At 69.3% G+C, this 57,671-nt stretch carries 50 protein-coding genes (2 of these 50 cut by a window edge); 22 read left to right on the top strand and 28 right to left on the bottom strand.

Going from position 1 to position 57,671, the window contains the following annotated elements; genetic code table 11:
* Both N5079_RS26560 and N5079_RS26555 read left to right on the top strand, forming a co-directional pair.
* Window positions 1–1,077: the 3' portion of a sensor histidine kinase gene (locus N5079_RS26560; protein WP_261586831.1), read on the top strand. The gene continues 288 nt to the left of window position 1, outside the view; only the last 1,077 of its 1,365 coding nucleotides appear in the window; its start codon lies off the left edge, out of view; its stop codon occupies window positions 1,075–1,077.
* The gene (locus tag N5079_RS26555; protein WP_261586830.1) at window positions 1,074–1,775 is read left to right on the top strand and encodes a response regulator; all 702 of its coding nucleotides are present in this window, start codon (window positions 1,074–1,076) and stop codon (window positions 1,773–1,775) included. The genes N5079_RS26560 and N5079_RS26555 overlap by 4 nt, the downstream gene beginning before the upstream one ends.
* Before the next feature lie 168 nt (window positions 1,776–1,943).
* Here N5079_RS26555 and N5079_RS26550 read toward each other — a convergent pair whose 3' ends face one another.
* On the bottom strand, window positions 1,944–2,555 hold the full coding sequence (locus tag N5079_RS26550; RefSeq protein ID WP_261586828.1) for a hypothetical protein: 612 nt from the start codon (window positions 2,553–2,555) through the stop codon (window positions 1,944–1,946).
* Between the two features lie 220 nt (window positions 2,556–2,775).
* Here N5079_RS26550 and N5079_RS26545 point away from each other — a divergent pair, with 220 nt between their 5' ends.
* Window positions 2,776–3,354, top strand: coding sequence for a hypothetical protein (locus N5079_RS26545; protein WP_261586827.1), 579 nt, complete (start codon window positions 2,776–2,778; stop codon window positions 3,352–3,354).
* A 95-nt stretch (window positions 3,355–3,449) separates the two neighbouring features.
* Window positions 3,450–4,391: a hypothetical protein gene (locus N5079_RS26540; protein ID WP_261586826.1), complete on the top strand. Its 942-nt coding sequence runs from the start codon at window positions 3,450–3,452 to the stop codon at window positions 4,389–4,391.
* 144 nt (window positions 4,392–4,535) lie between these two features.
* Here the strand turns inward: N5079_RS26540 and N5079_RS26535 are convergent, their stop codons facing one another.
* The 5 genes from N5079_RS26535 to N5079_RS26515 form a co-directional block, all read right to left on the bottom strand.
* Complete coding sequence (locus tag N5079_RS26535) at window positions 4,536–5,567, bottom strand: TIGR04500 family putative peptide maturation system protein (RefSeq protein ID WP_261586825.1); 1,032 nt, start codon at window positions 5,565–5,567, stop codon at window positions 4,536–4,538.
* Entirely contained in the window at window positions 5,564–6,565 is a 1,002-nt protein-coding gene (locus N5079_RS26530) for an MvdC/MvdD family ATP grasp protein (RefSeq protein ID WP_261586824.1), read from the bottom strand. Before N5079_RS26530 ends, N5079_RS26535 begins: the two co-directional genes overlap by 4 nt.
* Window positions 6,566–6,653: 88 nt before the next feature.
* Window positions 6,654–6,821, bottom strand: a complete 168-nt coding sequence (locus tag N5079_RS26525; protein ID WP_261586823.1) for a hypothetical protein — start codon at window positions 6,819–6,821, stop codon at window positions 6,654–6,656.
* A gap of 229 nt (window positions 6,822–7,050) precedes the next feature.
* Window positions 7,051–7,458 carry a DoxX family protein gene (locus tag N5079_RS26520; RefSeq protein ID WP_261586822.1) on the bottom strand — a complete coding sequence of 136 codons (408 nt, stop codon included), beginning with the start codon at window positions 7,456–7,458 and terminating at the stop codon, window positions 7,051–7,053.
* An 88-nt stretch (window positions 7,459–7,546) separates the two neighbouring features.
* Window positions 7,547–8,464 carry an NAD(P)H-binding protein gene (locus N5079_RS26515; protein WP_261586821.1) on the bottom strand — a complete coding sequence of 306 codons (918 nt, stop codon included), beginning with the start codon at window positions 8,462–8,464 and terminating at the stop codon, window positions 7,547–7,549.
* A 381-nt stretch (window positions 8,465–8,845) separates the two neighbouring features.
* On the opposite strand from N5079_RS26515, the gene N5079_RS26510 reads away from it, so the two are divergent.
* The 4 genes from N5079_RS26510 to N5079_RS26495 all read left to right on the top strand — a co-directional run bounded on the left by N5079_RS26510 (window position 8,846) and on the right by N5079_RS26495 (window position 11,522).
* Window positions 8,846–9,256 carry a hypothetical protein gene (locus tag N5079_RS26510; protein WP_261586819.1) on the top strand — a complete coding sequence of 137 codons (411 nt, stop codon included), beginning with the start codon at window positions 8,846–8,848 and terminating at the stop codon, window positions 9,254–9,256.
* Window positions 9,257–9,489: 233 nt separating this feature from the next.
* The gene (locus tag N5079_RS26505) at window positions 9,490–10,746 is read left to right on the top strand and encodes an epoxide hydrolase family protein (RefSeq protein ID WP_261586817.1); all 1,257 of its coding nucleotides are present in this window, start codon (window positions 9,490–9,492) and stop codon (window positions 10,744–10,746) included.
* Between the two features lie 84 nt (window positions 10,747–10,830).
* Window positions 10,831–11,253 (top strand): YchJ family protein, encoded by a 423-nt coding sequence (locus tag N5079_RS26500; RefSeq protein WP_261586816.1) that lies wholly within the window; start codon window positions 10,831–10,833, stop codon window positions 11,251–11,253.
* A 77-nt stretch (window positions 11,254–11,330) separates the two neighbouring features.
* The gene (locus N5079_RS26495) at window positions 11,331–11,522 is read left to right on the top strand and encodes a TetR/AcrR family transcriptional regulator (RefSeq protein ID WP_261586815.1); all 192 of its coding nucleotides are present in this window, start codon (window positions 11,331–11,333) and stop codon (window positions 11,520–11,522) included.
* Between the two features lie 25 nt (window positions 11,523–11,547).
* Here N5079_RS26495 and N5079_RS26490 read toward each other — a convergent pair whose 3' ends face one another.
* The gene (locus N5079_RS26490) at window positions 11,548–13,140 is read right to left on the bottom strand and encodes an FAD-dependent oxidoreductase (RefSeq protein ID WP_261586814.1); all 1,593 of its coding nucleotides are present in this window, start codon (window positions 13,138–13,140) and stop codon (window positions 11,548–11,550) included.
* 73 nt (window positions 13,141–13,213) lie between these two features.
* Here N5079_RS26490 and N5079_RS26485 point away from each other — a divergent pair, with 73 nt between their 5' ends.
* Together N5079_RS26485 and N5079_RS26480 are read left to right on the top strand one after the other, a co-directional pair.
* On the top strand, window positions 13,214–13,816 hold the full coding sequence (locus N5079_RS26485; protein ID WP_261586812.1) for a helix-turn-helix domain-containing protein: 603 nt from the start codon (window positions 13,214–13,216) through the stop codon (window positions 13,814–13,816).
* A gap of 36 nt (window positions 13,817–13,852) precedes the next feature.
* On the top strand, window positions 13,853–15,514 hold the full coding sequence (locus N5079_RS26480; RefSeq protein ID WP_261586810.1) for an ABC-F family ATP-binding cassette domain-containing protein: 1,662 nt from the start codon (window positions 13,853–13,855) through the stop codon (window positions 15,512–15,514).
* Window positions 15,515–15,584: 70 nt separating this feature from the next.
* Here the strand turns inward: N5079_RS26480 and N5079_RS26475 are convergent, their stop codons facing one another.
* The 4 genes from N5079_RS26475 to N5079_RS26460 form a co-directional block, all read right to left on the bottom strand.
* A complete protein-coding gene (locus N5079_RS26475; protein ID WP_261586809.1) occupies window positions 15,585–18,494 on the bottom strand; it encodes an AfsR/SARP family transcriptional regulator in 2,910 nt (969 codons plus the stop codon).
* 105 nt (window positions 18,495–18,599) lie between these two features.
* Complete coding sequence (locus N5079_RS26470; protein WP_261586808.1) at window positions 18,600–18,938, bottom strand: hypothetical protein; 339 nt, start codon at window positions 18,936–18,938, stop codon at window positions 18,600–18,602.
* Between the two features lie 211 nt (window positions 18,939–19,149).
* The gene (locus N5079_RS26465; RefSeq protein WP_261586807.1) at window positions 19,150–19,293 is read right to left on the bottom strand and encodes a hypothetical protein; all 144 of its coding nucleotides are present in this window, start codon (window positions 19,291–19,293) and stop codon (window positions 19,150–19,152) included.
* A 127-nt stretch (window positions 19,294–19,420) separates the two neighbouring features.
* Window positions 19,421–22,282 carry a BTAD domain-containing putative transcriptional regulator gene (locus N5079_RS26460; protein WP_261586806.1) on the bottom strand — a complete coding sequence of 954 codons (2,862 nt, stop codon included), beginning with the start codon at window positions 22,280–22,282 and terminating at the stop codon, window positions 19,421–19,423.
* A 221-nt stretch (window positions 22,283–22,503) separates the two neighbouring features.
* Here N5079_RS26460 and N5079_RS26455 point away from each other — a divergent pair, with 221 nt between their 5' ends.
* The 7 genes from N5079_RS26455 to N5079_RS26425 all read left to right on the top strand — a co-directional run bounded on the left by N5079_RS26455 (window position 22,504) and on the right by N5079_RS26425 (window position 27,729).
* Window positions 22,504–23,040 carry a YbhB/YbcL family Raf kinase inhibitor-like protein gene (locus N5079_RS26455; protein ID WP_261586804.1) on the top strand — a complete coding sequence of 179 codons (537 nt, stop codon included), beginning with the start codon at window positions 22,504–22,506 and terminating at the stop codon, window positions 23,038–23,040.
* 362 nt (window positions 23,041–23,402) lie between these two features.
* Window positions 23,403–23,534, top strand: a complete 132-nt coding sequence (locus tag N5079_RS26450; RefSeq protein WP_261586803.1) for a hypothetical protein — start codon at window positions 23,403–23,405, stop codon at window positions 23,532–23,534.
* Window positions 23,527–24,558 (top strand): LLM class flavin-dependent oxidoreductase, encoded by a 1,032-nt coding sequence (locus N5079_RS26445; RefSeq protein ID WP_261586802.1) that lies wholly within the window; start codon window positions 23,527–23,529, stop codon window positions 24,556–24,558. The genes N5079_RS26450 and N5079_RS26445 overlap by 8 nt, the downstream gene beginning before the upstream one ends.
* A 31-nt stretch (window positions 24,559–24,589) precedes the next feature.
* Window positions 24,590–25,306, top strand: a complete 717-nt coding sequence (locus tag N5079_RS26440) for an NADPH-dependent F420 reductase (RefSeq protein ID WP_261586801.1) — start codon at window positions 24,590–24,592, stop codon at window positions 25,304–25,306.
* Between the two features lie 161 nt (window positions 25,307–25,467).
* Window positions 25,468–26,016 (top strand): MarR family winged helix-turn-helix transcriptional regulator, encoded by a 549-nt coding sequence (locus tag N5079_RS26435; protein WP_261586800.1) that lies wholly within the window; start codon window positions 25,468–25,470, stop codon window positions 26,014–26,016.
* Between the two features lie 185 nt (window positions 26,017–26,201).
* Window positions 26,202–27,104 (top strand): hypothetical protein, encoded by a 903-nt coding sequence (locus tag N5079_RS26430; protein ID WP_261586798.1) that lies wholly within the window; start codon window positions 26,202–26,204, stop codon window positions 27,102–27,104.
* Window positions 27,105–27,123: 19 nt separating this feature from the next.
* Complete coding sequence (locus tag N5079_RS26425) at window positions 27,124–27,729, top strand: cysteine hydrolase (protein ID WP_261586797.1); 606 nt, start codon at window positions 27,124–27,126, stop codon at window positions 27,727–27,729.
* A gap of 107 nt (window positions 27,730–27,836) precedes the next feature.
* Here N5079_RS26425 and N5079_RS26420 read toward each other — a convergent pair whose 3' ends face one another.
* The 10 genes from N5079_RS26420 to N5079_RS26375 form a co-directional block, all read right to left on the bottom strand.
* A complete protein-coding gene (locus N5079_RS26420; RefSeq protein WP_261586796.1) occupies window positions 27,837–29,579 on the bottom strand; it encodes a right-handed parallel beta-helix repeat-containing protein in 1,743 nt (580 codons plus the stop codon).
* Window positions 29,580–32,423, bottom strand: a complete 2,844-nt coding sequence (locus N5079_RS26415) for a glycoside hydrolase family 2 TIM barrel-domain containing protein (RefSeq protein WP_261586795.1) — start codon at window positions 32,421–32,423, stop codon at window positions 29,580–29,582.
* Window positions 32,424–32,531: 108 nt separating this feature from the next.
* On the bottom strand, window positions 32,532–35,258 hold the full coding sequence (locus N5079_RS26410; protein ID WP_261586794.1) for a glycoside hydrolase family 38 C-terminal domain-containing protein: 2,727 nt from the start codon (window positions 35,256–35,258) through the stop codon (window positions 32,532–32,534).
* Window positions 35,255–37,057 carry an alpha-galactosidase gene (locus N5079_RS26405; RefSeq protein ID WP_261586793.1) on the bottom strand — a complete coding sequence of 601 codons (1,803 nt, stop codon included), beginning with the start codon at window positions 37,055–37,057 and terminating at the stop codon, window positions 35,255–35,257. Before N5079_RS26405 ends, N5079_RS26410 begins: the two co-directional genes overlap by 4 nt.
* Window positions 37,054–37,914, bottom strand: coding sequence for a carbohydrate ABC transporter permease (locus N5079_RS26400; RefSeq protein ID WP_261586792.1), 861 nt, complete (start codon window positions 37,912–37,914; stop codon window positions 37,054–37,056). Before N5079_RS26400 ends, N5079_RS26405 begins: the two co-directional genes overlap by 4 nt.
* 31 nt (window positions 37,915–37,945) lie before the next feature.
* A complete protein-coding gene (locus N5079_RS26395; protein ID WP_261586791.1) occupies window positions 37,946–39,007 on the bottom strand; it encodes a carbohydrate ABC transporter permease in 1,062 nt (353 codons plus the stop codon).
* Between the two features lie 43 nt (window positions 39,008–39,050).
* Window positions 39,051–40,325: an extracellular solute-binding protein gene (locus N5079_RS26390; RefSeq protein WP_261586790.1), complete on the bottom strand. Its 1,275-nt coding sequence runs from the start codon at window positions 40,323–40,325 to the stop codon at window positions 39,051–39,053.
* 22 nt (window positions 40,326–40,347) lie between these two features.
* Window positions 40,348–41,493, bottom strand: a complete 1,146-nt coding sequence (locus tag N5079_RS26385) for a hypothetical protein (RefSeq protein WP_261586788.1) — start codon at window positions 41,491–41,493, stop codon at window positions 40,348–40,350.
* Window positions 41,494–42,237: 744 nt separating this feature from the next.
* Window positions 42,238–43,236, bottom strand: a complete 999-nt coding sequence (locus N5079_RS26380) for a LacI family DNA-binding transcriptional regulator (protein ID WP_261586787.1) — start codon at window positions 43,234–43,236, stop codon at window positions 42,238–42,240.
* Between the two features lie 299 nt (window positions 43,237–43,535).
* Window positions 43,536–44,426, bottom strand: coding sequence for an RNA polymerase sigma-70 factor (locus N5079_RS26375; protein WP_261586785.1), 891 nt, complete (start codon window positions 44,424–44,426; stop codon window positions 43,536–43,538).
* Between the two features lie 341 nt (window positions 44,427–44,767).
* On the opposite strand from N5079_RS26375, the gene N5079_RS26370 reads away from it, so the two are divergent.
* The 3 genes from N5079_RS26370 (at window position 44,768) to N5079_RS26360 (ending at window position 48,583) form a co-directional block, all read left to right on the top strand.
* Window positions 44,768–46,108, top strand: coding sequence for an FAD-binding oxidoreductase (locus N5079_RS26370; protein WP_261586784.1), 1,341 nt, complete (start codon window positions 44,768–44,770; stop codon window positions 46,106–46,108).
* Window positions 46,109–46,376: 268 nt separating this feature from the next.
* Complete coding sequence (locus N5079_RS26365; RefSeq protein ID WP_315967888.1) at window positions 46,377–47,969, top strand: flavin monoamine oxidase family protein; 1,593 nt, start codon at window positions 46,377–46,379, stop codon at window positions 47,967–47,969.
* Complete coding sequence (locus N5079_RS26360; protein ID WP_261586783.1) at window positions 47,969–48,583, top strand: Rid family hydrolase; 615 nt, start codon at window positions 47,969–47,971, stop codon at window positions 48,581–48,583. Before N5079_RS26365 ends, N5079_RS26360 begins: the two co-directional genes overlap by 1 nt.
* 87 nt (window positions 48,584–48,670) lie before the next feature.
* On the opposite strand, the gene N5079_RS35400 is transcribed toward N5079_RS26360, so the two are convergent.
* The 6 genes from N5079_RS35400 to N5079_RS26330 form a co-directional block, all read right to left on the bottom strand.
* The gene (locus N5079_RS35400) at window positions 48,671–48,832 is read right to left on the bottom strand and encodes a response regulator transcription factor (protein WP_315967887.1); all 162 of its coding nucleotides are present in this window, start codon (window positions 48,830–48,832) and stop codon (window positions 48,671–48,673) included.
* A gap of 469 nt (window positions 48,833–49,301) precedes the next feature.
* On the bottom strand, window positions 49,302–50,102 hold the full coding sequence (locus N5079_RS26350; protein ID WP_261586782.1) for a glycerophosphodiester phosphodiesterase: 801 nt from the start codon (window positions 50,100–50,102) through the stop codon (window positions 49,302–49,304).
* Window positions 50,103–50,279: 177 nt separating this feature from the next.
* Complete coding sequence (locus N5079_RS26345; protein ID WP_261586781.1) at window positions 50,280–50,414, bottom strand: hypothetical protein; 135 nt, start codon at window positions 50,412–50,414, stop codon at window positions 50,280–50,282.
* A gap of 865 nt (window positions 50,415–51,279) precedes the next feature.
* Window positions 51,280–52,491 carry a hypothetical protein gene (locus N5079_RS26340; protein ID WP_261586780.1) on the bottom strand — a complete coding sequence of 404 codons (1,212 nt, stop codon included), beginning with the start codon at window positions 52,489–52,491 and terminating at the stop codon, window positions 51,280–51,282.
* A 347-nt stretch (window positions 52,492–52,838) separates the two neighbouring features.
* Complete coding sequence (locus N5079_RS26335; RefSeq protein ID WP_261586778.1) at window positions 52,839–53,369, bottom strand: hypothetical protein; 531 nt, start codon at window positions 53,367–53,369, stop codon at window positions 52,839–52,841.
* 71 nt (window positions 53,370–53,440) lie between these two features.
* Window positions 53,441–53,908 carry an RDD family protein gene (locus tag N5079_RS26330; RefSeq protein WP_261586777.1) on the bottom strand — a complete coding sequence of 156 codons (468 nt, stop codon included), beginning with the start codon at window positions 53,906–53,908 and terminating at the stop codon, window positions 53,441–53,443.
* A 259-nt stretch (window positions 53,909–54,167) separates the two neighbouring features.
* Here N5079_RS26330 and N5079_RS26325 point away from each other — a divergent pair, with 259 nt between their 5' ends.
* Window positions 54,168–56,888, top strand: coding sequence for a GNAT family N-acetyltransferase (locus tag N5079_RS26325; protein WP_261586776.1), 2,721 nt, complete (start codon window positions 54,168–54,170; stop codon window positions 56,886–56,888).
* Here N5079_RS26325 and N5079_RS35630 read toward each other — a convergent pair.
* The gene (locus N5079_RS35630; RefSeq protein WP_410007831.1) at window positions 56,797–57,012 is read right to left on the bottom strand and encodes a CBS domain-containing protein; all 216 of its coding nucleotides are present in this window, start codon (window positions 57,010–57,012) and stop codon (window positions 56,797–56,799) included. The two genes, N5079_RS26325 and N5079_RS35630, sit on opposite strands and share 92 nt — an antisense overlap.
* 279 nt (window positions 57,013–57,291) lie before the next feature.
* Here N5079_RS35630 and N5079_RS26320 point away from each other — a divergent pair, with 279 nt between their 5' ends.
* On the top strand, window positions 57,292–57,671 hold the 5' portion of the coding sequence (locus N5079_RS26320) for a CBS domain-containing protein (protein WP_261586774.1). The gene runs 298 nt beyond the window's last position; only the first 380 of its 678 coding nucleotides appear in the window; the start codon lies at window positions 57,292–57,294; its stop codon lies off the right edge, out of view.

Genomic DNA, 57,671 nt, shown 5'->3' with positions numbered 1-57,671 from the left:
ACGCAGCCCGCCGCGGCCGCCGTGGTCGTCTCCGCGGCCTGCCTGCTCTCACTGACGGCCTTCCGGACGCTGACCGTGGCGGGCCTCGGCGCGCAGTTGGTCGCCGGGTACCGGCTCGGCCGCACCGGCTCGCGGCCGCCGGCCGTACTTCTCGCAGTGCCGTTCGTACTGCTGGCACTGGCCGGTACGGCGGGCAGCGAGCCGCATGCCGCCTCCGCCGGCGGGAACACCGCGCGGATCCTGATCGATCACGCTGGTGGCGAGATACGGGTGCTCACGCTGCTGCTGGCCTCGCTGGCCCCGGCGGCGGCCCTGGCCGGGATCGCACGGCGGGCACGCGGGGAGGCCCTGGCGAACACGACCACGCGGCAGGTCATCGCCGACACCCTGCTGGAGAACACGGCGCGCGGCGAACGCGCCCGCATCGCCCGCGAGCTGCACGACGTCGTCGCGCACCACATCTCCATGGTCGCCGTGCAAGCGGAGACGGCTCGGCTGACCACCCCGGGGATGCCGGCCGCCGGGGCGGAGCGGCTGTCCGCCATAGGCGACGCCTCCCGGGCGGCGCTGACCGAGATGCGGCGGCTGCTCGGCGTGCTGCGAGAGGACGGGGAGGCGGGGGCGGCCGACCGCCAGCCTCAGCCGGGCCTGCGCCTGCGGGAGCTCAACGAGCTGCTCGACGAGTCACGGGACGGGTCGCGGACGGGCACTCGCCTCATCCTCCGCGGCTCCCCCGTAACGCTGGACCCCGGCGTCGAGCTCGCGGCCTACCGCATTGTGCAGGAAGCTCTCACCAACGCCCGGCGGCACGCACCAGGCGCCGCCGTCGACGTGGAACTGCACTACGCCGACGACGCCCTGCGGCTGCTCATCCGCGACAACGGACCCGGCCCGTCCGCGTCGGCATCCGCTGACGGTCACGGACTGTCCGCGGCGGCATCCACCGGCGGTCACGGACTGTCCGGCATGCGAGAACGCGCCGCTGCCGTCGGCGGAGAGCTGCGCACCGGCCCCGCCGCCGATGGCGGCTTCCTCGTCGAGGCCCGCCTGCCCGGGAAGGAGGCGACGGCCGGATGAGCGCCGCGTCCCCGGTCGCCCCGGCGGTCCGTGTCGTCGTCGCCGACGATCATCTGGTCGTCCGCACCGGCTTCGCCGAACTGCTCGGCACCCAGCCGGACTTCACCGTCGTCGGCACCGCCTCCGACGGGGCCGAGGCGGTGCGGGTCTGCCGCGAACTGTCCCCTGACGTCGTCCTCATGGACGTCCGCATGCCCGGCATGGACGGCATCGAAGCCACCAGGCGGCTCGCCGCCTCCGGGACCGCCGGGCCGCGCGTCCTCATCCTGACGACCTTCGACCTGGACGAGTACGTCTACGACGCGCTCCGCGCCGGAGCCAGCGGATTCCTGCTCAAGGACGTCACCGCCGAGCGGCTCTTCGACGCTGTACGAGTCATCGCCGCCGGCGGGGCGCTGCTGGCGCCGACGGTCACCCGCCGCCTCATCAGCGAGTTCGCCGCGCTGCACCCCAAGCCCGACGCCTCCTCAGAGGCCGCGCTCAGCGCGCTCACCCCTCGCGAGACCCAGGTCCTGCGGCTCATCGCCGAAGGGCTGTCCAACCCGGAGATAGCAAGCCGGTTGACGGTGACAGAGGAGACCGTGAAGACGCACGTGAGCCGCGTGTTGAGCAAGCTCGGGCTGCGCGACAGGACGCAAGCGGTCGTCGCCGCCTACGAAACAGGACTGGTCGGCCCGCGCTCCCACGGACGCGCCTGAGCGGAGTGCGACCAAGCCTCCTCGTCTCGCGTCAATGGTCGCCGGAGCGCTGAAAACGTCGATTCGTGCTATTTGGTTGACACCGCGATCGCGCGAAGCCGCACGACAGTGTCGCCAGGCGAATCCACCTCGAGGACACGCGGGGGAAAGCGGAAGCCGGGTCGGTCTTCAAGCGGTCGGCAGATCGCCGACCGGTGCGACCACGTGGCGGTCCGAGCCCGCGCAGGTCCAGACGGCCCGGCCGTCCACACAGCCGGTCCGGAGGCCAAGGTTGTGCGCGGCACACGTGGGCCATACCGCCCACCTGGCCTCCATGACGATGTCCTGGACCGCGTCAGCGATCAGCTCCAGCGCGATCTGCAGGTCCTGCCCGCTCGAGGGCCGGATCCAGGGCCCGCCGGCTCCCCCGTCCAACTCCACCTGCGCCTGACCCGACTCGCGGTCCCAGTCAGCGACCACCAGCCGAAGGCTCTTCGCCACCCCGTCTGTCCGCACGTCACGCTCCACGACGGCCACCGCCTCTTCCAGAGTCCGCCACCAGCCAGGTTCGAGATCGAACCCCGGCTCAAACGCTGCCTCGTCCAGCAGTTGCCAGGTCAGCCGACTCAGAGCGGCGTCGCTTAGCTCCGCTGTCGGGCGTTCCAGCAGCTCCCGCGCGGCAGGGCGGTTCCAGTACGACTCATGAACCGCGAAGGCGAGCTCCAGGATGGGTCCGGTGTCCAGATCTCCCGCCCGCGCGGCCACATAGACCTGCCTCGCCAGCTGCTCCATCTCGTCCACGCACCGAAGTGTTGTCCTTCACCGGCCACCCGCCAACTCGATTTCCGGCAGCGACATCGGCCTTGCCCATAGTCCCGCTCGGCCTCGGGCCGCCCTGATGGGCTGGCCGGACGGTCACTTGGGCTTCGAGGAGCGCCTGGCCGAAGGCTCACAAGCCGCCCGCCAATCAATGATCACATTTTGGCCCATATCCGTTGTCTCCCCGAGGAGAATCTTCCACGTGGATATCGAGACGGTGCGCGGCCGCGTACAAGACTTGGCGCTGAAATTCGGAGTGCAGGCGCCCGATGTGGAGTCGGGCGAGCCGCCACAAGGGTGTCCCGCCGCGCTCCGCCGGACGGGTAAGGGCGCGACGATCGTCATCGGACCCGAGTTCACACCTATTCCAGCCCCCGTTCAGGAGGCATCCCTGGCGTGGATGGTCGGCGCACTGGATCGCGCTCGCGTTCCGCGTGGTCTGGGCTGGCAGGGCCGGCTGACGCTGGTCCTCGGCGGCGTCCTGATCGGAGTCGCATCAGGGGTCTTCTCAGCGACGATGACCCCGCTCGATGCGTATGGATTGTTCGCCGTACTGTCCGTGGCCGTTCTCGCCAGGAGTATCCGCGTCCGGACGTTCGCCCTGGACCGGCTGGTCGCCGACGTCTGCGGGCCGGAGACCATGGCCGTCGCCCTGTCCCATGCCGCTCGGAACCCGCTCAAGGTAACCGGGGGCCGCCGGCTGCTGCAGATAATGTCTCCCTCGGCGACCACGCGAGCCGCTCGGTTGAGACTGCCCGCCGGCGCGGCGACCGCCGTCTGATCCGGATGGTCCCCCCGTTCCCCGACCCTGCCGGGCACGGCGCCCACGTGCTCAAGCGGTGCGGTGAAGGCCGCTTCGCCTGGGCACACGCCTACGTGGACCGGCTGGTGACGGAGCGGCCCGGCGATCCACACCCTCTCCTTCTCCGTGCTCTGATCTACGCCTACCGTGGCGAGGAGGACTCCTGTCGCAAGGCTCTCGCCGAGGCGGACGCACTCGGATCGGGCCATCCGGAACTCCGCTCGTACATCGATGATCCGCTGACGGCCCGGACCCCGCCGACGGCAGACCCCGTTGAGAAGCTCACGCTCAAGGATGCCGGCGGCTGCCTGCTGGCCTTGGTCGCGCTGGGTGTTCTCCATCGGGGTGGTCCCTGGCTGATGAAGACCTGCGGTGACTGGCTCGCCTCCCAGTTGGGGATCCGGGGGCGCATGATGTACGACGGGCACTCCATCCCGGGATTCGTCATGGTCGCCGCTCTCGTGGGGTTGGCGCGTCTGGGCTGGTGGGCGTTCAAAACGCGACGCGGGACCGGGAGCCTGCGAGCCGAGATCGCCGGTCGCCGGGCCCGCGCGCGGCGGGTCGCGGCCGACCTGGACGACGACAACCTGCGCTATCGTGCGGGCGGGGTGGCCATGCTGTTGCCCTTCTCGGTGTTTTTCGCCGCGGTTCCGGCCATCATGACGAGCGGCCCGATCCGTGGCTGGCTCGTGGCGGCCTGGACGATCGTCATGTCGCTCTGCCTGATCGCCGCGGCAACCGCATGCGCGGGCCGTCAACCCGTTGCGCGGGCCGTCGGGCTCAGCCGCCTGCTGCTCTTCCAGGTGATCGCGGCTTACGGCGTGATCGGCACGTTCTCATGGGCGCTGATCACTGGTGTGAGCGAGGACGCGTTGAACACCGCCAGCATGTACTGGTTCGGCTCGGCGCTGGTGTCGTTCTTCGCCACCGCCGTTCATCTGATCACCGTACAGAGACGCCTGCGCCGCGAAGGGCGACTTCAGCACTGGCCGGAGAAAGGGCGAAGGGCCCATTGAGCCGGTGACGGGCGGGTGGCAGTCCTCAGTCCGGATCGTCGGTCCGTACGGCCGGGCATGCCCGCGCAGCGCCTCCTCGGGAAAGATGAAGAGGGATGCGCCTGGGGACGAACGGCCTGGGTCGGTCACCGGCGATGCCGCCTCTCAGAGCCAGTACCAGGTGATTTCGGCCTTGGCGCGTTGCTCGGCCATGAAGGCGGCGAAGCCCGCCCGTCCCGCGGCGGCGAGCGTTCCGGGATCCTCGGGGTCGGCCGGGCGTCGTCCGCGGACGATTCCGAACAGGTGGTCCTCACCGTGGGGTACGGGACCCACCACGGCCCCGGCGGCGGCGTCGCGGAAGGGCTCGGGCATCTCCCGGGCAGCGCGGTGGGCTGTGGTGACGGTCAGGTCGTCGCCGCCCCCGCCACCCGGCGAGGGCGGCGGGGACAGCAGTACGTGGGCAAGGGCGGTCAGGGGATCGTCCTGGACGGCGACAGCGGTGAGGCGGTCCTTGGGCCCGACCGCCCATACAGCCCAGACGTGGTCGAACTCCGATGGATGGCGCTCCAGGTAGTCCCGCGCCGTCTCGTGCTCCACCCGCTGCCGCAGGCGGCGTCTGAGCGCCAGGCCGTGGATGTGATTGTCGTAGGCCGACGGCGTCAGCCCCACGTTTTCCAGCCAGCGCAGCGTCTGGGCGCGGCCGCGCAGCCCTCGCTGGAGCCGGAAGGCGTCGGAGGCCTCCTGCAGCTCGGACTGGGTCGGTTCGGTTTCCCGCGCGGCCAGCTCGGTGAGGATGCAGTGCTCGACGAGCTCTTCCTGGATGGTCTGCTCGCGGGCGCGCAGGGTCAGCAGCGCGTTCTGGATCAGAAGTTCCTGGTCGTTGACGGTGAGCAGCCTGCCGGAGGCCCAGTGGGTGGAATGGTCGACGGTCCAGGGCACACCGTCGTCGGCGGGGGCGGTCAGCGCCACGGTCCCGCCGCCGGGGTGGCTGAGCACCAGGTCGTAGTCCACGATGGGGCTGCCGGGCCGGACGTCGGCGACGAGCTGAGCCCGGGTGCCGGGGTTGGCGGCACGCCACCGCTCGACGGCCCGCCGGGCGCCGGGCACATCCGGGCGCCTGCGTGAGAGCGTCCGGAGCAGGTCCACGGCCTCGGCCAGCACGGCGGCGAAGGCGGTGTCGGGCGTTTGGGTCGTCATGGGATGGTCACTTGGGGACGGGGCGGAAGCCGGGGTTCCGCCGCGACGAGCCAGTCGGCGATCGCCGCGGAGATGGGAAGGCCGGTGGCCGCTTCGATCCAGCCCCACTGGCCGGTGGGGTTGATCTCCAGGAAGACGTAGCGGCCCTCAGGGGTGAGGATCATGTCGATGCAGCCGTACGGCAGGCCAAGGGACGCGGTCAGCGCCAGGCACCGGCGTTCGACGTCGTCGGGCAGCCGGTGCACGCCGTACACCGAGAAGCTCCATTCGTGGTGGCGGTAATCGTGCCGGGTCGCTCGGGACGCCTGAGAGTGGATCTCGGCGGCGAACACCTGCTCTCCCACGATCGTGATTCGCAGCTCGATGGACTTCCTTATGTACGGCTGGAGAATGGCCGGGGAGACGGCGAGCCGGTGCCGGTCGGTGAGGTGGCGGCGGGTGACCGGAGTGCTGTAGAAGGCGTGGTCTTCCCCGTCGATCTGGAACTCGGCGAACTCCACCTCCTTGGCGATCAGCTCACCCTGCGCCGCCTCCCAGAACGGGATCAGTTCCTCGACGTCGTTGGTGATCAGGGTCTCGGGCGTGGCGAAGCCGAGTCTGGCCGCCGCGGCCAGGTTGAAGAGCTTGTTCTGGAAGCGGACGATGTCCATGGTCCTGCCGGGGAACCAGCGGCTGTCGACGGTGTCCTCCCAGCCGTACACCAGAATTCTTGAGATCTTCTCGACGTACTTCCTGTGGTCGGCGTCGGTGACGGAATCCGGGGCGCGCGACCGGGAGGGACGGCGGTTCCAGACCGCGCTGAACAGGGAGGTGTCGTAGTCCCGGCCGCCCGTGTGCAGGGTGTGCCGCCAGGACCCGCCGGTGAGCCGCGAGGTGATCCGGCTCTCGGCCGGGTAGTCACCCGGATCCCACCAGAGGAACTCGGCGCCTCGTTCGACGAGCTTCGGGGTGACCATCTCCACCGATCTGTCACCTCTGCCGCTGAGTATCAGAATCATCACGCGCTCCCCACCGGAGGAACGGCGTGCCCGCAGCACGTCGGACACGCCGTTCCCCGCCTTACATCGCAGGTCGGAGGACGATCTGTCAGACCATGATGTCGATGGGGTCGGAGGTCCCATTGCTGTGGGTGCTCGCGGCCCACGCGCACACGGGGTACATGGACTGCACCCCTCCCTTGCCGCCGATGACATCGTCCAGGAAGTCCTCGGCAAGCTCCGCGGCCGAGCCGAGGTCGTCGATGCGGACAGACATGTCCCATCTCCTTTCGATCTTGAGGGATGGCCCGATCCTGTCGGCTTCACCTTGGAGTGTGGTTGGAACTCGGTTGGATTGCCGATCCGCGCGCGCACCGGTCACGCCCCGAACGAGGACGCGGCACGCGACGGCCCAGGACCAGGTCACTGCCGCCTGCCGGCACGGGCCCGGCGACCCGCGGCAACCGCCGGGCGTCGAGCGACGCCTCGGCGTCCCTGGCACACCCCTACTGGGTCAGTAGCGTCGCCGAGTTCGCGGTGTTCAGGACCAGCGTGGGGTCCAGCGCCAGCGTGGCCACCGCCAGCCCGAGGAACACGGCCGCCAAGTAGAACTGCGGCGCGAAGTCGTATACGCGGAGATGGGTGTAGAGGGCGCAGACGAAGTAGAGGATGAGGCCGGCCGCGGCAGCCGTACCGACCAGTGGCACGCCGAGCAGCCCGAGCACCAGTCCGAGCGCGCCCATGGCCTTGGGAATGCCTATCGGAAAGACCAGCCACGATTCCGGAACACCGGCTTTCCGGAGGGCGGGACGAAGCGTCCGCATGACGGGCGCGAAGCGGGTGATGGCCGCGACGCCCGAGAAGGTGTTGGCGGCGGCGGTGACGAGAGCGGTGACGACGTAGGCGGTGGACATGAGAACTCCCATGAAGCATTCAGGCGATCGCTGGTGACGGGTTCGCGCGCGGTTCCCAGGTGAACCGACATGGCGCGGATCAGGACGGTCAGTTCTGGAAGCCGGCGACGTGGTCGGCGACCCACTCGGCATAGGTGCGCGCGGGGCGGCCGAGGATCTTCTCCACCTCGTCCGTCACGGGGTGCTGTTGCCACTGGACGTATGCGGCATACCTGGCCATCAGTGCCTCGACGAACGGTTCTGGAAGGCCGTTCCCGATCATGGCCTGCTGGGCGGCCTCCGGCGGGACCTCGTGGTAGCGCAGCGGTCTGCCGATCACGCGGGCGATGACGGCCACCATCTGCTCGTGGGAGAGCGACTGCGGGCCGGTCAACTCCAGTCTCCGGCCTGCCAGTTCATCGGTGAGCAGCGCGCGTGCGGCGACCTCCACCAGGTCCCGCTCGTCGATCAGTGACTCCTCGAACGCCGCGTAGACGTAACGGACGACGTCACCGGCGCGGATCTGGGCGCCCCACGCCTGGAGTGTGTTGCCGGCGAAAGAGCTGACCCGCAGGCTGGTCCACTCCAAGCCACTCGCGACGGCGGCCTCCTCGGACTCCTTGTTCCTGTCTCCTCGGTAGCGGGAGGGCTGCAGTTCGAGGGGGTCATCGACGTTCATGGCCGACAGCGCCACCACGCGCGTCGCCCCTCGTTCCCTGGCGAGGGAGAGCAGCCGGTCGGCGGTCTCGCCGAAGGTGCGCGAGTGCAGGAAGACGGCGGCGACGCCGTCCAGGTGGGGAGCGACCGTGTCGGGCCGGGACGGATCGCCTTCGACGACCTCAACGCCGGCGGGCAGGTCGGCGCTCTCCGGGGCTCGGGTGACGGCGCGGACCTCGGCGCCCTGACCGGCGAGGAACTCGACCAGGGGACGTCCGACGGCGCCGGTCGCTCCGGTTATCAGGATCATTTTGACCTTCGACTCTCGGTGGTGGTGGGGCTTGAGCCGCCGCCCCCTAAGAGCCCTCACGAAGGGGAAATGTGACACCACCGGTGCCGATATGACTCCGCGCCTACGCCTCGACGTTCACACGCTGCCCCCGTCGTCCAGATGCCGTACGGACCTCAGGGTTGGCGGCCGACGGCGCCGTACTGAGCCACCTTCGTCGCGCGCCCGACCTCGGTGGGGTCGGAGCCTGTCGGGGTCGCGCAGGTCCGCTCCGGTCTCCGACCTCGCGCAAGATCACGGAGTAGTGCTTGAGCGTTAATGCTGTCGCCTTCGCCAGTGTTACCTCGGCATACTCGTATCCCTGCCGGTGCTGTCCGCTCGGATCTCATCTCAGGCACCGGCATCGGCCAAGGAGGGCTGGGAATGTCGAGGTCACCGCTCTCCGACGATCAACTCGCCGAGTTGATCGACTGGAATCACGAGTCTTACACCGAGCATTTCGACTCGCTGAACCGGCTGTTCGAATCGCTTTCCTCTCCGGAGGAAATCGTGGCTTTGGCGCGGAGCTGGTGGGCTGATCCGGATGAGCGAGTGCGGGCACTCGGATTCGACCTTCTGGCAGTGCAGGCGCTCGACTACTCCTGGCACGTCTTGCCCCTGATCGAAGCGGCGAACGGCCTCGCTCTGGACACGACCCCCGAGGTGGTACGTGCGTCCGCCGCACACGCACTCGCCACGATCTGCGACGACGAGCGTGTGCTCTTCCCGCTCCTGCGCTTCGCCGCCGACCCGGAGGCTGACATCCGATGGCAGGTGGCACGCGGGATTCCGGTCGGCGTCGATCCGCTTCCCGAGGATCGATCAAGTTCTTAGGGCTTGCGCGCCGCGCACACCCACGCTGACCTGATCTGCCACCGCGCGGCCGGACCCGGTTGGAGCCTCCTGCCCGGCTTCCGCAGGACTTGCGATCGCCGGATCCTGAAATGGGACCCTTTCTGATATCCAAGAGGACCCACTTCGGTTGGATGAAACGACGTAAGCCCAGGCCGCCACCATGTCGAAACAGTCCCGGCGAATCCGGGTGACTCGATTGCGGGAGAAGACGAATGAGCCATGAAACCACCTCATCGCACAGTGCCAAGGCCAGGCCGTTCCCGTTGGAGCCGACGCCGATCCACGTGCCCGACGACGTGCTCGCCGACCTCCAGCAGCGCCTGGAGTTGACGCGCTGGCCAGACGACGCGGGCAACAAGGATTGGTACTACGGCGTGAACCGCGCCTACCTGCAAGAGCTCATCGACTACTGGCGGACCGGCTACGACTGGCGCAGGGCCGAGGCCGCGATCAACGCCTACGAGCACTACCGCGTCGAGGTCGAGGGCGTGCCGGTGCACTTCATGCGCAAGCCCGGTGCCGGCCCGAACCCGACACCTTTGATCCTGACGCACGGCTGGCCCTGGACGTTCTGGCACTGGTCCAAGGTGATCGACCCTCTGGCCGACCCGGGCGCGTACGGCGGCGACCCGGCCGAGGCGTTCGACGTGATAGTCCCCTCGTTTCCCGGCTTCGGGTTCTCCACTCCGCTGCCGGACAACCCGGACATGAACTTCTGGAAGGTCGCCGACCTCTGGCACACCCTCATGACCCACACCCTCGGCTACGACAAGTACGCCGCCGCCGGCTGCGACGTCGGAGCGCTGGTCACCGGCCAACTCGGGCACAAGTACGCCGATGAGCTGCACGGCATCCACATCGGCTCCGGCCAGAAGCTCACCATGTTCAACGGCGACCGGGCCTGGGACCTCAGCGGTGGCCGGCCCATCCCCGACGGGCTGCCCGCCGACATCCACGCCCGGATCGTAACGTTGGAGAAGCGGTTCGCGGCCCATCTCGCCGCACACGTGCTCGGCCCGAGCACGCTCGCCCACGGGCTGTCCGACTCACCCGCCGGAATGCTCGCCTGGATCCTGGAACGCTGGGTGAACTGGAGCGACAACGGCGGCGACGTCGAGACCGTGTTCACCAAAGACGACCTGCTCACCCACGCCATGATCTTCTGGGTCACGAATTCGATCGGCACCTCGATTCGCACCTATGCCAACAACAACCGCTACCCGTGGACCCCGTCCCACGACCGGCAGCCGGCCATCGAGGCGCCCACCGGCATCACCTTCGTCGGCTACGAGAACCCGCCCGGCGTCAGCACCGGCCAGCGCGTGCAGAACTTCCTCGACGGTGACCGCGCCGCTTGGTACAACCACGTCAACCTCAACGCCCACGAGCACGGCGGCCACTTCATCCCGTGGGAAATCCCTGGCGAGTGGGTTGACGACCTCCGGCGAACCTTCCGTGGTCGCCGATAGCGGGACCCCTATCAGAAGGAAGAGGTCCGGAGCTTTCGGGACGGCATGGTGAACAGGATCAGCGGTTAACGGAGAATGGACGGCATGTCACGCACTAGGCCGAACCGCGCCTCGGCGCCTGTCAACGCCGCGGCAGGCTGCCCGTGCGGCCTGCCGGCCACCTACACCGAGTGCTGCGAGCGGTACCACGCCGGGCAGGCCGCTCCCACCGCAGAGGCCCTGATGCGCTCTCGCTACGCCGCGTTCGCCGTCGAGGAGGAGACCTACCTGCTGCGGACCTGGCACCCCAGCACGCGCCCGGCCGGTATCGGCTTCGAACCCGGCATGCGGTGGACCGGGCTGGAGATCGAAGCCACCTCTGGAGGAAGCCCCTTCCACACGACCGGCACCGTCACCTTCCGTGCCCGCTACACCTACCGGGGAAAGCCCGGTGAACTATACGAAAGGAGCCGCTTCGCCCGGCACGAGGGCGCCTGGGTCTACCTCGACGCCATTTTCACAACCTGACCCAACCGCAAGGGCCGTGTCGCGACACCACCGTCAACGCCGTCAACGTCCGCTTCGCCGAAGACGTAAATGTCAAGATGTCAGACGCGCGCGAGCAACGGGAGCAGATCATTGCGGCCGCCCTCGGCATCTTCGGTCGTTACGGCTATCGCCGCACGTCCATGGATTTGATCGCGCAAGCCACACGCATGTCGACCGCCCACCTCCCAAGTGAAGCCGCCCGGGACGACCGGGCCGTGGTCGTCCCCGGCGTACGGCGCCGCCGGTGACCTGCGGCCCCCTCGGCGGCCCGTGCTACGAAGGCGAGAGGCGGCGTGCGACCAGGACGGCGTCGTGGATGGTGATGGCGCGCCCGTCGGGGTCCACAACGGCGCGCGGACGGGTCTCGGCCGCCAGCACCCGCCACGCGGTGGGGTCGAGCGAGGCGGCGACTTCTTCGGCGGTGAACAGCATGTCCGGGAAGTGGTGCCGGTGGACGTTGGTCCGCAGGTCAGAGGGGTGGTGCCCGACAATCAGCAGGGTTCCGCCCGGAGCCACCGCGGCGGCCAGCCGGGCGAACAGCGCCCGCCTGGAGTCGCCGGGCAGGTGCATGTACTGCGCCGACACCAGGTCGTAGGCGCTTTCGGCGGGAGGCTCCTCGCGCAGGTCGGCGTGCGTCCACGTGAGGCGGGAGGCGGCCTCCCCACCCTCGGCCGCGGCGTTGGCGGCGGCCCGCTCCAGGGCGGTGGTGGAGATGTCGACCCCGGTCACGGTCCACCCCCGCTCGGCGAGCCAGATGGCGTCGGCGCCTTCACCGCTGCCGACGTCCAGCGCCCGGCCGGGGGTGAGCTCGGCGGCCTCGGCGACGAGCTGCGGGTTGGGGCGTCCACTCCACAGCGCCGGGCGGGAGCTGTAACGCTCCTCCCAGGCGTCCTGCTCGAACATGGTGTGCGCCCGGTGCCGGTACGCGTCGACGGCGTCGCGGGTGTCCTCGGCGACGAGGTCGGCGTTGATCGCGGCACCGGCCTTCAGGCCCGCCGCGGCAGCCACGATCACTTGAGCCTGCACGTCGGCCACGTTGCCCGCTACCCACACGCCCGGCACGCTGGTGGCTCCGGTGGAGTCGGCGGGAACCTGGCTGCCGACGACCTGACCGCCGAACTCCACGTCGACCGATTTCAGCCCGAGCGACTCCAGCACATCCGCGCGGGCGGACAACCGCGGCGCGACGACCACCCCGTCGAGCGCGACGATCTCGCCCGAGGCCAGCCGTACGCCGGTGAGCGTGTCGCCGGCCACCTCCAGCGCCGCGACGGGGCCGTCGACGACGGTGATCTCGCGCGCCGCAAGCCGCTCGGCCTGCTCCGGCCCCGGCGCGGGGGTGTGGTGCAGCAGGAGCAGCACGTGCGGGCTCCACTGCCGCCACAGCTCCGCCTGGTGCCAGGCCAGTGGCCCGGTCGCCAGGACGCCGATGCGCCGGTCGCGGACCTCCCACCCGTGGCAGTACGGGCAGTGCAGCACGTCCCGGCCCCAGCGCTGGGCCAATCCCGGCACGTCGGGCAGCTCGTCGACGAGCCCGGTGGCCACCAGCAGCCGGCGCGCCCGCAGGGAGCGCGCGCCGTCCAGCGTCACCAGGAAGCCGTCGCCGTCGTTCGCGGCGGCCTCGACCCGCCCGGTGACGATCCGGCCACCGTACCGGGTCACCTCGTCCCGCGCGGCCGCCACCAGCTCGGCGGGTGGCGTGCCCTCCCGGGTCAGATAGTTGTGCACGTGCCCGGCAGGCGCGTTGCGCGGCTGCCCGGCATCGACCACCAGCACCGACCGCCGCGCCCGCACCAGCGCGAGGGCGCCACTGAGCCCGGCGGCGCCACCGCCCACCACGACCACGTCGTACGCCTCGTCCACCATGGGTGTCCCTTCACTCGTAGCCTTCGCCCACGGTGCTCCTGACGCCCTCGAGCTGACAAGTAATATTGCCGACATGGCAAACGCCGACGCCGCGGTCCTGGCCTTCGTGGGCCCGCGGCTGCGCGCGCTGCGCAAGGAGCGCGGCACCACCCTGGCCCAGCTCGCGGAGACCACCGGCATCTCGGTCAGCACCCTGTCCCGCCTCGAATCCGGCGAGCGCAGACCTGCCCTGGAGTTGCTGCTGCCGCTCGCGCGCGCCTACCAGGTGCCACTCGACGAGCTCGTCGGCGCGCCGCCGGTCGGTGACCCGCGGGTGCGGTTGAAGCCGATCAAGCACGAGGACTTGACGGTTGTGCCGCTGACTCAGCACGCCGGCGGGCTGCATGCGTGGAAGATGGTCATCGGCACCACCCGCCGCGAACCCGATCCGCGTACGCACGAGGGCTACGAGTGGATTTACGTGCTCAGCGGGAAGCTCCGGCTGGTGCTCGGCGAGCACGACGTCATCCTCAAGGCCGGGGAGGCCGCGGAGTTCGACACCCGGCTACCGCACTGGTTCGGCAGCGCCGGAGAGGCGCCGGTGGAGATTCTCAGCCTGTTCGGACCGCAGGGCGAGCGCATGCACGTCCGCGCGAAACCGCGTTCGCCGAAACCTGGGACGGCGGGTAACCGTTAGCTTCCGCGCGGGGCGCTGGCTAGCATCGGTCAGGATATGAGCGCAACCATCGTCGTGAAGGACCTCGCGGCCGGGCACGGCGAGCGGGTCCTGTTTTCCGGGCTCGACCTCGTGGTCGCCCCCGGCGACGTCATCGGGCTGGTCGGGGTCAACGGAGCGGGCAAGTCGACGCTGCTCCGCCTGCTCGCCGGCCTCGACGCGCCGGAGCAAGGCGACATCCGGCTCTCCCCGGCCACAGCGGTCGTCGGCCACCTTCCCCAGGAGCCGGAGCGAAGACCAGACGAGACCGTCCAACAGTTCCTCGCCCGCCGCACCGGCGTCGCGGAGGCACAGCGCGACCTCGACGCCGCCACGCAGGCACTGGTCGAGGGCTTGCCGGGTGCCGACGACGCCTACAGCACGAGCCTGGAGCGCTGGCTCACACTGGGCGGCGCGGACCTCGACGAGCGCGCCGGCGAGGTGGCCGCCGACCTGGGCCTCACGATCGACCTCGACCAGCCCATGACCTCGCTGTCCGGCGGCCAGGCGGCCCGCGCGGGGCTCGCCTCGCTGCTTCTGAGCCGCTACGACGTCTTCCTGCTCGACGAACCGACCAACGACCTCGACCTCGACGGGCTCGACCGGCTGGAAAGGTTCGTGACCGGCCTGCGCTCGGGCACGGTGCTGGTCAGCCACGACCGCGAGTTCCTGGCCAGGACCGTCACCAGCGTGCTGGAGCTCGACCTGGCCCAACAGCAGGTGCGGTTGTACGGCGGCGGCTACCAGGCATATCTGGACGAGCGCGAGGTCGCGCGGACGCACGCCAGACAGCAATACGACCAGTATGCCGAGACCCGCGCCCAGCTCGAGCTCCGCGCTCGCACCCAGCGCGCCTGGATGGAGAAGGGCGTCAAGAACGCGCGCCGCAAGATGAGCGACAACGACAAGATCGGGCGGAACACCCGGGTCGAGGCGACTGAGAAGCAGGCCGCCAAGGCTCGGCAGACGGAGAAGCTGATCGAGCGGCTGGAGGTGGTGGACGAGCCGCGCAAGGAGTGGGAGCTGCGCATGGAGATCGCCGCCGCGCCCCGCGCCGGAGCCGTCGTCGCCACCCTGCGCGGCGCGATCGCCCGCCGTGGCTCCTTCACGCTTGGTCCCGTCGATCTGGAGATCGGCTGGGCCGAGCGGGTGGCGATCACCGGGGTCAACGGCTCGGGCAAGTCCACGTTGCTGGCCGCGCTGCTCGGCCGGCTCCCCCTGGAGGAGGGTCACGCCTCGCTTGGCCCCGGCGTGGTGGTCGGAGAGGTGGACCAGGCACGAGGACTCTTCCTCGGAGACGAGCCTCTGCTCGACGCCTTCGGGGCGCTGGTCTCGCCGATGCCACCCGCCGAGGTCCGCACGCTGCTGGCGAAGTTCGGGCTGAAGGCCGCGCACGTGACGCGTCCGGCGGCGACCCTGTCACCCGGCGAGCGGACCCGTGCGGCTCTGGCGTTGCTGCAGGCCAGGGGCGTCAACCTCCTCGTGCTCGACGAGCCGACCAACCATCTCGATCTACCCGCCATCGAACAGCTGGAGTCGGCGCTGGCGCACTACCCGGGCACACTGCTGCTCGTCACACACGACCGGCGAATGCTCCAGGCCGTACAGGTCAGCCGCCATCTGAAGGTCAGCGCGGGACGGATCACGGAGGTCTTCTCGCGCCCGACGAGACCAGCGTGACGACGCTCGGCGATGTGGCGGAACAGCGGGACGGCGGTTGAGGGCGGAGCGATGGCGGTGAGCAGGTCCCTCACGTGTCCGACCCTGTGCGGCGGGAGTACTCCGCGAGCCGAACTATCAGGAAGGCGGTCAGTTCCGGCAGGGACAGTTCGCGGCCCTGCGCCGCCAGGCGTTCGTACCTGTCCGGCGTGAGGGCGTCGCGTACGGCCGCGGCCTCGCGGGGGCCGTCCAGCGGGTCCATCAGCTCCGGGGAGAAGCCCACCCGGCGGCCGACGGCATCCACTCCCCCCATAAGGACCGCCGCCTGCTCGGCCTGGCCGGTCAGCACGAGTGCGTGGGCAGCGGTGTGCATGAGCACAAGCCGGGACGTGACGTCCTCGTGGCGGTCGAGCGCGTCCAGGATGCCGGCCGCGATCTCCAGCGCGCGCCGTCCGTCGCCGCGATCGCATGCCGTCTTCATCCCGGCCCAGGCCGAGGAACCGGCCGCCCAGTCGTGTCCGCAGGAGTCGGCGGTGGCGACGGCTTCGGCCAGTACGGCGGCGGCGGCCGGAAGGTCACCCATGACCCGGGCGAGCATGCCCTGCACCATCAGCGCTTCGGCTATCAGCCAATCCTCTCCGGCACGCCGCGCGAGCTCGACGCCACTGCGGGCCAGTGCCGGAGCGTCGAGGGGGATTCCGGCGAGCACGCCGAAGTGGGTCTGGTAGACCCGTGCCGAGGCCTCAACGATCATGTCGCCGGCCTCCTGGGCCTCCTGTTCCGCCATCACGACGGCCTCGTACGCCTGTGTCGGCCTCCCGGCCAGATAGCTGAGCCCGCTCACGGCGAGGCGCGCCCGCGCCCGGACCGCCGGCTCGGCGTCCGGCGCCGCGGCCAAAGACCTGGACATCCAGGACAGGCCCTCGGCGATGTGCCCCATGCGGTACCAGAACCAGTACAGCGCGCCGCCCAGCCGCAGCGCGTAGTCTCCGTCCCCGGCTGCCAGCGCGGAGGCGAAGGCGGCCCGGAACTCCGGCTGCTCCCGGGTCAGCCGGGCCAGCAGTTCGGCCGCCTGCGGGCCGTGCAGCCTGCGTTCGGCGCTTTCGGCCTGCGCCAGGGCCCAGGCCCGGTGGCGTCCCTGGGTCTGCGAGAGGTCGTCCGGGTCGAGCCCCCGCAGCGCGTACTGACGCAGCGTCTCCAGCAGCCGGTACCGGCGGGGTGCGGTGCCGGGCTCGACGCTGACCAGCGACTTGCGAACGAGGGCCGACAGCGAAGGCAGGACGGGAGTCCGGGCCCCGACCGCGCCCGCGGCGTCGAGATCGAATCCGGCGGCGAACACGCTGAGGCGGTGGAAGAGCAGTTGCTCCTCGGGCTCGAGCAACTGGTGGCTCCAGGCGACGGTGGCCTCCAGCGCACGATGCCTGGCCGGCAGGTCGAGCGGACCGTCGACCAGCACGTCGAAGCGGTTTTCCAGGGCGTCGGCGATCTGGCCGACGGAGAGCATCCGGCATTGCGCGGCGGCCAGTTCGATGGCGAGCGGGATCCCGTCAAGACCGGCGCAGAGCCTCGGGATCCGGTCGATGTCGCCCGGGTCGGGGGTCCACGCGGGAACTGCCGCGGCGACCCTGCTTCGGAAGAGTTCTGTGCCGTCTCCGGCCGGGTCGAGCGGCGGGACCTCGTAGACCGCCTCGCCTTCCACGCCCAGCGGTTCGCGACTGGTGGCCAGCACGCGTAAGCCACCACAGCGGCTGAGCAGTACGCCGGTGAGGGCACTGGTCGCGTCCAAGAGGTGCTCGCAGTTGTCGAGCACCAGCAACAGCCGGCGCCCGGCGAGCACGGCCGCCACCGCTTCGGTGGTGGCCGCTCCCGGGATCCCCAGGGTGGTGGCGATGGTGGCCGGCAGCAGTTCGGGCGAGGTGAGACCGGCCAGCTCCACGAGCCACGGCCCGTCGTCGTCGCCGGTACGGCCTCTGGCCGTCTCCAATGCGAGGCGGGTCTTGCCCACCCCGCCCGGGCCGGTGAGGGTGACCAGCCGGAAGTCGGCGAGCAGGCCGCGGACAGCGGCCATGTCCTCCGTACGCCCGACGAAGCTCGACAACGCGAACGGCAGGTTGCCGGTGGGCGCCGGGCGCCGGGCCTCTGCGGCGGGGTCGGTCTGGAAGACGGTGGTGGTGCCAGTGGTGTCGGCGGCGCGGGCGGGCGGCGGATCGAGCCGCGGGTCGAGCCGCGGATCCTGGGCGAGCACGGCCGACTCCAGGTCGCGCAGTCCAGGGCCGGGGTCGATGCCGAGCTCGTCGGCGAGCCGTCGCCGTATCGCGCGCAACGCCGCGCCGGCGTCGGCCTGCCGCCCCGACCTGTACAGCGCGAGGGCGAGCAGTTCCCAGCCGCGTTCCCGCAGCGGCTGCTCGGCCACCAGCGCTTCCAACTCGCCGATCGCGGCGGCATGCCGGCCGAGGTCGATGGCGGCGGCCAGCCGGTCCTCGTATGCGGCGGCACGCTGCCCCTCCAGCCGTGCCGCCTCCGACAGGGCGAAACCGGTCCCGGCGAAGTCCGCGTAGGCGGGACCGCGCCACAGCTCCAGCGCCTCGCTGAGAAGTTCCTCGGCGGCGCCTGGTCTTCCGCCGGTCAGGGCGCGCCGCCCGGCCACGGCCAAGTCGGCGAACCGTTCGGCGTCGACCCCGGACGGATCGGCTCGCAGCGCGTACCCGGGCCCCTCACGGACCAGGAGCCCGGAGGGTGCGCGCGCCTCCCGCTCCGGCTCCAGCGCCCTGCGCAACTCGGAGACGTACGCGTGGAGGGTGGTCGGCGACGGGAGAGTGGACCCCTCCCACACGTCGGACATGATCCGCTCGGCGGGCACCATGCGCCCCCGGGCGATCAGCAGGACGGCCAGTACCGCTCGCTGACGGAGGCCTCCCAGACGGATTGCCCGTCCATCCCGCTCGGCCTGGAGCGGACCCAGGACCCCGAACCGCACAGCGGCGGCATCGACCCGTCCCATCGGCCTCCCTCGCACACTCACGTAGATCTTGTGCGAGGGTAACCGAATCGGCCGCGATCCAAGAACCCCCCGAGGCCCCCTGAGGCGGAGGGGACGATCAGGTCGTCAGTCGCTGCAGGTCGCCTTCACGGACACATAGACGCGGACGGCGCCTCCGTTCGTGGCCGTCACCGTGAGCTTGTCGCGGCTGAAGGCGTCGGAGTCGGTGTCCAGGCTGGTGGAGACCGACACGGCGGGGCCGGAGGTGATGCTGATCGTGTTGGTCAGCATCGTTGGCGCGTACGAGGGGCACATCACCAGGAAGGATCTGGTGGTGCCGGGCTCGACCCAGACCGCGTTGCCCGCCCCGGTCGTGTACGCGGAGGCGGGGACGGCGGTGGCCAGCACTCCACCGGCCACGGCCGAGGCGGCGAGCAGGATGCGGGCAGCGATACGCCTGTTCATGGGAATGTCCTTTCTTGGGTCCCCGGGCCGCTTCTACGGCGGGGGCGTCTCCGAGCGGCCGGGCTCTTCTCCCGGGCCGCGGGTGATGGCGGGTTGATACGTGAACTTGGGGCGGTGGTGGTTGGGGTGGGGATGGTGGGCCGGGGGCCGCCGGAACGCGGCCCCGATCACGGGCAGGACGCCTGACGACAGGCGTCGCGAAGGGGCCGGATCAGCCCCACTGGGAGGGGTCGCCGGTCACGGACCACTGCGAGGGGTCTCCGGTGGCGGCGTGGGCGGCGGTACCGCCCAGGCCGGCGATGACTCCCAGAGCGATCGCGGCCGTCGCCACGGTGCGCATGATTCGCTTGATCACGGTTCACCTCGTTGTCGGGCCGCCCGTGCGGGGCGGCGCTTGCTTCACAACAACGAGGATGCGGGTCGCCGCTTGGCGGGCACTAGGAAATGACTTGTCCCGAAAACGCCCTGGTCAGGGACCGGTTCTAAGGCGCACTTGGAACTCGGCGAGGTGCGATCAGGTCGGCCAGCAAAGCGCTCGCCTCCCGCCGGGACAGCGTGCGCCCGCGGGCCGCGTGGCGGTCGTACTCGTCCGGCGGCAGTGCCCCGCGTACGGCGGCGGCCTCGCGTGGCCCGTCCATCGGGTCCATCAGCTCCGGGGAGACGCCGGCCCGCTCACCGATGGCCTCCACCGCGCCCATCAGCACGGCTGCCTGCTCGGCCTGTCCGGTCAGCGCGAGCGCGCGGGCCGCGCTGTGGACCGTCACCAGCCAGAAGGAGATGTCACCGTAACGGTCCATCGCGGCCAGGATCTCCCTCGCGATGGCCAGTGCCCGGAAGCCGTCCCCGCGGTCCGAGGCCGTTTTCATGTCGCACCAGGCCGCCCCGTCCGCGACCCAATCATGGCCGCTGGTGTGGGCAGCGGCGAGCGCCTCCTGGAAGACGGCGTCCGCGCCCGGCAGGTCCCCCAGGATTCGGAGCACCATGCCCTGGATCATGAGCGTCTCGGCCTCCAGCCAGCCTTGGGCGCTGCGCCGGGCGATCTCGACGGCCGTGCGGGCGAGGGACGCCGCGTCGAGAGGAACCCCGGCCAGCAGGCCCAAGTAGCCGGCGTAGGCGGTCGCACCGGCCTCGGTCACCAGGTCGCCGGCCTCGCGCGCCTCCCCCACGGCCGTACGAGCCGCCTCGTGAGCCTGCGCGGTCTGTCCGGCCAGGTAGCGGAGTGAGGCGACAGCGAACCGGGCACGCGCCCGGATGCCCGGACCGGCCTGCGGGGCGGCCGCGAAGGCCTCGGACAGCCAGGCGAGCCCCTCCCCGACATGGCCCATGCGGAACCAGAACCAGAGGAGCGCCGCGCCCAGCCGCAGCGCGTAGTCGCCGTCACCCGCCGCCAGCGCGGAGGCGAAAGCGGCCCGGAATTCCGGCTGCTCCCGGCTCAGCCCTTCCAGCAACACCGCCCCCTGCGGGCCCCGGAGATGGCGTTCGGCGTTCTCGGCCCGGGTCAGGGCCCACGTGCGGTGGCGTTCCTCGGCGGCAGCCAGTTCGTCGGGAGAAAGCGCGCCCAGCGCGTACTGGCGCAGAGTCTCCAGCATCCGGTAGCGGCGTGGCCCCGTGCCAGGTTCGGCGGTGACCAGCGATTTGCGGACCAGCGCCGAAAGCGGAGCCAGCACGGGAGCGACTCCTCCGACGGCGGCAGCCGCCTCGAGGTCGAAGCCGGCGCGGAGCACGCCGAGCCGGTAGAAGAGCCGGCGCTCCGCCGGCTGCAGCAGCTGGTCGCTCCAGGTGACCGTGTCCAGCAGCGTGCGGTGCCGGTCCGGCCGTCCGGCCGACCCGCCCACCAGCAGGGTGAAGCGGTCCCGCAGGGCATCGGCGATCTGGCCGACGGAGAGCGTACGGCACTGCGCGGCGGCGAGCTCGATGGCCAGCGGGACGCCGTCGAGCCCCGCGCACAGGTCGGCGATCCTGCCGAGTTCGCCCGGCCCGGGCACCCAGCCGGGCTGGGCGGCGGCCGCGCGGCGGAGGAAGAGTTCTGTGGCGTCCGTGTCGGCGTGCAGGGGCTGTACTTCGTAGACGGTCTCCCCCGTGATGCCCAGGGGTTCGCGGCTGGTGGCCAGGATCCGCACGCCACCGCAGCGGGCCAGCAGGGTGTGCGCCAGCATGGCGGCGGGAACCAGCAGGTGCTCGCAGTTGTCCAGGACGATCAGCAGGTCGCGGTGGGCCAGCATTCCGGCCAGCTGATCGGGGGACGACGTCGCGGGCAGGCCCAGGGCGGCGGCGATGGTGGCGGTGAGCAGTTCGGGTGTGTGCAGACCCGCCAGCTCCACCAGCCAGGGTCCGTCGGCGTCGGCACGGGCGCGTGCGGCCTCCAGGGACAGGCGGGTCTTGCCCACCCCGCCCGGGCCGGTGAGTGTGACCAGCCGGGAACCGTCCAGCAGAGCGGCGACGGCGGCGAGGTCGCCGCCGCGGCCGACGAAGCTGGACAGCGCGAACGGCAGATTGCCCGAAGGCGGTGCCGGAGCGGCGGCCTGCGGCCCGGAGGTGGACACGCCGCCGGCCCTCGCGGCTACGGGGGCCAGCCGCGGGTCCTGGGCCAATACTGCCGCTTCCAGGTCGCGCAGTCCTCGTCCCGGGTCGATGCCGAGCTCGTCGGCCAGCCGCCTGCGCACGGCGCGTAGCGCGGCGAGCGCGTCGGCCTGCCGCCCGGACCTGTAGAGCGCCAGGGCGAGCAGCTCCCAACCGCGCTCCCGCAGCGGCCGCTCCGCCACCAGAGCCTCCAGCTCGCCCACTGCAGCGGCGTGCTGTCCGGACGCGATGACGGCCGCGAGCCGGTCCTCCTGCACCGTGGCCCGCAGATCCTCCAGCCGGTTCGCCTCGGGCACGGCGAAGGCGGCCTCGCCGATGTCCGCGTAGGCCGGGCCCCGCCACAGCGCGAGCGCTTCTCCGAGGAGTTCCACGGCGCGTTCCGGTTCGTCGTCGTCCAGCGCCCGCCGGCCACGCGCGCCCAGATCGGTGAAGCGTTCGGCGTCGACCGCGGCGGGGGCGACTCGAAGGGCGTATCCGGGCCCCTCTCGCACCAGCAGCCGGGCCGGAGCGCGCGGGGCCCGTTCCGGCTCCAGCGCCCTGCGCAGATCATTGATGTGCCCATGAAGCGTCGTCGCGGAAGGCAGCCGGGAGCCTTCCCACACCTCGGAGAGGATCCGCTCCGCCGAGACATTCCTGCCCCGCGCGATCAGCAGCAGCGCCAGCAGAGCCCGCTGACGGGGTCCGCCCAGCCCCGCCGATCGCCCTTCCACCTCAGCCCGAAGTGGCCCTAACACCCCGAACCGCACGCCCTCGGCCAGGCTCACCGGCAGACCTCCGCCCGAAGTCCAACGGCCGTGAGAATATCCGAATCAGGTCCTATATACGAAGAGCGCGGAGCCGCACATGACCACGACGACAGTTCCGCCGTCACCCGCCCCGGCCCGGCCGTACGCGCGATCCGGACGCGTGGCGCTCGCCATCACCAGAGGAACACACCCGGTCGCGTTCACGACACCGCCATGCTTCAGCCCCTTATCCTGGGCGAATGAAGATCGGCCGGCTTCGCGTGGTGGGCGGTGTCCTTCTCCTGGCAGTCGTCCTCCCGGGGTGCTCGGCCGAGAGCGCCTCCCCCGCGGCCGCGGCCGCTCTGAAGGTGAGCACCCCGGCGTTCACCGAGGGTGCCGCGATCCCCAAGAAGTACGTGTGCGCCCGGCAGGGAGGGCAGGACGTCTCGCCGCCGCTGGACTGGAGCGGCGTTCCCGAGTCTGCTCGTGAGCTCGCGATCGTGGTGAACGATCCGGATGCCCCCGGCGGGACGTACATCCACTGGATCGTAACCGGCATCCCCGTCTCCGAGACGAGCGTGAGAGAGGGCCGGGCCCCGGGAAAGGTCCTGCCGGGCAGCAATGGCAGGGCTGCCTACTCGGGCCCCTGCCCGCCAGGTGGCGTGCATCACTACCACTTCATCGTGTACGCCCTGCCGAGCCCGATCAAGCCGAGTGGCGACGCGAAAGCGGTGCACCAGCAGATCAAGGATGCGGCGATCACCTCAGGCGAGACCGTCGGCACCTGGGGAAGCTGATCCGGACTACGAACACAATGACCTGGACGGCGCCTCTGCTCAGCGATACGCGACGTTCCTGGTCTCCTTGGCGCCATGCGCAGGCTCGCCGCCCTTGCTTGACGAGCCTCCCATCGCTGCCCACCGGTGTTACCCCTGAAGCCTCGCCGCCCAGGCGGCGTACCGCCTGGGCATTCTCCACCCCGACCGGCCCGCCGCCGAGCACGATCAGCCGCCGCGGGACGGCCTTGATGCCGGTCACCTGTGATCTCGCCACGGGGCTCCTGATTGACATGTCAACCTTATGATGCATTATTGACACGTCAATCGTCTCGACGCCTTGACGGCGCGCGGCACCGCCCGGGACCGGAGCAGGAGGAACCATGACGAGCGAACGCTTCGAACCAGGACTCGACTTGTTCGGGAAGGCCTGCGCCCGCATCGTCGAACTGCTCGGGCGTGAGGTTGCCCCGCGGGTCCGCGAACCGCTCACGATGGAGCCCGCCCATGTCTGATCTCGTGTTCGGCCTCGACACCTTCGGTGACGTGCCGGAGGACGACACCGGGACGCTGCTCTCCTACGCCGCAGCGATCCGGCAGGTCGTAGACGAGGCGGTGCTGGCCGACGAGCTCGGCGTCGACGTCATCGCCCTCGGCGAGCACCATCGGCCTGAGTACTCGGTGTCGACCCCGGAGACCGTGCTCGCCGGGATCGCGACGAGCACCTCGCGCATCCGGCTCTCCTCAGGTGTGACGGTGCTGAGCTCCGACGACCCCGTCCGGGTGTTCCAACGCTTCGCCACGGTCGACGCGCTCTCACGCGGCCGCGCCGAGATCATCCTCGGCCGCGGCTCGTTCACCGAATCCTTCCCGCTGTTCGGCTACGACTTGGCCGACTATGACGCGCTGTTCGAGGAGAAGATCGAGCTCTTCGTGAAGCTGCTCGACGAACAGCCGGTCACCTGGAGCGGCAAGCTACGCGCCCCACTCGAGCAGGCCGACGTCTTCCCGAAAACCGAGTCGGGGCGCCTCACCACCTGGGTGGGCGTCGGCGGCTCGCCGCAGTCGGTCGTACGCACCGCACACTACGGCCTGCCGCTCATGCTCGCCATTGTCGGGGGCCCGCCCAAGCGCTTCGCCCCCTACATCGAACTGTACCGGCGAGCCGCCGAGGAAATCGGGACGACCGCGCATCCGGTCGGAATGCACTCGCCAGGCTTCATCGCCGACACCGACGAGGAGGCCAAGGAGCTGTTCTGGCCACGCTACCGGGTCATTCGCGACCGGATCGGCGCCCTACGCGGCTGGCCACCGGTTCGCCGCGAGGAGTTCGACGCCGAGGCCGAGCACGGGTCCCTCTACATCGGCTCACCGCAGACCGTCGCCCGCAAGATCGCAAGCGCGATCAGCACCCTCGGCGTCGGCCGGTTCGACCTCATCTACGCCGCGGGATCACAGCCGGCAAGCGCCCGTCTGCGCGCCGTCGAGCTCTACGGCACCACGGTGATCCCGATGGTCCGCGATATCCTCGCCGGCTGACCGGCCACGGCATCGACACCTGGAGAACGACATGAACGACGCCACCGAGAACGGTCGGCAGACCGTCGGCATCCTCGGCGCCGGCAAGGTGGGCACCGTACTCGCCCGGCTCGCCCTGGCCGCCGGCTACAAGGTGCTCCTCGCCGGATCCGGCGACCCCGCCAGGATCGCCCTCACCGTCGAGGTGCTCACCCCCGGCGCGGTCGCCACGACCGCCGCCGACGCCGCGGCCCGTGCCGACATCGTCATCCTCGCCCTCCCGCTCGGCAAGCACCGCACAATCCCCGCAGACGCGCTACGCGGCAAGCTCGTCGTCGACGCCATGAACTACTGGTGGGAGGTCGACGGCATCCGCGACGACCTCACCGACCCGCGCACCTCGTCCAGCGAGATCGTCCAGGCCTTCCTCCCCCACTCCCGCATCGTCAAGGCGTTCAATCACATGGGCTACCACGACCTCGAGGACGAGGCCCGCCCCGCCGGCGAAGCCGGACGCCGCGCCATCGCGATGGCCGGCGACGACCCCGCCGACGTTGCAGCCGTCGCCGCCCTCGTCGACGCGCTCGGCTTCGATCCGGTCATCGCCGGCCCCCTCGCCGAAGGCATGCGCTTCGAGCCGGGCACCGACCTCTTCGGCGCCGACGTGGACGCCGACGAGGTCCGCGCCAGACTCGACCGCTTCCCGGAATCCGAGCGCGGGAAGATCATCGCCCAGGCTCGCGCCAAGACGCCCGCGGAAGCGGCCTGATCACGTCCTTGGAGAAACGAGTGGTGTAGGCAGCCCGGGCTACGGGACGATGGAGGGGCGGGGAGCGGCAGCTTCCGGGCCCGGGCACTGTCGTCAGGGAACCGAGACGATTGACATGTCAATAAGTAACATATTATTGAGATGTCAATCAGGAGGGCCCATTGACGGAGGACACACCGCGGCGGAGGGGACGCCAGTTGCCGAGCGCAGAGGAGCTGCGCATCTGGCGGGACTTCATCGAGACGGCGGAGGCACTCCGCTCCGAACTCGCGTCGCGCCTGCAAAGCGAGTCCTCGCTGTCGCCCGGCGACTACGTCGTACTGCTCGCCCTCAGCGAGTCGCAGGGGCAGCGGATGCGCTCCTCCGAGCTCGCGGCCCACATCGGCTGGGAACGCAGCCGCCTGTCCCATCACCTCGCCCGCATGGAGCGGCGCGGGCTCATCCGCCGAGAGGAGTGCGCCACTGACAACCGCGGAGCCGAGGTCGTGCTCACCCCGACCGGCGCCAAGGCATTCGGGCGTGCCACAGTTCCGCACCTGCGCGCCGTCCGCGAACTCTTCGTCGACACGCTCACACCAGACCAACTCCTCGCGGCAGGCGAGCTCGCCGCGACGCTCCGCACGCGTCTCCGTTCGTCCCGCCGCGTCGATGCCGCCATTCGGGATCTCCCAGACGGTGGACACGGGGACCTTGACACCGAGGACGCGTAGCCGAGCACCGATGCTCCGGTAGCCCCAGCCATACAACTCAGAACACTAAGCGCGCACACGAATCTCTGCAGGAACGACGTCGTGGTCGCCTTCGACAGCGACCGCGTCGGTGCAAGTCTGATGCGCCCCGGGCCGGGTGGAGTCGTAACAGCGAACCTTCGCCCCCCGCGAAGCGTCTTCCTGGCATGCGGATCCTTCTCGCCGGGCAAGCCACGGCGGCGCTGATGTTGCTGTCAGCCTGCGGTTCCATGCAGGCGTCGACCACCACGACCATGGACGACTTCACCGCCCGCGCGAGGGAGGTGGCCGAGCGCTGGCAGGCCTCGAAAGAGGATCGAGCATGGCGTGAGGGCTTCGTCCCGCTGCAGAACCTGGCCCTGGAACCGGACTGGCAGCGGATGCCGGACTGGGTGCCGGTCAGCGAGCTCAACAGCGTCTGGAAGCTGGAAGCGGACCTCCCGTCCCAGCAACCCGCTCCGGCCATCTTGAGCTGGGAAGACGGTTCCACGCTTACCGTGCCGGTCGTCCCGGCCACGGCCGCATTCGCCCGGCTGAGCAAGCCCAACGACTTCGTGGACGAGAAGTGCCCGGCCAAAGGGTGCCGGCCGCTTCGTGTGATCGGCGCCGTGATGGGTGAGGCGACCGTGACCACCAGCCGGGGACAGGTCCGCGTGCCCACGTGGGAGTTCACCGTGAAAGGGGTACGGGAGCCGTTTCGGCGGGTCGCCGTGGATCCGTCGGCGATGAGCGTGCCACCGAAGGTGCGGCAAGGAGAGCTCCAGGAGGTGTTCACCTACGAGACGCCCACGCCGTACGAACTGGAAATGCGTTACGGGCACGGCACGTGCGACACGACGCGGGGCGCGAGGGCATATGAGACCCCGCACGTGGTGGTCGTCGATGTTGACGTGCGCGACAACGTGCGGGTATGCAACGCGATGATGCGCGTCGACCGGATCAGCGTGAAGCTCGGTGGCGCTCTCGGCGACAGGCTGGTGTTGGACTCCAGCAGCGGCCTGCCCTTATTGCGGGGAACGGACGTCCAGCTGGCCCAGACTTACTCGCACTGGGATCCACGCCAGTCCTGAGTGCGGCAGGATCGTAACCATGACCTACGATCCGCGGACTGCCGCCGTTCTCGCTCTGCACTGGCAGGTGAACGTCATCAAGCCCGAGGGATTCTTCGGCGCGATGCTCGCCGAGCCGGTCGCGCGCAGTGGCGTCGTGGAGCGTGCCGTACGGTTCCACCAATCCATGCGTGCCGCAGGAGTGCCGGTGATCTTCACCCGGTTCACCGTGCCCGTGGGAGGGGGTGGCCTGGTCCGCAACACGGGCTTCATGAACGCGGTCGGCGACGCGCAGGAGGCCTTCCGTCCGGATGCTCCGGGGACGCAGTTGATCCCGGAGATGCGGACTCTGGCCGGGATCGACCAGGTCGTCGACAACCAGAAGCTGTCCGGCCTGGCCGGTAACCACCTCCCCCAGTGGCTGGCCGAGCACGGGATAGACACGCTGTTGGTGACCGGAGTCGCCACCAACCTCACAGTCGAGCAGACTGCCAGGCACGGCACCGACCTCGGCCTCACCGTCCACACCGTCAGCGATTGCGTCACGGCCGCGACCGACGAGACCCACCACGCCTCGCTGGCCAACCTGGATCTGGCGACGGCCGGCTGCCTGACATCGGAACACGTACTCGGACTGTTCTCCTGACCCGCCCACGTCCGCTGGCGCAACACGGATGTCCGTTCGTGGCCGGCACCCGGGCGAAGACTTGCGGCGAGGAACCCGGCCTCGGTCATGCGGCGCAGCAGCGCACGTCATCGGATCTCCGCGATCCGCAATGGCAGCTCGCCGACATCGTGCTCAATGTCCGCGTCTGAGCACGCCCGGAGGACGACGTCCCAACCCTCTGGCCCTGAGCGCACGATGCTGTTGTCCCTGAAGCGAATGCCCTGGGTGCTCGTGGCATCGAGCGCCGGCACCTCGCCGAGCACGAAGCGGTTCCCTTCAACGGCGACGCCGTGGTGGACCGGGTGCGCGGAGTCGGCCCGCGCGATCCGCGGATCAACGAAGACTGCCGGCCCACCCGGTTCGACGAACTCGTTGCCGCGGACGGTCAGATCGCGCACCGGCCCGGACTCCCACCACTCACCGGCGTCGCAGGAGACGTAGACGCCGGCCATTCCCGGACGTTCGAAACGGTTCTCCTCGATCAGCACCTGCCGCCGGGTGGTCACGAGCACGCCCCGCGTCGGCACGTTGCGGAAGACGTTGCGGGCGATGTGCACGGCCGGCGTGCGGGTGACGTTCTCCACCGCGGTCCAATCGGCCAGATCACCCGGAAGGTCGGACCCGCAGGTCAGGGTGATGCTCCTGAGCGGGCGGGTGTGGTCGCGCCCGCTCGGCTGCTGCACCCCCTCCACAGTCGCCCAGGCGATCGCCTGGAGCGTCTCCCGATTGACGATCTCGATCTCGTCCCCCGGCGAGAACTGGGGCAGTCCGGCCGTTTCCCCATGTGCGTACTCGAGCTCCAACGTGCGACGATCCGGCTGACCGCCGACGCGGAGATAGGTGCCGTGCACGTTGACCGGATCGTCGTGCGGCCCGTCGAAGAGGCAATCGCGCACGACAGCACGTCCCGAGCATCCGGAGAACTGGACGAAGTCGGCGAAACCCGCCGTGTGCCGCCCGCTCCCCGGTGGAGTCCGGAACTCACAGCTCTCGATGGCGACGTCACGGCTCCCTTGTGCGACGACGCCGAAGCCGTGCAGGAACCGGAAACGAAGCCCGGATAACGTCACGCCTGAGCTGTCGAGCACGAGTGCGCCAGGATGATCGCGTGTCGTCAGGCGCATCTCGTAGACGAGACCGAGATCGGCCGGTTCCTCGCCATGGTCGTAGTCGATCCGGATCTCCCGGTGTCCCACCGCCTCGATCGACCGGACGTTCTCGAAGAGCGGGTTCGGACCACGGCGCGTCCGCCCGCTGAAAGGATCATGGATCTGGGTGTACTCCAGCGAATCGCGGCCCTCCCAGGCGACGGCCCCCGAGCCGAGGACCTCTCCGTGCCAGCGGATCGAGCGTCCTTCGACGGAGAACAGCGTGGTCTCGGGCACCCGGATCACGCGGAACGGCCACCCCGCCGCGACGCCCGCCTCCACGACCGTGGCGTCGACAACCGTCGGCACGGCGAAATCGAACTCGAGCCCGTCGATCCGCACCCTGCGCGAGTCGATGACGGCGAAGGTCGTCTGGATCCCGTGGAGGATGAGCCGGGCCCCCTCCCCCGAGATGACGAGATCATCCATCGCCTCGACGAGCAGGGCGATCGTCTTGTCGCGATATCGCGGATCGTCCCCCACCGTGTTGGAAACGTACAGCTCACGGCGTGGTGCGGCCTCCGGCCAGAGATGGTAGTCGCCCGGGGGGAACCGGAGCACCACCGGGCCTTCCAGGGAGGCGGCGGACTGGAGGGCCGCTCCGACCGCGGGCGCGGCATCGGAGTGACCACCGGGAATGGCCCCGAAGTCGGTGACGGCCAGCGATGCGGGCACCGGCACTCAGATCCCCTCTCTGACGAAATCGAGGACGAGGCGTGCGCGCCCCGCACGGTACTGCGCCCGCCGCCGGACTCCCGGGCCGCATGTCGCCGAGCCCAATCCTGTGACGCCCGCCGCCAGATGGATCCAGAGGAGCCCCTCTTCGTCGAGCTCGGCGGAGTGCCGGGCACGTTCGAGCCGCTCGGTCGACCACGGACGCACGGCGGCGTCGAATTCGTGCGGGCTCTCGATGCGCAGGCAGCCCTCGGGTACGGTCAGACTCAGCCGGCGGACCTCCGATCGGTTGCCGTTCTCCTGCGGAACGACGTAGGGCACCTGCGCCTCGCGGACCGTCATGCGATGCCGTCCGTACCAGTTGGCGGAACGGGAGTCGGGATAGCTCTCCCCCGGTCCCAGCCCGAGCCACTCGAGTACGGCAGAGCCGGGGTCGGCGGCGCGCAGCGCGAGGACGATCCCCAGCCGTGGAAGCGGGAGCCGCCATTCGCCGCGGCGCTCGATCGTGACCTCGAGACGGAGCCCGTCGCCCCGTGCGGTCCAGAGGTAGTCGACGTCGAACCCCGTGTCGAGCCCCGCGGACCCGTATCGCGCGGTGCGTCGCGCGGACGCGTCGCTCACGTGGACATCGATCGCCCGCTCGACGAGGCGGTCGAAGCCGGCCTCCCGCCAGCGGCTCTCCAGCGATGACGTCTCGCCGTTTCCGGCGAACCGGTCGTTCTCCGTCGGGGCACGCCAGACGTCGAGACCCACGTGGGCGATCGGGAAGGGCCCCAGTGCCTCCGGGTGCCCCGAATCGTCGAATCGCCGGACGAACACCGTCTCCTGTTCCCGCGCGGAAGTCCGCGCGGAAGTCGGCACAGAAGTCGGCACAGAAGTCCGCGCGGAAGCACGTCGCGGCGTGGTTGCCCGGCGCCGCTGCTGGGCCCTTGCGAGAACGTGTCCCGCTTCGACACCGGGGCTCGCGCTCCCGGTCGTCGCCGTCACCGTGAACCAGAGGTCTCCGCCGGAAGGCGCGCTCGGCTCGGCAGCGCGTACGGCGGGCGGAAGCGTGAACCGCGCGTGCGAGAGCGGTCCCACCACGGGCACGTCCAGCGGCCCGCTGCCGACGGTCTCGCCGTCCGACTCCAGTGACCAGGAGAAGACCACGTCGCCGGTGGTCGTGAAGCTCCAGCGGTTCTCCACCTCGAGGTCGCCTCCGTCGACGCGCATCCGCACGGGCGCGATGACGGCGGCGAACTCGGCCAGGGCGGGTGAGGGCGTGCGGTCGGGGAAGACCAGACCGTCGATCACGTACGACCCGTCGTGCACCGGCTCTCCGAAGTCGCCTCCGTACAGGTAGGTGCGGCGCCCATCGGGACCCTCGCCCTCCAGTCCGTGGTCGATCCACTCCCAGACGAAGCCGCCGGCCAGCCGGGGATGCGCGTCGACGATGGCCTCGTAGTCCGCCAGCCCGCCGGGGCCGTTCCCCATGGCGTGCCCGTATTCACACATGATCATGGGCAGCGCCCGCCGGCGCGCGTCCCGTGCCGGATCGGCCGACTCGGGTTCCTCGTGCCGGCCGATCGCCTCGAGTTCGTCGAAGGTCGGATACATGCGACTGTAGACGCCGGCTTCCTCGCACTCGGTGTCCTGCTCGTAGTGGACGGGCCGGCTCGGGTCGCGTTCCTTCGTCCATCGGGCGTTGGCCGCGAGATTGCGTCCCCACCCGGCCTCGTTCCCGAGGGACCACATCACGACGCTCGTCGCGTTCTTGTCACGCTCGACCATGCGCCGCATCCGGTCGAGGTACACCGCGCCCCACGCGGGGTCGTCGGACGGATTGCCGCGCCAGTCGACCAGCGAGAACCCGTGCGTCTCGATGTCGCATTCCTCCACCACGTAGAGGCCGTACCGATCACAGAGTTCGAGGAAGCAGGGATCGGGCGGATAGTGACTGGTGCGCACCGCGTTGACGTTGTGCCGCTTCATCAGAACCACGTCGCGTTCCATGGTCTCCCGCGTCACCGCGCGCCCCGAGCGGGCCTCGATGTCATGGCGGTTCACCCCGCGGAACACGAGCGGAGCGCCGTTCAGCAGGAGCCGGCCGTCCTCGACGGAGACCGTGCGGAATCCGACGTCGGCCGAGATCGTCTCGGCCTCGCCGACGATCAGGACCCGGTAGAGACGCGGCGCCTCGGCCGACCACGGTTCCACCGACGTGAGGTGGATCGTCTCGCCCGCGGGTCCCCGGACGCCGCGCTCGGGCACCTCCACCGTCACCGGTCGCGTGCTCAGCGCCTCGACCCGCAGCAGGCCGTCCCCGGTGCGGTGATCGTAGTCCGCGACGATGCGCACGTCCTGGATGCCGTGCTCAGGGCGATGCAGGAGGGCGACCGAGCGGAAGATCCCCGACAACCACCACTGATCCTGGCCCTCGACGTAGCTGGCGAAGCTCCACTGGTGCACCCGCACCGCCAGCACGTCGTCGCCCCCGGTGAGCAGGCCGGTAACGTCGAACTCGACCGTGAGCCGGCTCCCCGAGGACCGGCCGGCGGGCGAGCCGTTCACCCACACCTCGAACCACGAGTCGACGCCGTCGAACCGGAGGAGCACGCGCCCGGTGTCCCATCCGGGCGGACGCCGGACGATCCTGCGGTATTCACCGGTGGGATTCGCCTCGGGCACGCGGGGCGGGTCGATCGGGAACGGATAACGGACGTTCGTGTACGCGGGGGCGCCGTAACCGCACAGCTGCCAATGGGCGGGAACCGGGATCTCGTCCCACGTGTCACCGGGATCCGAGGGGTCCTTCCCGGTGTGCGCGGTGGGCGACCAGGCGAACCGCCAGGTGCCGTCGAGGGAGAGCACACCCGCGTCCGAGCGCGTCCGCGCGCGTGGCGGTTCCGCCCCTGTGGGCGGCGAGACGATCTCGTGGACTGCCGATCGAAAGGACGTGTCGGTAAATGTCGGCATGACCTAGCTCAGGTGGAGGGTGCGGATTTCCCACGGCCGCAGTGGGATTTCTCGCACGGACGCGGCGGGGAGACGTTCGATGGGCCGGCCGAGCAGGTCGACGGTGGTCGCGTCCTCATGCGGGCCCGCGACGGTCGCCACGGTGGGCTCCGGCGTCATGGCGACGATCCGCAGCTCTACCCCGGTGGGCACCGCGCGCAGCGCCGACACGTGGACGCCCTGGCCGGAGACCTCGATGCCCGACCGGGCCGGTGACAGCGCGGCACCCGGCTCGGCCGAACCGTGCCGCCACAGCCCTGGCGAGCGGAAGTGCTCGGCCCAGCGGACCGCGTCGGCGGCGTGCCAGCCGCCCGCGGACGGGAGGACGGCCAGATCCACGTTGATCTCGCTGCCGAGTTCCCTGCCGCCGGGGATCGGGATCTGGGACGCGGCCGGTTCGTCCCGCAGCGGGTGGACGTTGACGCTGATCGACCCGACCGAGCGGAGAAGCGTCACGGCGAGTTCCGCGCCGTCCGCGACGAGCTCGTACTCCGTGGCGCCGCGCAGCAGGACGGTCGCGTCGCCCGCGGACACGAAACCGGTGGCCGGATAAGTGGGAATCGGGAATTCCCCCCAGCCGCCCTCGTTCGTCAGCCCGCGATCGGTGACCGAGAACTGGCCCTCGGCCGAGGAGTGCGACGCGGGCCGCGGCAGGGGGACGTGCAGTCTCAGCCGATGATCGGCCACGACGTTCACGAACGACACCGACACGCGCGCGAACGGCTCGCCGGCGCGCAGCTCGACCCGCGTGCGCACCGGCATGTCCAGGATCTCCTCCGAGCGGCGGTCGGGGTCTTCGCTCAACGCGGCCGGCAGTCCGTACCGCCGGTCGATCTCGACGGCGGCGCGGACCGGTCCGGACTCCACGACCCGCACCTCGACGCTCGCCGGCACCTCGACCAGCCGATCGAAGGCCGGCGGGCCGTAGTTGTAGCTGTCGCCCCGGTCTCCCCCGTCGGCCAGACGGCCGACACCGCGCAGCACGGTCCCGTCCTGCCCGCGCACGTCGAAGGTGCCGTCTGCGAGCACCTCCACGGAGACGAGCCCGTTGTCCAGGCGGGACTCCGTCGCGCGCGGCACCGGACCGGAAGGCCCGCCTGGCGCGTCGCCCGGATCCTGGGCGATCCGCACCGCGGTGCTCCCGGAAGCGCCCACGGGAACGGGGATGAGGACGCTCCTTCTCGGCTCCGCCAGGGTCCGCACGTTCCACGGGCCCTGGTGCGCGTCGACCGCGCGGCGGAGCTCGCTCCGGAGGGCGAGCAGGTCGAACGCCGGTGTCGACGGCACCCGCGCGACCCAGAAGGTGAGACGGCCGGGGACGATCTCGTACCTGTCGATCTCCTGGCCGAACAGCTCGCGGCGGTGGATCCGCCGCAGGACCCGTTCGACGTCCGCGGCCTCCCAGACCTCGTCTCCGAGGACCACCGGCGCGCGGTCCGACTCCTGCACAAGGAGCCGTCGCCCGTCGGGGAGCGTCGCGCTGACCGCCAGCCCGTCGGACGGCGCCGCGACGTCGGTCTCGACGACGATCGTGCGCGGCGAGGTGAGGGTGTTGACGACCAGGATCGCGTCGCTCGGCACCTCCAGGGCGGCCTCGCGGACGGCCTGGTCGCGTACGGCACGACCGAGCTGCGCCGCCTCGGCGAGACGCGACGCGACTTGTTCGACCGTCTCGTCGGTGCCGGACCCGACCACCGAGTCGTGTGCGCTGGACTCGACGATGTCGCGCCAGGCCAAATCAAGAAACGGAGCCGTCCGGTCGAGAGGGACGCCGAGGGACACGCGTTCCGCCTCACCGACGATGCGCTCGGCCTCCGCCATGGCGTCCTTGAGCCGGCGGCGAATGGAGACGACCCCCGGCAGGATGTTGCCGCGGGCGTGGCTGCGGAGCTCGCCGTGGACCCACATCAGGTCACCGTCGTCCGGCAGCCCGTGGATGTACTCGCCGAGGGTGGCGACCGTGATGGGGAAGTCCGGCGAGTCGAAGCGTCGGACCAGGTCCATCAGGTCCGCACGCGGCGCCATGTGGTCGGTTCCCACCATCCCGAGGATCGGGTCGGCGCCCCAGCGGGATCGGGTGAGCGCACGGTAGTCGCTCAGCGCGCGGGGGATCTCGTCGGGGACGAGCAGCACGTCGAGGGCGTTGCCGTACCCGTCGAAGAGATATTCCGCACGCACGCTCGAACCGTCGGGGGCGACCCAGCGGAACGAGTGGCCGGTCACGCTCCCGGGCACGCCGCGCCAGAACGCGGCGTGCCGGATGCCGGCCCGCGCGAGGATCTGCGGCATCTGCGCGATGTGGCCGAACATATCGGGCAGGTAGCCGATGTCCATCGCACCGCCCAGGCGTTCCGCGCCCGCCCATCCCAGCTGGAGGTTGCGCACGATCGTCTCGCCGGTGCAGAGGAACTCGTCGAGCAGGATGAGCCAGGGGCCGAGCGCGAGCTGCCCACGCCGTACGGCCGCGCGCACGCGCTCGATGTGCTGGGGCCGGATCTCGAGGTAGTCCTCGATCGCCGCGGTCTGCCCGTCGAGGGTGAACCGGAACGCGGGGTCGGCCTCCGCCATGTCGAGCACGCGGTCGAGCGCGTCGACAAGGCGGTGGCGGAACACCTGGAAGGGCTCGTACCACTCGCGGTCCCAGTGCGTGTGGGGCACGAGGACGATGCCCGGATTCTCCGGAACGGTCATGCGTGACCCCACTTTGCCTCCGCGACGGCGGTCGTGGGCCGCCGCAGCCGGGCGAGCCCTCCCGAGGGTACGGTCAACACACTGGGCCCCCGGCCCAGGACGACGTCCCCATCGGCGACCTGCCGTCCCCTGGCGTCCCAGATCTCCAGGCCGGCCCGCACCTCGTCCCCTTCGTGCAACAGGATCGGGGGGCTGTCGTCGGCGTTCGCGACCAGCAGTTCCGTCCAGTCCCCCTCCGGGATCTTAATCGTGTGGGGCGCGTACCTCGCGACGAGGTGCCGTCCGCCGTCATGGACGCGGGCCACCGGGTACAGCAGGTCGGGACGCTCCGGCGCGAGCCTGCCGTGCAACAGCAGGTCGCGGTACTCGCGCCAGACGCCGAGCCAGAACGCCAGCGCCTCGGACTGTTCGCCGGGAAGCCCCACCAGGTCCATGGAGATCTGCGGCACGCCCAGCAGGGCGTTGATCAGGTGATGGGCGACCCGCTCCGGGCTGTCACCCTCGGCCCACATGATCGGGTCGCTGTGGATGGGCGTGCCCGGCCGCGCCAGGCGGAGGTCGAGGATGCCGACGCGGTTCTGCACCGCGTTCAGCGGGCAGTCGCCGACGCGGATCATCGAGGCGAACCGCCCCACCGCGGGGTGCACGTACGGCTCGCGGAACTCGATCAGAGGCTCGGTCCCGAGGCCTCGCAGCCGGTCGACGATCTCGGACATGGTGTCGACGGCCGCTGCCACGGACCCCGGCGCCTCCTGGTCCTCGAACTCTTCCAGGAAGTCGAGTTTCAGGCCATCCGCCGCCGTCCTCGCGATTATCTCCTCCATCCGCCCGACCAGGTAGGCGCGGGTGGAGGGGTCGCGCGGGTCCAGGACCTCAGCCTGGAGTTCCGGCCTGTCGCGGAGCGTCGAGAGCCCCAGGTGACGGGCCTTCGCCTGATGGCCCAGGAAGGGAGTGCCGACCCACCACACGGTGCGCAGCCCCCGGCCGCGCAGCGCTTCGACCAGGCCGGCCGCATCGGGGAACTTCTCCTCCGCTGCCTCCCAGTCGCCGCATGATCCGTATCCTCGCTCGTGCGAGTTCGTCTGCCAGCCGTCATCGATGATGACGGTGCCGAACCCCATCGCGACCGCGCGATCGGCCTGTGCGAGCACGGTGGCGGCTGTGACGTGCTGATGCGCGAAGTACCAGGTGCACAGGACAGGATCCTCGGCCCCCGGCGCTGCACGGTGGCCTTCCTCCCCCTGGAGCCACCGTCCCGCCTCGGGTACGGCCTCCACGAAGGATCGGCCGGATGCGTCCAGGAGCAGCCTCACGTGATCCGATGTGCCGGAGGCGCCGACCGTGACCATGATCGCGAAGTCGGCGGTCTCCTCCACGAGACCGGCCCGCACCCTCGTCACGCTCGTGCCGGCGTCGACCGCGTAGACCAGCCGTGCGACGTCGTGCGTCGCGAGCAGGGCCCCGATCGGGAGTCCCCGCAGGGCGGTCGCGTCGGACGGCTCTTCCCATGACGGCGGAATGGTGGCGTGCGGCACGGTGCTGCCGGGGCGCCACCAGGCGGCGGCGTCCGTCGCGGGAATGGTCACGGTGAAACCGAGCGGCTCGCCGAGCGTGCGGAACACGACCTCGAAGACACCGCCTCGGAGCTCACGCACGCACACGTCGGCTGAACGGGTCGCCTGCAGCCGGAGCCCGACGTCGGGCTGTCTCCCGGCCAGCACGACGGGTGTCTCGGGCGGCGCCTCCGTCCTGCCCGGCAGCCAGAATGTAACGGTCGACGGCGATGCGACGTCGGTCATTTGCTCCCCGTGAATGATATTCCGCCGATGATGTGGCGCTGGGCGATGAAGAAAAGCAGAACGCAGGGAAAGGTCACCACCAAGGCGGTGGCCATCAGGAGTGGAGTGTTCGTGCCGTTGACGGACTGGAAACCCGCCAGGGCGAGGGGCAGCGTCTTCCACCGGTCCGTCGTCAGGTAGATGGCGGCCTGGAAGAAGTTGTTCCAGTAGGACATGAACTGCAGCACCGCGGTGGCGATGATGATCGGCCGGGAAAGCGGCAGATAAATCGAGAACCAGATGCGGAACCAGCCCGCGCCGTCGATGAGGGCGGCGTCCGTCATCGCCTCCGGCAGCCGCAGGTAGAACTGCCGGTACAGGAAGATGAAGAACGCCGAGCCGAAGAAGGTCGGGACGATGATCGGCCACAGCGTGTCGATCATGTCAAGATTCTTGAACAGGATGAACTGCGGCACGATCGTCACCTCCTGCGGAAGCAGGAGCGTCGAAAGGACGATCGCGAACAGCACGCCGGATCCCCTGGCCCGAATCCGCGCGAACGCGAACCCGACCAGTGACGAGGAGAAGACCACCGCGACGACCGGCACGATCGTGCTCAGCAGTGAGTTGCGCAGATAGGCCCAGAAGGGGAACGAACCGAGTCCGTCGGTGAAATTGGACCACCGCCACTGGATCGGCCAGAGCGACACTCCCCCATGCGACACACCCTCCGGCGTTCGCAACGCGGTCGCGATCATCCAGAGAAACGGATAGACGAAGCCGATCGACCCGACCACGAGCAACGTGACCGCGAGGATCCGACCGCCGAGCGGCTCACGTCGCGGCCCACCCGCACCTTTCGCGGTCGGTGCTTTCACGGTGGGTGCTTTCACGGTCGGTGCTTTCGCGCTAGCCGACATGGACACGCCGCCTTCGCTCCCTCGGTCGTTGCGATTCGTAGTAGACCCAGAAGGCGCTTCCCCGGAACACGAGCGCCGTGAGCACCATGATCATGACGAAGAAGATCCAGGCCAGGGCCGACGCGTATCCCATCCGGAAGAAGGAGAACGCGTTCTGGTACAGGTACAGGACGTAGAAAAGGAGCGAGTCGGCCGGGCCGCCCCCGTTGTGGGTGACCACATATCCCTGAGTGAACGTCTGCATCGCGTAGATGAGCCCGGTGACCACGTTGAAGAAGATGACGGGGCTCACCTGCGGAATCGTGATGTTCCACAAAAGGCGCCATCGGTTGGCGCCGTCAAGCTCCGCGGCCTCGTAGAGGTCCTTGGAGATGTCCTGCAGGCCGGCGAGATAGATGATCATGTTTCCGCCGACCGTCCAGAGGCTCATGATTACCACGGTGGCCAGAGCCCAGTGCGCGTCGAAGAGCCATTTGGGCCCTTCGATGCCGAAGAGGCGAAGCAGCCCGTTGGCGAGACCGTAACTCGGGTTGAAGACCCAGATGAACAGCACCGCCTGCGCCACCCCGGTGACGAGCGACGGCAGATACCAGATCGTGCGGAACACATGGATACCGCGCACCTTGACGTTCATCAACAGAGCCACGGCCAGCGAGAGCACCGTCTGCAGCGGAACGCTGACGACGGCGTAGGTGAGCGTGACCTTGATCGCTTGCCCGAGATCGGGATCCGACAACGCTTCCTTGTAGTTGGCGATCCCGATGAACTTCGCCGGGTCGATGAGGTTCCAGTTCGTGAACGACAGGACCAGGGAGTACACCATCGGCCCTCCCGTGAAAAGGAGGAAGCCGACGATCCATGGCGAGACGAAGATCCAGAATGCCGCGGTGTTCCGCGAGATCCAGCGTGCTCGGACGGCCCCCCAGAGGGCGGCGCAGATGACCGCGAACACGGCGGCCAGCAGGATGACCAAGGACAGGATGGGCCTGAGTCCCACATCGATGTGCAGCCGTTCGAGTAATCCCTCGAGGCTCTGCACGATGTCCGACATGTCGATGTTCTCCCTCTACGCCGCCCGACCGACTCCAGTCGTCCTACTTGGTCGCGTCCAGCATCTTCTGGCACTGGGCCTGAAGCTCCGGCAGCACGGTCGCCGGGTCCTCGTTCCCCGAGCCGATCGCGGTGCGCGAGTTGAGGTCGGTGGAGAAGGTGCTCTCGATCTTCACCTTGTCCTTCACATAGGGCGTGGTGACCGCGTTCGTGACGGCGTCGACGAAGGCCTGGAGGTTCACTTTCGGGGCGATCGCCTTGAACGTGTCGAGCGATCCCTGGATGACCGGGACGCCGAGCGCGGACGTCGTCGTCGCCAGCAGGTTCTGCGCGTCAGGGCTCGTGCTCATGAACTTCGTGAAGGTCGTCGCCGCGGTGCGCTCTGCCTCTGTGGCCGACTTCGAGATGCCGAGGCTGTCGACCTCCATCGGCTCTCCCTTGCCGGGCATCGGCACGATGAGGAACTTCGAGGTGTCCAGCGCGGCGATCTTGGCGATGTTCCACGGCCCGAAGTCGGGCAGCATGGCGACCTTGCCGTCCGTGAACCACTGGAACATGTCCTGGCCCTGGGCGTCGGTCGGGTTCGGCGCGAACCCGTCGGGCTTCGTGGAGTCGACCACGGTCTGCGCGGCACGGATTCCGTCAGCGTTACCCATGGTGCACGTCTGGCCGTCCGGACCGTAGTAGGAACCACCCTCCGCGATCAGCCAGCCGTCGTACCACAGCGGCGCGGAGCCGTAGACCTTCTTGGCCCCCGACCCGGACGTCAACCGCTTCGCGGCGGACACGAAGTCCTGGGTGCTGATCGGCGCCGAGCCTGACGGCGCGGCGACGCCGGCCGAGTCGAACGCGGCCTTGTTGATCGCCATGACCTTGCTCTTGGCGACGAAGGGGACCGCGTAGTCGGTGCCGCCGACATTGCCGGCCTTGGCGACGGCCGCCGAATAGTAGACGCCCGGGTCGACCTTGACCGGCGTGAACGCGTTGGCGAAGCTCGGCAGCGAGGTGTTGGAGATCTGCGCCACGGTGGGGGCGTCACCGCCCGCGATCGAGGTTTGCAGCTTCTGCTCGTAGTCGCTCTGGATCCAGTTGGCCTCGACCTTGACCCCTGGATTGGCCTTCTCGAACGCCGCGATCATCGACTTGATGGTGGCGGATTCGTCGTTGTTACCCCAGAAGGCATAGGTGATCTTGGTGGTTCCGGTCCCGGTCCCGGTCCCGGTCCCGGTCCCGGTCGAGCCTCCACTCGGCTCGCTGCTACATGCGGCGAGCGCGAGGAACGAGGCGGCGGCGACGGCGGCGAGTGCCTTTCCCTGCAAGGGGATCTCCTTAGTTAGTGATCTATCGCTGCTCGCGGAGCACGACGACGCTGCCGTCGGCACCTGCGCGTACACGTGAACCGTTCGGCACGTCGACGGTGGAGGTGTGCCCGTCGTCCCAGGTCGAGGTCCAGGTCACTCCTGGTCCCGCGGTCACCTGCAACTCGGTGGCCTCCCGGCCCTCGTGCCGTACGCCGACGGTCGAACCGCCGACGAGAACTCCCCCGGCTTCGATCCACTCGCCGGCCGGAAGATGGGAGCGGGTGTGGACGACGCCCTGGTGGGCGCCCGGCTCCAACCCGGTCAGGCCGACCGCGACGTGGGCGACGTGCGTGAAGGGAACCTCCGGATAGTCCGCCCGGGAGCCGGCGAGGTACCGCATCCACCGCAACGCCTCGTCGTCCCAGCCGTACCGGAAGAACGCCTCCGGAAGATAGGTGAAGGCCTCGATGTTGGCCGGCGGCGTCGCCTCGAGGCCGGACCGGAGGAAGCCGAGGTGCGCGTTCGCGCGCTGGTCCTCGCGCATGATCCCCTTGACCGCCGGGAACCAGGTGCTCTCCAGGCGGAATCCGCCGACCGGCCCCTCGGCGGTGAAGCCCGCCGCGTAGTGCCGGTCGCCCGGCAACCACCATGTGCTCGAGAAGTGGTCGTCCAGTTGCTCCGCCCGCCCGCGGTTCCACGCGGCGAACTCCCCGTCGAGCACCGTGCCCGCGGCGGAGCCGAGCGCCCGGTGCGCCGCCCACTGGCTGGCGATCCCGTCGGCGGCGACCTGCAGGTACGGCGGTCGCTCCACCTCGTTGTAGGTGGCGGTCCCGCGGAAGATGTCCCCGCTGCCCCGTTCGCCTGCGACGCCCGTCCCAAGGGGATCATGGGCGTCGACGAACGACGTCATCGTGTTCCGCAGGAACGACGCGATCTCCGGAGCGAGCAGGAATCGGTCGTCCGCCGTCCAGCGATACTGCTCGACCGCCTTCTCGACGAGTTCGAAAGGCGCCGGGACCTCCCGCACGAAGTCGTCATCCGAGTGGTAGTCGATGGCCGCCGGCGTGCCGTCGAACTCGAATGCCCACAACGGATACCAGGCGCGGTCGCCGTTCGACGATCCTGCGAATCGCCGGAGCATCGCGAGGTTCTCGGCATCCAATCCCAGCAGGTGGGCGCCGAGCATTTGATGGGCGAGGTCTCTCGAATAGAAGAGGGGTCGGTCCGTCAGGCCGGCCCAGTAACTCGGGAGGTATCTCGGATCCCGTCCCGTCTGAACCCACTCGTACGACCGCGTTGACGCCCAATTGAAAGACTCGACAAGATCGCGCATGCTCGAATCAATCCGGACATGCCCAGAATGATCATTTCGGTCCACCCTCGCTGCTGACACCGCAGGTGGCGACTTCCTCGTCATGAAAACTCAGTGTTACAGACACGTCATAAACACGTCAACAGCAAGACAAAATCGTGCATTACAAGACGGCAACGCGACGCGTGACCCCACGACGACGGCGACGGGCTTGGCCCGCGACCCCCGCGTCGCGGATGAAGGGACGGCCGGCCCATCCCGGCCGGACACCGCGTGCGCAGGGGGCCGCGCCTCAGGGCGAGGAGGTGCCAACAGCTTCACTCGCACGTGCCAACAGCCCTCGCGTCGCACGTGCCAACAGCCCTCGCGTTGCCACGGCATCGTCACCGGAGGACGAGACCGTGGACAGACCGTGGACGAATGGTGGATGGATCGCCGGGTGGGTCTGACCGGTGCCGATGTCGAGGGACATGTCCTGGCATGCCGACGACACGCCATCGGGTTCCCCTCGGTCCAGGTGAGCGTCGCCCTCTCGGTCACCCGCCCGCATCGGCAATCAGCCGATCAGGCTAAGGGACCGCTCCTACGCGGGATCACCCTGGTGGGCTGGGACCGGTGTCACTGGGCGTGAGGGGCGGCCGTCGATCCGCGAATGATCAGCTCGGGGTCGAACATCAACTCCCCCGCCGGCACCGGTCTCCTGTTCACCAGATGCACCATGGCGGCGGAGATCGCCTGCGCGATCCGCTCGACCGGCTGCCGGACCGTCGTCAGGGGCGGGTCGACGAAGCCCATGATCTCAGAGTCGTCGTATCCGACGACGGACACGTCGCCCGGCACGGACAGACCGCGGCGGCCCGCCGTCCGGATGGCGCCAAGAGCCATGTAGTCGCTCGCCGCGACGATGGCGGTGACGCCCTGGTCGAGCAGGGTCTCGGCGGCCGACATGCCGCCTTCGACGCTGTAAACCTGGCGCGCGACGAGTCGCTGCGGATCATCGATCCCGCGTGAGCTCATCGCCTCGACGAAACCGTCGAGGCGCCGCTCGCTCGGCCGGTTCCCGGCCGGGCCGACGATCATGCCGATCTCGCGGTGGCCGAGGTTCCACAGGTGGTCGACGGCCAGCGCCGCCGCCACTTTGTCGTTCGTGGAGAAGCTGGGGGCGGGGATGCCCTCGATCGCGCCGTTCATCGAGACGAACGGGATCTGGCGTTCCTGCAGTAGCCGGTAGGGCGCCGGGTCGGCTCCGATCAGAGTGTTGCTCGCCGAGGCGAAGACCGCCCCCGCGATGCCCAGATCCATGGTGCAGATGATGAAGTCGATCTCCTGTAACCCGCCCACCGTCGTGGAGCACACGACGGCCTTGAACCCCTGAGGAGCCAACGCCGACTCGATCAGCTCGCAGAGCCGTCCGAAGAAGGGCTGGGCGAGGCCCGGGGTCAGGACGATGATGAGCTGGCTCTGTCCTCCGCGGTCATAACCCAACTCCCGGATCGCGTCCTCCACGACACGGCGCGTCCTGGCGGCGACCACACCCCGACGGTTGAGCACGCGACTGACGGTCGCTTCGCTGACCCCGGCACGAGCGGCGACGTCACTGATTCCGACCTTGGCCATAGCTCCCTTTTGATCGATACGGACGACGCTGATGTCACTATACGGCCAGACGTACCACTCGGAGTTCGGAGATGTGACCTGCCGGCTGCGTACCCGGTCGCCGCGTCCAAGAGAAACGCGGCCGGGCGTGCGCGGCGCAGCCGCGCGAGTACGGCCGGGTCGATCGCGCCGGCCGCCTCAACGGCCAGGCCGCCTTCACCGAGCACGACCAAGGCGGCGATCTCATGGGCGGCGATCTCAGGGCGGCGACGTTGGCGGGTCGTCTGCTCGAGTGTCAACGTGTTGGCAGAGTCCCGGGCTCAGCGGTGCAGGGCGGTCTCCCGCTCCATATGCGCCAGCTTCTCGGGATTGCGCACCGCGTAGAGCCCGGTGATGAGGCCGTCGTCGATGCGCACCGCCATGACGGTGTCGACCTTGTCGTTGAGCTGAAGGATCAGCGCCGGGTAGCCATTGACCTGTGCCGGCCGCAGCGACGCCGTGCCGGCGATCCTGCCCAGCACGTCGGCCACCCTGCCGGCTCCCACGACGGGCGACAGCGCGGCCGGCTTGACTCCGCCACCATCAGCCAGGAGGACGACATCCGGCGCGAGGATGTCGAGCAGGCGTTGCAGATCACCCGTTTCGACCGCCCTCTGGAACGCCTCGAGCGCACCGCGGGCCTCGGCCGGAGAAGCGACCCCGCGCGGTCGGCGCGCCGCGACGTGTGCCCGCGCCCGGTGCGCGATCTGGCGGACCGCGGCCGGGCTCTTGTCGACGGCTCCGGCGATCTCGTCGTAGTCCAGATCGAACACCTCGCGCAGCACGAACACCGCCCGCTCGGTCGGCGTGAGCGTCTCCAGCACCAGCAGCATCGCCATCGAGACGCTCTCGGCCAGCTCGACGTCCTCGGCCACGTCGGGCGCGGTGAGCAGCGGCTCGGGCAACCAGGGGCCGACGTAGGACTCCTTGCGCCGGCCGAGCGTACGCAGCCGGACGAGCGCCTGACGGGTGGTGATCCGGACCAGGTAGGCACGCTGATCCCGAACGCTGTCGAGGTCGACTCCCGCCCACCGCAACCAGGTCTCCTGCAGGACGTCCTCGGCGTCGGCGGCTGAGCCGAGCATCTCGTAGGCGACGGTGAACAGCAGGTGGCGGTGGGCGACGAACGCCTCGGTGGCCGAGTCCATAGCGGAGTCCAGAGCGGAGTCCATAGCGGAGTCCATAGCGGAGTCCATACGGTTGCCACGAGCGAAGGGCTCGGCTGTGTCCGTCGGCCGCTCGCTGCGTTCGCTCATTGCTGGTTCCTGCCTGTTCGTTCTCGACCGTGCCATGCATAAGACGCCGGCGCCCACCGCTTTGTGACACCCCGGATCGGTGACGCACGTCACATCACTGCGCTGTCACAAGGATCGGGTCGCCGGCATCTCTTGTTCGTCAGGACGCCGCAACGAACGATCCACGCGGCATGCAACGCCACGAGAGGGCACCCACCGGCGACTACCAGCCCCGCCGGTTCGGATAACGAGGAACTCCCCTGTGTGAAAGGAACGTCATGAGCTCAGCGCTTGAAACTCTTCGCCGTGACTTCGGCGGCGACATCATCGAACCGGGCGAAGCGGAGTACGAATCGGCCAGTCGCTCGGTATTGGTTTCGGGTAGTCCGGCCTACGTTCTGCGGCCCAAGAGCGTCGCGGACGTGCAAGCAGGGGTCAGATTCGCTTCCGGCGCGGGGCATCTGCTGTCCGTGCGAGGCGGCGGCCACAGCTTCGCGGGCTTCGGCACCAATGACGGCGGCGTCGTGATCGACCTCAGCAAGCTCGCGAACGTGGAGATCACCGACAAGGAACGTCACCTTGTGCGGATCGGCGGGGGCGCCACCTGGGGTCAGGTCGCGGCCGCCCTGGCCCCGCATGGCCTGGCGATCTCCTCGGGCGACACCAAGAGCGTCGGCGTCGGTGGGCTGACGTTGACCGGCGGCATCGGCTGGAAGGTCAGGAAGTACGGCCTGGCCCTGGACAACGTGGTCGCCGCTGAGGTGGTCACGGCCAGCGGAGAGATCGTGCCGGCGAGCGCGGCGGAGAACCCGGAGCTGTTCTGGGCGATTCGCGGTGGCGGCGGCAATTTCGGGATCGTGACCGCCTTCGAGTTCGCGGCACACCCGACGACAGACGTCTTCCACGGCAAGATCGCCTTCCCGGCATCGGAGGCGGCCACTGTGCTCCAGGGATGGGCGGACTACCTCCGCACCGCCCCGGAAGAGCTCACATCCATCGCGGAGTTTGCCAACCCCTTCGCCGGCGGACCTGAGGCGCCGGTCGAGATCCACGTCGCCTTCGACGGCGACGACCCAGAACTCGCCTCGAAGGCGATCGACCCGATCCGCCGGCTCGGCACGGTGATCGACGACGATGTCGCGCTGAAGCCCTACGCCGACGTACTCGTGGACGGAGCGACCCCACCGCCCGGCATCCAGCTTGTCACCCGAAGCGCCTTCGCCAACAAGGATTCGGTGCCCGAGGTCCTTCAGATCCTCGCTGAGGCCGGGGCATCGGAGCGGTCGCCGTTCATCGCCGTTCGCAGCGTCGGCGGTGCGGTATCCCGAGTCCCCGACGACGCCACCGCCTACGCGCATCGCCGAGCGGAGCTGATGTTCGTAACCACCATCGCGGGTCCGAAGCCGGTCGTCGAGGCCGCACGTCCAGCCTTGGAGGCGATCTGGGGCAGGCTCGCACCTCACGCCAACGGCGCCTACGCGAACTTCCTCGCTTCTGCCACCGAGGAGGATGTCGCCGCGATCTATAGGACGGAGACCTATGAGCAGCTCGCGGCGGTCAAGCGTCAGTACGACCCCGGCAATCTGTTCGCCGGCAACCACAACATCCGGCCTCGGTAGGCCTTGCGCACAAGCCCCGGCCAGTCCGTCGGCACTCCTCTGGACTCGCACAACATACGGCGGACATTCCGGAAGATCGTGAAGGTTGGTGTTCGGGGTGCCCGCTGGGCCTGCTTGCAACATGAGTAGGCCCTTCACCAGTCTGGGTGCCCCATCATGAACTCTAAATGGCCGTTGTGACCCAGCCGAAACTAATTGTGCAAGTTACGAACAATCGGTAGAAACACCGTAAATCCACACTAACCTCCACGAGATCACGGAGGTACGTGTGAGCTACACCAGAAGAAGCTTCCTGACCGCAGTCGGCGCGACCGGCGGCGCGGGAGCACTACTGGCCACCATGGGGGCACTCGGCCTGGCCCCCACCGCTGAGGCGGCCACGAAGACCGCGTTCACCCCGCCCCAGCCGTCCGACTTCACCCTCACCGGGCGGGCCGGGAAGAAGGTCGTCATCCTCGGCGCCGGCATCGCCGGCCTGACCACCGCTTACGAGCTGGGCAAGGCAGGCTACGACTGCACCTTGCTGGAAGCCCGGGATCGGGTCGGCGGCAGGAACTGGACCATCCGTAACGGCGACCGGCTGACCGAGCTCAGCGGCGCCACCCAGACGGCCCGGTTCTCCCCGGAGAACTACCTCAACGCCGGCCCGGCACGGCTGGCGCAGTGGATGGTCACCCTGGACTACTGCCGCGAGCTCGGCGTGCCCGTGGAGGTCTTCACCAACTCCAACGCCCAGGCGTACATCTTCCACGAGGCCGCCGGGATGACCGCCCCGGTCCGCTGGCGCACCGCCAAGGCCGACGTCTACGGATACATCTCCGAACTGCTCGCCACGGCCACCGACGCCGGGGCGCTGAACGCCAAGCTCACCGCTCAGGACAAGGAACGGCTGCTGTCCTTCCTGTCCTCCTTCGGCGCCATCGGCGGAAAATCGTCCGGGTTCGCGTATACGGGCACCGAACGCCGCGGCTACACCGTCGACCCGGGGGCGGGCGACCAGGCGGGCACCCCGCTCGGCCCGGTCCCCTCGCTTTCCTCGGTGTTCGCCAGCGGCGTCGGGCAGCGATTCGCCTTCGAGTTCGGCTACGACCAGGCGATGCTGATGTTCCAGCCGGTCGGTGGGATGGATGCCATTCCCATGGCCCTGGCCAAGGCGATCGGCAAGCACCGGATCAATACCCAGAGCCGAGTCACCAAGATCACCAATCTGGAGACCGGGGTCGAGGTCGAATACCAAGACAAGAACGGCAAGACCCAGCTGATCACCGCGGACTACTGCGTCGCCGCGATGCCGCCGCACATCCTCGCCCGGACCCCGCACAACCTCGGCACCGACGTCCAGGCCGCGCTGGCGACGCCCGTACCGGTCAGTGTGGGCAAGATCGGCCTGGAGTACCGCAGCCGCTGGTGGGAGACGGACGAGAACATCTACGGCGGTGTCACCAACACCGACCTGGACTTGGGCACCATCTGGTACCCGTCCTACGGTTACCACCAGGGCACCGGCCTGATCGTCGGCTACTACAACTTCGGCCCGCAGGCTGACACCTACGCCGCCCTGTCCCACGCTGAGCGGGAGCGCCGCGCGATCGAGCAGGGCATGAAGATTCACGGCGCCAAGTATCGGGACGAGCTCCAGTCATCGGTGTCCGTCGCCTGGAAGCTCCAGCCGCATATTGAGGGCGGTTGGGTCTCCTGGCCCTCGCGCCAGGGTGCCTACCAGCTGCTCAACCGCCCGGCGGGCCGCGTCCACTTCGCCGGCGACTGGCTGACCTACATGATCGCCTGGCAGCACGGGGCGATCGAATCGGCCCGCAAAACCGTCACCGAGTTGCACCAGCGGGCGCTCAAGGAGTCGTGATGAGAAAGATCGCCGCCCTCGCGGCCGCCGTCGTCCTGGTGTCCGGCGCCGGAGCCGCCGACGCCGCCACGCGGGGCGCCCCCCAACCGCACGATGTCACCCCGATCCTGCCGCCGGGGCAGACCAACCCGTCCATCGCCGACGGCGTGATCATCGGCTCGAACGTGGCCACCTACACCGCCAGCGGCCTGGGTCCCGCCGTGTCCAACCCGGCCGCTCCCGCGGGCAGCCCGGAACGCTACGCCCCGGCCACGCTCCCGCCGGGAGTCACGGTGACTGAGGCGCAGGCCCTGGGAGTGCTGGCGCGGATCAAGGACAACCTGGCCGCCGCCGGGCTGGACGTGGACGATGTCATCTCCATGCGGGCCTACCTGGCCAACCCACCCGGCCAGGACGTGGCCGACTTCGCCGGGTGGAACCGCGCCTACCGCCAGTACTTCGCCAACACCGACCTCGCCACTCGGGCGGTGATCCCGGTTCCCATGGGCACCGCCGCCCCAGCCCCACCCATCCTGGCCAACCCCGCCAGACCCGCCCGGGTCACCATCGAAGTGGCCAACCTGCCGGTCGCCGGCTGGCTGGTGGAAGTGGAGGTGGTCGCCGCCTACCGCTGAGCCGTCCCGGGCCGCCGTACCTCCCCAAAGGGGTACGGCGGCCCGGCCACTCGTTGGGGCGGTCTGGCCAGCCTGGGCGCCTTTCAGTCAGGTGCGGCCCAGGCCGGCGTCGCGGGCGCGGACGATCGCCTCGGCGCGGTCGGCGACGTGCAGCTTGGCGAAGATGTTCGAGACGTTGTTGCGCACGGTCTTCTGCGACAGGAACAACGTGTTCGCGATCTGGGCGTTCGATCGTGCCGCGGCGACCAATGAGGGGATCTCCCGTTCGCGCGAAGTGAGCTGCGGGAACGCGGTGAGGGTCCGAGGCCGCAGACGGGCCGGCGAAGAACTCGGCCACGCGGAGCGCGACCGCCGGGCCGAAGATCGCCTCACCGTGTGCCCGCATTTCCGCCTCGCTGACAGCCGCACGGACCCGCCGGATCCGTTCCCCTGAGCAAGGCTGCCGAGCGTCACCGCCCGACGGTCAATCGCGTGACGACGCCACCAGGGCCATGGCCCTGCCACAGCGGAGGCGTCGTCCGGCGCGGCGTGGGCGACGAGCAGGCGGTACCACACGTCCCGAACGCCGTGCCGGTCGGCTACCCCGGATGGCCCGGGAGGCCGTTTACGCCAGGGCGTCCACGACGGTGCAGGGAGTGACGGGCCCCGTCCACCAGACAGAAGCCAGGGTCGAGGAGGTCTGCTGGTTCTCCGTGAACCGCAGGACCACGGCCGCGAGTCACGACCTGCACGTTGTTGCGGCCCATGCCAGGTAGGCGGGTGTTTGATCAGTGACGACGCGGTTCACGCCATAGCCGGCCAGGCGCCGCCATGCGTTGCGCTCGTTGGGCGTCCAGGCGTAGACCGCGACACCGGCATCTATGTAGGCACGAACGCGGGCCCGCGTCAGGTTGTCGTACCGGATACCCACGAAAGCGAACTTCCTGGCCAACGAGGTCGGCGGCGCCGACGTGGCCAACAGGCCCTTGCGGGCTGGTATCGATCGCACCGCCTGCATAGCAGACGGAGAGAACGACATCAGGCTCGCCCACCCGTAGGCGTTCAGCCGCCGGTAATCACGCTGCAGCGTGCGGAGGTCCGATACGCCGGGGATCTGCTTGAGTTCCACCAGCACCTGGCCACCTCTGCTTCGAACCAGTTCCAGGGCCGCAGACAGCGTCGGAGGGCGCTGGCCATCCGTGGTGCGCAGCGCGCGAAACTGGGCCAGGGACATGTCCGAGACCCGGCCGGCACCGGTGGTCGTCCGGTCAACAGTGTCGTCATGCATGAGCACCGGGTGGTGGTCCCTGGTGAAACGAACGTCGAGTTCGACCTGGCCGGAGCCGGCGTCCAGCGCGCCTTGGAACGCCCTAAGGGTGTTCTCCGCCCCTGAGGCTTGATAGCCCCGATGAGAGACCACTCCCGGCGCCGAACACATCAACGAGGCCGACACCCTGGCGAGATCGTGACCTCCGCCCACCTCGCCCAACGTCACAAGTAGCAGGAAGGAGATCGCCAACGCTTTTGGGGTGATCCCCATGATCGGTGAGTACTGGACAGCGCACAGAGCCGACCTGGTCCATTGGGACGGGCGCACCAGAGCCTCCACCAGGGTCGGGTGCCGGCCCGCAGGCCGATTGGCGCGATCACCCGTCCGAAAGTCCCTGCCCTCAGCTGACGTGATCCGCTGAGGGCGCGGAATGAGAGCCATGAGCGGCTACTTCTCGGGAGCGGCTTGGTTCCTAGTCACCTTCCGCAGGTAGTCGGCCGAGGAGGGCTTGTCGATGAAGGACTTGACCGCCGACCAGCCGTTCGCAAACCGGTACCACCCGGCGAAACGCTCGTCGGCCAACTTTATCTCGACGACCGGCCGAGTACCCTTTCCCTGAGCCATTACGGACGAAGAAGCCGCTCAGACGTACATGCCGAACCAGGCAGGTGCACGCGAGGCCAGGGTGGGCGGTCCTGTAGGCCGGGTGAATGGCCTCGGCCGGCAGTTCGGCGACGAGAAGCCAGCCCGCGGCGGCGCTCACGGTCAGCGTGCAGGTGATCCGATTGGCATTTGTCATGCCGTCTCCCTTCGCTCTGTATCGCAATGGCCCAACCGCTCCGGCGAGCCGGTCGATCAGGAGGAATCCACCCTCGCGATTCCCACTGTTAGTAGTTATCCAATTACTTAGCGTTTACACGGGAGCGGTCACTCGCTCAACTAACCTTTGCCATCGTGGGGGTGCGAGCCTCTCAATGAGGCTCGTCGGCTTTGAGGGGATGCTCCCCCGGTCATGCCGCTGGTTTGATCACTTGATGTGTGCAGGCCAGCCGCACGCGGCGACGCCGGCTATCAAGGTTGCGCAAGCCGGATCCGTGCCGGGCAGGTGCCTGACCAGCCTTGGGATACCAAGCGGTGCAGGAGTTCGTGGAGTTCGGCGCGCAGTTCGAGGGATCTCGGGCCACGATCACTGGCGCGTCTTCAGATGTAATAGGGCGCATCGTCGTCCTGTCGTTGTTGACCGGAGCAGGGCGGCACGCACCAGCCGGGCAACGCGGACAAGACAGTGATGGGGCCTCTGGCCAGGCTCCCATGAAGTCACAACGCCACGTCCGATCAGTGCACACGAGCACCTCCCGGCCAGGGCCGACATATCCCATTGAGGACCCAAGTCAGTCAGTCGATGGGTCAAACCCCGCCGGGGAGGCGCTCATCTACATCATCACTGTCAGTCGTCGTGGAAGTCGCCGGGATTGCAGTAGTCGATCTGGTTGGTGGGGTGGAACGGCCCGTTGACGATCTCCCTTACGAACCGCCCAGTCTCCAGGATTTCCTCCGCCGAGACTTCGAGAGTGAACTCCTGGCCCGGCTGCAACCGGCGGTCGCCGATCAGCACGGGCCGGTTGACCCGGAAGATCGGCGCCCACGGGCAGCAGTAGTAATGGGCACCGGTCGGCGCAATGTAGCCACGTTCGAGACATGCATTGATGTCCTCCTGGAACCGCAAGGTCTGAGCCGGGTTGGGATCGTGGCGCCACATCTCCGTGATCGACTCACGTGCGCGCAGGTCGTTCTTCCAACGGCTCACCGACCTGGGCTGGGTGAGACACCACGGGTCGAAGCCAGCCTGACCGGGACGTGGCAGCTTCTTGCGCGATTCCCCGAACCCGGCCGAGCCGCTGGTGCCAGGCTTGCCATACGTCTTGAGCAGGCTGGGCATGGCCACAAGCTGGCCCAGGTGATGATAGGCCTCCAGGGCGTGGCGCAGCCGCTCCTCGATGAGTTCGTGCAGCCGCGCTTCCGCACGGGGCGAGTACATGTTCGTCGCGTAGTCCGCCGCGGTCGCTGCCTCGGCGGCGATCTGCCGCAGCCGGTGAAGGTCGGCCTGCCGGCCGTGCGGCACGCCCGCGGCCTCTAACAGTGCGAGAGCCAGCTCCGCGTGCTCCCTTATCGCCGCACCGGCTGCGATCATCGCCTCCAGGTGGGGTCGCGGGCAGGGCTCGACCTCCACCCAGCCGGGCAGGTCGGCTGGCAGCGACCGCCGGTCACCGATGGTGAAGCCGGGGTTCGCGGCGGCCTGACGGGCAAGCGACAGCCATCCTTCCACCTGGCCGAAGAACGCCCACACCTGCTCGGCGGTGACCCTGGGAAGGTAACCCACGGTCAGCGCGTCCGCACGGTAGTCCGCCTCGATCATCTTGTCACCGAGCGTCTGCAGTACGAACGCGTTCCACGCGTACAACTGCTGCGCCGAGACCGCCTCCGGGACGCTCCAGGGATCTGCGCCCTGGGCCGCCAGGCTCTTGCGCAGGAGCTCGACGTCATCAAGAACTTGGTAGACACCGATCCCGGCCTTCTGCACCGACTCCAGGGTGTCAGCGGGAACCTCGCTCTTGAACCCCGCGATGACCCGCGTGAACAATCCCGGCCTCTCGGACATCCGTCTCCTATCGTCGCCCCGTCAGATAAGAGACGCGCAGCCACCGGCTCAGGTTCCCTGTTTGCATGACGCGCCTGGAGAGGTAACCGGGCGTCTCGCCGGACGGTTACCTCGCGCCCTGCGAAGCGCCGAGCCTTTGCCCCTCTGCTGAAGCGCAGTTCGATTAGTTCGAGTCAGCCCTATTAACAAAAGTGGGCGCCCCGGGCAGGTATTCGAAGGCTTGCCCGTTCGCGACTTCGACGCGATATGGAACCTGGCGCCGACGCACGCCACCTGCAACGGGAAGAAGAGCAACCGGCCTCCCATCCGGGATGAACTCACCAGATTGGCCCAGCGGAACGAGGCGATCACGCACTCTCCGCACGACTGATGTCGGCTCCGGTTTGCCGCGCCGGGGACGGCAGACCGGGCGGTGTAGGAAACAGGGGGCTGCAGTCGGGGCCGCCCTTGAGGTTACAGACGATCAGATCGTTCCACGACGTGTGACAGCCATCCGGCGTCGCAGTTGGACCGGTGAGGCATTCGAGGAACACGATGCCGAGTTCTGGGCACATGCGCAGAGCCATGCCGGTCGTGCTGCAGGTAAGGGAGTCGTAGGCGACGATCGTGCATGCCTGTTCGCTGTGCAGATACCTCGTGCGGCATTCGTTGTGGAGCTTGACGGCCAGGTCGCACGAGTATTTTCCGTAGTGGGTATCTTGGCCGTTCACGCACTTCTTGTACGCCTTGGCAGCGTCGGCGCATTTCTTTACGTCAAGCCCGCCCTGGCACACCGCGGAATCTAGGGACACCCGCGCCGGCTCGGGCTTCAGCGCGTCGGCGGCGAGCATCGCGGTCACCCCCAACGCCAGACCGAGCAGTATCGACCCGCTGATCATGCCGATTCTGGCACTCCGTGTGCCGGTGCCGCGGTCGCTCGGCCGAGGCACGGGAGCCTCTGCCTCGGCATTCAGCGAAGACCGGACCACAAGCGTCCGTGCGAGTTTGTCGTGAAGGCTCTGGCGGCCGTCGAACAGCAACCAGAGAGCATCCAGGCAAGCGAACGCCCCCCCGCGGGTAGTTCGACCGCGCCGAACTGGACCAGAGAGCGCAGCAGCGTCTGCCCGAAATCCGGGAGTTCACCTGTCGAGGCGGACACCACCTTGATGCCCAGGAGCAGCTTTCCCGGGCTCCGCCCCCACCTCTGCTGACAGAGAGCGAAGAAAAGGATGGTGAGCACGTTGTGAATGAACAAGACCGGCCAGAGCGAGGAGTCGGTTCCCCATGGGTGCAGCCAGTCCTTCGTCTTTGCGACCTCGGTGTACGTCCCCCACAGCGGCAACGAGAAAAGAACGACAAAGAGCCCGTCAAAGAGACTGGCGAACAGGCGGCGCCAACGGGACGCCACGGACATGGAGACGACAGGCGACTCGATCACCGGGTAATTGTGGATTACTGCGCTGAGGGGCGAAAGATGCGTGTGATGAATGGCGCGGAACGGACCTCAGTGGCACCGGCGGCCGGGTCGCTGCGAAGCTCGGGTCCCCGGTCAAATGACGGTCAGACAAGGAAAAGCCCGACCACCGAGAAGGTGATCAGGCTTCCGGCCTGCCGAAACAGTGTCGGGACGACAGGCCCTACCGGGAAGGGGACTAGGACTCTGGGGACGGCGAGGCCGTTTGGCGGACGCTGAGATCATGACTCGACCGATCGCCGAGGAGTGCGACGCCCTGCTGCGTGACGGCGGTATCGCACATATCCGGCCATTGCGCGCCTCCGACCGCGAAGCCCTGCACGCGCTGGTCGCCAGGTCGTCCGAGCGGTCGGCGTACCTCCGCTTCTTCGCGGGAGGCACAGCCACAGCCCACGCGTACATGGACCGCCTGACCGGGCCCGACTACGCAGGCCATGCGCTGGTCGCCCTGATCGGAGGAACGCTGGTCGGCGTGGCCGAGTACATCCCCGACCACCACAGGCCTTCGGCGGATGTCGGGATCCTGCTCGACGACCAGGTCCACGGCCAGGGACTCGGTACCCTCCTGCTGGAGTACATCGCCATCGACGCCGCCGCCAACGGCCTCCAGGAACTCCTCGCCACCGTGCTGGCCGACAACCGGCCGATGCTGCGGGTCATCGGAGATCTCGGCCTGCCGGTCACGCGGCGGTACGACTCGGGCGAGGTGGAGATACGCATCGCGCCGCAGCCGACCGCCCGCCTCCTTGAGGAGATCGAGACGCGCGAACACGAGGCGGAGCGCAACTCGCTCGCCCACGTGCTCGCCCCTCAATCGGTCGCCGTCATCGGGGCGAGCCGAGACCCGACCAAAATCGGGCATCGCGTGCTGCGCAACCTGGTCGACGGGGGCTTCCCCGGGCCCGTCTACCCCGTCAATCCCCACGCCACGGAGGTATGTGGTCTACCGGCCTATCCCGATCTCGCCGCCCTGCCCGGGCACGCCGAGCTCGGCGTGATCGCCACACCGGCCGCCACGGTCCTGGACGCCGCGAGGGACTGCGCCCAGCACGGCGTGCGCGGCCTGGTGGTCCTCACGGCCGGATTCGCCGAGACCGGCGACGACGGCGCGGAGCGGGAGCTGCTGAGGATCTGCCGGGAGATGGGCATGCGCCTCGTCGGACCCAACTGCCTCGGCGTCGTCAACACCGGGGCATCGCTCAACGCGAGCTTCCTCCCCGGCCGGCCGGCCCGGGGCCCCCTCGGCCTGATGTCCCGAGGCCCCCTCGGCCTGATGTCCCGAGGCCCCCTCGGCCTGATGTCACAGTCGGGCGCGGTCGCGGTCGCCGTGCTCGACCGCGCCGCCGAGCTGGGACTGGGCGTCTCCTCGTTCGCCTCGGTCGGCAACAAGGCCGACGTCAGCGGCAACGACCTGCTCGAATACTGGGAGGACGACCCCGATACCGGCGTCATCGCCCTGTATCTGGAGTCGTTCGGCAACCCCCGCAGGTTCGGCCGCATCGCCCGCAGGATCAGCGCGCGCAAACCGATCATCGTCGTGAAGAGCGGGCGCAGCCCCTCCGGCGACCGCGCCGTGCACTCGCACACCGCCGCCGCGGCGACCCCTGACGTGGCAGTGGACACCCTGCTGCGGGCCTCGGGGGTGATCCGCGAGGACAGCGTGCGGGACCTGCTCGACACCGCCCGTCTGCTCGCCTTCCAGCCGCTGCCCGCCGGCCCCACGGAGACAGGGGTACGGGTCGCGATCGTCGGCAACTCCGGCGGCCCGGGGGCGATGACCGCCGACGCCTGCGAACAGCGCGGCCTCGTCGTCCCTGAGCTCTCCCCCGCCACTCAGCAGGCCCTCCGGTCCCGGCTCCGTACGGCCGCCGCCGTACGGAACCCGGTGGACCTGACCGCCGAGGGCGACGCCGGAGAGTTCGCGTCCGCGATCGAGACCGTCCTCACCGATCCAGACGTCGACGTCGTACTCGTCGTCTACACGCCCCCGTTCGGGTCCGGCCTCGACGCCACCCGAGACGCCATCGCCACCGCCGCGGCCGGCTCCGCCACGACCGTGCTCGCCTGTATCGCGGGACATGACGGGCTCATCGGTGGGGCCGTCCCCAGCTACGCCTTTCCCGAGCAGGCCGTTCACGCCCTGAGCCGCGCCGCCGACTACGCCTCGTGGCGGACGCGACCCGTGGCTCCGCCCGAGGACATGACGGGACTTGACCTGCGCACGGCTCGCGCGATCGTCGAACGGGACCTCGCCGCCCACCCGGAGGGGCGTTGGCTCGACACCCGCACCGCGATCTCCCTCCTCTCGTGTTATGGCATCCACGTCGCCGAGTCCGTGATCGCCGACAGCCCCGAGACCGCCGCCGAGGCCGCCGACCTGGTCGGACTTCCTGCGGTGGTGAAGGCCTCAGGTCCGGATCTGGTGCACAAGAGCGACGTCGGCGGCGTACGGCTCGACCTGCGCACGCCCGGCGAGGTCCGGCAGGCCTACCGGGACATGGCCGAGCGGATCGGCCCCGCGATGACGGGCGCGATCGTACAGCGCATGGCGGCGGACGGCGTCGAAATGATCGTCGGCGGTGTCGCGCACGAGGCGTTCGGGCCGCTCATCATGGCCGGGCCCGGCGGGGTCACCGCGGAGCTCCTCGCCGACCGGGCCTTCCGGGTGCCGCCCATCAACCGCGCGGAAGCCGCGGAGATGCTCGGAGAGCTCCGGTGCGCTCCCCTGCTGTCCGGCTACCGGGGACGGCCACGCGCGGACATCGAGGCGCTGGAAAGCCAGATCGTCCGAGTGGGCCGCCTGATGGACGACCTGCCGGAGATCGCCGAGCTCGATCTCAACCCCGTCATCGTCACGCCGGCCGGTGCGGTGGCGGTGGACGTGCGCATACGGCTCGCCCCCGCCTCACCGTGCCCGTCCCCGTACCGCCGCCGGCTCCGCTGAAGGTACGGCATGGGCACCACCTTGGACGGGTGACGGGGACCTGCTTGATCCTGTTCCGGTGCATGAGCCTGGCCGCGTCCCTCGCCGGGGTGCCGCCGGTCACGATGATCGCGGGAGTGGTCATGATCTCGCCCGCCATCGTTGAGACTGGGCAAGTCATGGCGAACGACCCCGACGCGAAGGCCGTCCGTCCCTTTCCGGAATATGCCCTCGGCGATGTGATGGAGGCAGGAAGCCGAACGCGGGCGAGAAGGACGCCAAGGCTGCCTACGGCCAGGGAATCCTCCACCACGTCCGCGTGCAACTCGCCGGCGAGCGGAGCTGATCTCCCGGTCTCGTGGGCGAGGACGGGACCGTGCGCAAATCGAGGGGGGCCATCATGCATGCTGAGGTGCGGGACATCATGACAAGAGACGTCGCGTCGGTCAACGGCAGCACTCCGTTCAGGGACGTCGCCGAGGTGCTCATCGCCCACAGGGTGAGCGCGGTTCCAGTGGTGGACGGCGAGGGCCACGTCATCGGTGTCGTGTCGGAGGCCGACCTGCTCCACAAGGAGGAGTTCAGGGAGCAGTACTTCGGCGAGGGCTACCACCCTCCGCTCCGTGCGCGGCTCCGCGAGCACCTCGGCCCGCAGGGCGGGAGGACGGAGGAGAAGGCCCACGGGGAGACGGCGGCCGAGCTGATGACCGCCCCGGCGATCACGGTCAGGCCGTACACCAGCGTGGTGAGCGCGGCCCGGATCATGGACGAGGAAAGGGTGAAGCGGCTACCCGTCGTCGACGA

The organism is Planotetraspora sp. A-T 1434, assembly GCF_025420585.1.
Lineage (GTDB): Bacteria > Actinomycetota > Actinomycetes > Streptosporangiales > Streptosporangiaceae > JAOEGB01.
This window is presented reverse-complemented; position numbering and strand designations above follow the sequence as displayed.

What these genes read in the sequence shown, in the direction of transcription:
- N5079_RS26535 (WP_261586825.1), bottom strand. Translation starts at nt 5,567, where the DNA reads ATGACGACCCAAACGCCCGACACCGCCTTCGCCGCCGTGCTGGCCGAG.
- N5079_RS26340 (WP_261586780.1), bottom strand. Translation starts at nt 52,491, where the DNA reads ATGTCCGAGAGGCCGGGATTGTTCACGCGGGTCATCGCGGGGTTCAAG.
- N5079_RS26385 (WP_261586788.1), bottom strand. Translation starts at nt 41,493, where the DNA reads ATGCTCGGCGCCCACCTGCTGGGATTGGATGCCGAGAACCTCGCGATG.
- N5079_RS26555 (WP_261586830.1), top strand. Translation starts at nt 1,074, where the DNA reads ATGAGCGCCGCGTCCCCGGTCGCCCCGGCGGTCCGTGTCGTCGTCGCC.
- N5079_RS26370 (WP_261586784.1), top strand. Translation starts at nt 44,768, where the DNA reads ATGAGCTCAGCGCTTGAAACTCTTCGCCGTGACTTCGGCGGCGACATC.
- N5079_RS26480 (WP_261586810.1), top strand. Translation starts at nt 13,853, where the DNA reads ATGAGCGCAACCATCGTCGTGAAGGACCTCGCGGCCGGGCACGGCGAG.
- N5079_RS26440 (WP_261586801.1), top strand. Translation starts at nt 24,590, where the DNA reads ATGAACGACGCCACCGAGAACGGTCGGCAGACCGTCGGCATCCTCGGC.
- N5079_RS26350 (WP_261586782.1), bottom strand. Translation starts at nt 50,102, where the DNA reads ATGGGGATCACCCCAAAAGCGTTGGCGATCTCCTTCCTGCTACTTGTG.
- N5079_RS26525 (WP_261586823.1), bottom strand. Translation starts at nt 6,821, where the DNA reads ATGTCTGTCCGCATCGACGACCTCGGCTCGGCCGCGGAGCTTGCCGAG.
- N5079_RS26395 (WP_261586791.1), bottom strand. Translation starts at nt 39,007, where the DNA reads ATGTCGGACATCGTGCAGAGCCTCGAGGGATTACTCGAACGGCTGCAC.
- N5079_RS26430 (WP_261586798.1), top strand. Translation starts at nt 26,202, where the DNA reads ATGCGGATCCTTCTCGCCGGGCAAGCCACGGCGGCGCTGATGTTGCTG.
- N5079_RS26410 (WP_261586794.1), bottom strand. Translation starts at nt 35,258, where the DNA reads ATGACCGTTCCGGAGAATCCGGGCATCGTCCTCGTGCCCCACACGCAC.
- N5079_RS26520 (WP_261586822.1), bottom strand. Translation starts at nt 7,458, where the DNA reads ATGTCCACCGCCTACGTCGTCACCGCTCTCGTCACCGCCGCCGCCAAC.
- N5079_RS26530 (WP_261586824.1), bottom strand. Translation starts at nt 6,565, where the DNA reads ATGATTCTGATACTCAGCGGCAGAGGTGACAGATCGGTGGAGATGGTC.
- N5079_RS26495 (WP_261586815.1), top strand. Translation starts at nt 11,331, where the DNA reads ATGTCAGACGCGCGCGAGCAACGGGAGCAGATCATTGCGGCCGCCCTC.
- N5079_RS26450 (WP_261586803.1), top strand. Translation starts at nt 23,403, where the DNA reads ATGACGAGCGAACGCTTCGAACCAGGACTCGACTTGTTCGGGAAGGCC.
- N5079_RS26325 (WP_261586776.1), top strand. Translation starts at nt 54,168, where the DNA reads ATGACTCGACCGATCGCCGAGGAGTGCGACGCCCTGCTGCGTGACGGC.
- N5079_RS26360 (WP_261586783.1), top strand. Translation starts at nt 47,969, where the DNA reads ATGAGAAAGATCGCCGCCCTCGCGGCCGCCGTCGTCCTGGTGTCCGGC.
- N5079_RS26445 (WP_261586802.1), top strand. Translation starts at nt 23,527, where the DNA reads ATGTCTGATCTCGTGTTCGGCCTCGACACCTTCGGTGACGTGCCGGAG.
- N5079_RS26375 (WP_261586785.1), bottom strand. Translation starts at nt 44,426, where the DNA reads ATGGACTCCGCTCTGGACTCCGCTATGGACTCGGCCACCGAGGCGTTC.
- N5079_RS26405 (WP_261586793.1), bottom strand. Translation starts at nt 37,057, where the DNA reads ATGACCGACGTCGCATCGCCGTCGACCGTTACATTCTGGCTGCCGGGC.
- N5079_RS26490 (WP_261586814.1), bottom strand. Translation starts at nt 13,140, where the DNA reads ATGGTGGACGAGGCGTACGACGTGGTCGTGGTGGGCGGTGGCGCCGCC.
- N5079_RS26470 (WP_261586808.1), bottom strand. Translation starts at nt 18,938, where the DNA reads ATGAACAGGCGTATCGCTGCCCGCATCCTGCTCGCCGCCTCGGCCGTG.
- N5079_RS35630 (WP_410007831.1), bottom strand. Translation starts at nt 57,012, where the DNA reads ATGACCACTCCCGCGATCATCGTGACCGGCGGCACCCCGGCGAGGGAC.
- N5079_RS26485 (WP_261586812.1), top strand. Translation starts at nt 13,214, where the DNA reads ATGGCAAACGCCGACGCCGCGGTCCTGGCCTTCGTGGGCCCGCGGCTG.
- N5079_RS26505 (WP_261586817.1), top strand. Translation starts at nt 9,490, where the DNA reads ATGAGCCATGAAACCACCTCATCGCACAGTGCCAAGGCCAGGCCGTTC.
- N5079_RS26335 (WP_261586778.1), bottom strand. Translation starts at nt 53,369, where the DNA reads ATGATCAGCGGGTCGATACTGCTCGGTCTGGCGTTGGGGGTGACCGCG.
- N5079_RS26380 (WP_261586787.1), bottom strand. Translation starts at nt 43,236, where the DNA reads ATGGCCAAGGTCGGAATCAGTGACGTCGCCGCTCGTGCCGGGGTCAGC.
- N5079_RS26455 (WP_261586804.1), top strand. Translation starts at nt 22,504, where the DNA reads ATGAAGATCGGCCGGCTTCGCGTGGTGGGCGGTGTCCTTCTCCTGGCA.
- N5079_RS26425 (WP_261586797.1), top strand. Translation starts at nt 27,124, where the DNA reads ATGACCTACGATCCGCGGACTGCCGCCGTTCTCGCTCTGCACTGGCAG.
- N5079_RS26500 (WP_261586816.1), top strand. Translation starts at nt 10,831, where the DNA reads ATGTCACGCACTAGGCCGAACCGCGCCTCGGCGCCTGTCAACGCCGCG.
- N5079_RS26475 (WP_261586809.1), bottom strand. Translation starts at nt 18,494, where the DNA reads ATGGGACGGGTCGATGCCGCCGCTGTGCGGTTCGGGGTCCTGGGTCCG.